61 protein-coding genes and 1 pseudogene (1 of these 62 cut by a window edge) are annotated in these 55801 nt (G+C 63.1%); 35 read left to right on the top strand and 27 right to left on the bottom strand.

The window, feature by feature from the left end:
* Positions 1-136, bottom strand: the start of a protein-coding gene (locus AC1DZQ_RS19900; protein WP_476965121.1) for a LacI family DNA-binding transcriptional regulator. 923 nt of this gene lie to the left of the window's left edge; only the first 136 of its 1059 coding nucleotides appear in the window; its start codon is at positions 134-136; its stop codon lies beyond the left edge, outside the window.
* A 428-nt stretch (positions 137-564) separates the two neighbouring features.
* On the opposite strand from AC1DZQ_RS19900, the gene AC1DZQ_RS19895 reads away from it, so the two are divergent.
* From AC1DZQ_RS19895 to AC1DZQ_RS19870, 6 genes are all read left to right on the top strand, one after another.
* Positions 565-1422 carry a carbohydrate ABC transporter permease gene (locus tag AC1DZQ_RS19895; protein ID WP_476965120.1) on the top strand — a complete coding sequence of 286 codons (858 nt, stop codon included), beginning with the start codon at positions 565-567 and terminating at the stop codon, positions 1420-1422.
* A complete protein-coding gene (locus AC1DZQ_RS19890; protein WP_476965119.1) occupies positions 1419-2237 on the top strand; it encodes a carbohydrate ABC transporter permease in 819 nt (272 codons plus the stop codon). Before AC1DZQ_RS19895 ends, AC1DZQ_RS19890 begins: the two co-directional genes overlap by 4 nt.
* An 82-nt stretch (positions 2238-2319) precedes the next feature.
* Positions 2320-3588, top strand: coding sequence for an ABC transporter substrate-binding protein (locus AC1DZQ_RS19885; RefSeq protein WP_476965118.1), 1269 nt, complete (start codon positions 2320-2322; stop codon positions 3586-3588).
* Positions 3589-3706: 118 nt separating this feature from the next.
* Positions 3707-6067 carry an alpha-L-rhamnosidase-related protein gene (locus AC1DZQ_RS19880; protein ID WP_476965117.1) on the top strand — a complete coding sequence of 787 codons (2361 nt, stop codon included), beginning with the start codon at positions 3707-3709 and terminating at the stop codon, positions 6065-6067.
* A 35-nt stretch (positions 6068-6102) separates the two neighbouring features.
* Positions 6103-8406, top strand: coding sequence for an exo-beta-d-1,3/1,6-glucosidase (locus AC1DZQ_RS19875; protein ID WP_476965116.1), 2304 nt, complete (start codon positions 6103-6105; stop codon positions 8404-8406).
* Between the two features lie 104 nt (positions 8407-8510).
* On the top strand, positions 8511-8660 hold the full coding sequence (locus AC1DZQ_RS19870) for a hypothetical protein (protein ID WP_476965115.1): 150 nt from the start codon (positions 8511-8513) through the stop codon (positions 8658-8660).
* Positions 8661-8973: 313 nt separating this feature from the next.
* Here the strand turns inward: AC1DZQ_RS19870 and AC1DZQ_RS19865 are convergent, their stop codons facing one another.
* On the bottom strand, positions 8974-9168 hold the full coding sequence (locus AC1DZQ_RS19865; protein WP_476965114.1) for a hypothetical protein: 195 nt from the start codon (positions 9166-9168) through the stop codon (positions 8974-8976).
* A gap of 141 nt (positions 9169-9309) precedes the next feature.
* Here AC1DZQ_RS19865 and AC1DZQ_RS19860 point away from each other — a divergent pair, with 141 nt between their 5' ends.
* Positions 9310-9888 (top strand): GNAT family N-acetyltransferase, encoded by a 579-nt coding sequence (locus tag AC1DZQ_RS19860; RefSeq protein WP_476965113.1) that lies wholly within the window; start codon positions 9310-9312, stop codon positions 9886-9888.
* 724 nt (positions 9889-10612) lie between these two features.
* Here AC1DZQ_RS19860 and AC1DZQ_RS19855 read toward each other — a convergent pair.
* The 3 genes from AC1DZQ_RS19855 to AC1DZQ_RS19845 all read right to left on the bottom strand — a co-directional run bounded on the left by AC1DZQ_RS19855 (position 10613) and on the right by AC1DZQ_RS19845 (position 13208).
* Positions 10613-11092 carry a hypothetical protein gene (locus tag AC1DZQ_RS19855; RefSeq protein ID WP_476965112.1) on the bottom strand — a complete coding sequence of 160 codons (480 nt, stop codon included), beginning with the start codon at positions 11090-11092 and terminating at the stop codon, positions 10613-10615.
* A gap of 366 nt (positions 11093-11458) precedes the next feature.
* Entirely contained in the window at positions 11459-11884 is a 426-nt protein-coding gene (locus AC1DZQ_RS19850; RefSeq protein ID WP_476965111.1) for a YybH family protein, read from the bottom strand.
* A gap of 1042 nt (positions 11885-12926) precedes the next feature.
* On the bottom strand, positions 12927-13208 hold the full coding sequence (locus AC1DZQ_RS19845; RefSeq protein ID WP_476965110.1) for a hypothetical protein: 282 nt from the start codon (positions 13206-13208) through the stop codon (positions 12927-12929).
* Positions 13209-13565: 357 nt separating this feature from the next.
* Between AC1DZQ_RS19845 and AC1DZQ_RS19840 the strand changes: the two genes are divergently transcribed.
* From AC1DZQ_RS19840 to AC1DZQ_RS19800, 9 genes are all read left to right on the top strand, one after another.
* On the top strand, positions 13566-13862 hold the full coding sequence (locus AC1DZQ_RS19840; RefSeq protein WP_476965109.1) for a hypothetical protein: 297 nt from the start codon (positions 13566-13568) through the stop codon (positions 13860-13862).
* Positions 13863-14181: 319 nt separating this feature from the next.
* Positions 14182-14325 carry a GNAT family N-acetyltransferase gene (locus tag AC1DZQ_RS19835; RefSeq protein WP_476965108.1) on the top strand — a complete coding sequence of 48 codons (144 nt, stop codon included), beginning with the start codon at positions 14182-14184 and terminating at the stop codon, positions 14323-14325.
* Positions 14322-14897, top strand: a complete 576-nt coding sequence (locus AC1DZQ_RS19830; protein ID WP_476965144.1) for a GNAT family N-acetyltransferase — start codon at positions 14322-14324, stop codon at positions 14895-14897. The genes AC1DZQ_RS19835 and AC1DZQ_RS19830 overlap by 4 nt, the downstream gene beginning before the upstream one ends.
* A gap of 269 nt (positions 14898-15166) precedes the next feature.
* Positions 15167-15535: a hypothetical protein gene (locus AC1DZQ_RS19825; RefSeq protein WP_476965107.1), complete on the top strand. Its 369-nt coding sequence runs from the start codon at positions 15167-15169 to the stop codon at positions 15533-15535.
* A gap of 100 nt (positions 15536-15635) precedes the next feature.
* On the top strand, positions 15636-15827 hold the full coding sequence (locus tag AC1DZQ_RS19820) for a hypothetical protein (protein WP_476965106.1): 192 nt from the start codon (positions 15636-15638) through the stop codon (positions 15825-15827).
* Positions 15828-16014: 187 nt separating this feature from the next.
* Positions 16015-16161, top strand: a complete 147-nt coding sequence (locus AC1DZQ_RS19815; protein WP_476965105.1) for a lmo0937 family membrane protein — start codon at positions 16015-16017, stop codon at positions 16159-16161.
* Between the two features lie 161 nt (positions 16162-16322).
* Entirely contained in the window at positions 16323-16733 is a 411-nt protein-coding gene (gene arr, locus AC1DZQ_RS19810; RefSeq protein WP_476965104.1) for an NAD(+)--rifampin ADP-ribosyltransferase, read from the top strand.
* A 319-nt stretch (positions 16734-17052) separates the two neighbouring features.
* The gene (locus tag AC1DZQ_RS19805) at positions 17053-17745 is read left to right on the top strand and encodes a hypothetical protein (RefSeq protein ID WP_476965103.1); all 693 of its coding nucleotides are present in this window, start codon (positions 17053-17055) and stop codon (positions 17743-17745) included.
* Between the two features lie 1522 nt (positions 17746-19267).
* Positions 19268-19393 carry a hypothetical protein gene (locus tag AC1DZQ_RS19800; protein ID WP_476965102.1) on the top strand — a complete coding sequence of 42 codons (126 nt, stop codon included), beginning with the start codon at positions 19268-19270 and terminating at the stop codon, positions 19391-19393.
* A 362-nt stretch (positions 19394-19755) separates the two neighbouring features.
* Here AC1DZQ_RS19800 and AC1DZQ_RS19795 read toward each other — a convergent pair whose 3' ends face one another.
* A complete protein-coding gene (locus AC1DZQ_RS19795) occupies positions 19756-20319 on the bottom strand; it encodes a YceI family protein (RefSeq protein WP_476965101.1) in 564 nt (187 codons plus the stop codon).
* A 903-nt stretch (positions 20320-21222) separates the two neighbouring features.
* Here AC1DZQ_RS19795 and AC1DZQ_RS19790 point away from each other — a divergent pair.
* The 3 genes from AC1DZQ_RS19790 to AC1DZQ_RS19780 are packed head-to-tail and all read left to right on the top strand — an operon-like array spanning position 21223 to position 22427.
* Positions 21223-21534, top strand: a complete 312-nt coding sequence (locus AC1DZQ_RS19790) for a hypothetical protein (RefSeq protein WP_476965100.1) — start codon at positions 21223-21225, stop codon at positions 21532-21534.
* Between the two features lie 6 nt (positions 21535-21540).
* Positions 21541-21879 (top strand): hypothetical protein, encoded by a 339-nt coding sequence (locus AC1DZQ_RS19785; protein ID WP_476965099.1) that lies wholly within the window; start codon positions 21541-21543, stop codon positions 21877-21879.
* Positions 21880-21884: 5 nt separating this feature from the next.
* On the top strand, positions 21885-22427 hold the full coding sequence (locus AC1DZQ_RS19780) for a GNAT family N-acetyltransferase (protein ID WP_476965098.1): 543 nt from the start codon (positions 21885-21887) through the stop codon (positions 22425-22427).
* Between the two features lie 102 nt (positions 22428-22529).
* On the opposite strand, the gene AC1DZQ_RS19775 is transcribed toward AC1DZQ_RS19780, so the two are convergent.
* Together AC1DZQ_RS19775 and mmuM are read right to left on the bottom strand one after the other, a co-directional pair.
* Positions 22530-22961 (bottom strand): DUF309 domain-containing protein, encoded by a 432-nt coding sequence (locus AC1DZQ_RS19775; protein WP_476965097.1) that lies wholly within the window; start codon positions 22959-22961, stop codon positions 22530-22532.
* Positions 22962-23672: 711 nt separating this feature from the next.
* Positions 23673-24680, bottom strand: a complete 1008-nt coding sequence (mmuM, locus tag AC1DZQ_RS19770; RefSeq protein ID WP_476965096.1) for a homocysteine S-methyltransferase — start codon at positions 24678-24680, stop codon at positions 23673-23675.
* 323 nt (positions 24681-25003) lie between these two features.
* Between mmuM and AC1DZQ_RS19765 the strand changes: the two genes are divergently transcribed.
* From AC1DZQ_RS19765 to AC1DZQ_RS19755, 3 genes are read left to right on the top strand one after another with little or no spacing between them, the layout of a single operon-like run.
* Positions 25004-25453: a hypothetical protein gene (locus tag AC1DZQ_RS19765; RefSeq protein WP_476965095.1), complete on the top strand. Its 450-nt coding sequence runs from the start codon at positions 25004-25006 to the stop codon at positions 25451-25453.
* Positions 25450-26202 (top strand): cyclase family protein, encoded by a 753-nt coding sequence (locus tag AC1DZQ_RS19760; protein WP_476965094.1) that lies wholly within the window; start codon positions 25450-25452, stop codon positions 26200-26202. The genes AC1DZQ_RS19765 and AC1DZQ_RS19760 overlap by 4 nt, the downstream gene beginning before the upstream one ends.
* A 32-nt stretch (positions 26203-26234) precedes the next feature.
* The gene (locus AC1DZQ_RS19755) at positions 26235-27011 is read left to right on the top strand and encodes an IclR family transcriptional regulator (RefSeq protein WP_476965093.1); all 777 of its coding nucleotides are present in this window, start codon (positions 26235-26237) and stop codon (positions 27009-27011) included.
* Here AC1DZQ_RS19755 and AC1DZQ_RS19750 read toward each other — a convergent pair.
* The 4 genes from AC1DZQ_RS19750 to AC1DZQ_RS19735 all read right to left on the bottom strand — a co-directional run bounded on the left by AC1DZQ_RS19750 (position 27008) and on the right by AC1DZQ_RS19735 (position 30531).
* Positions 27008-27808 carry an IclR family transcriptional regulator gene (locus AC1DZQ_RS19750; protein ID WP_476965092.1) on the bottom strand — a complete coding sequence of 267 codons (801 nt, stop codon included), beginning with the start codon at positions 27806-27808 and terminating at the stop codon, positions 27008-27010. The two genes, AC1DZQ_RS19755 and AC1DZQ_RS19750, sit on opposite strands and share 4 nt — an antisense overlap.
* 37 nt (positions 27809-27845) lie before the next feature.
* Positions 27846-28139 (bottom strand): alanine racemase C-terminal domain-containing protein, encoded by a 294-nt coding sequence (locus tag AC1DZQ_RS19745; RefSeq protein ID WP_476965091.1) that lies wholly within the window; start codon positions 28137-28139, stop codon positions 27846-27848.
* Between the two features lie 70 nt (positions 28140-28209).
* Entirely contained in the window at positions 28210-28899 is a 690-nt protein-coding gene (locus tag AC1DZQ_RS19740; RefSeq protein WP_476965090.1) for an alanine racemase, read from the bottom strand.
* Positions 28900-29091: 192 nt separating this feature from the next.
* Positions 29092-30531 (bottom strand): amino acid permease, encoded by a 1440-nt coding sequence (locus AC1DZQ_RS19735; protein ID WP_476965089.1) that lies wholly within the window; start codon positions 30529-30531, stop codon positions 29092-29094.
* Between the two features lie 301 nt (positions 30532-30832).
* On the opposite strand from AC1DZQ_RS19735, the gene AC1DZQ_RS19730 reads away from it, so the two are divergent.
* Together AC1DZQ_RS19730 and AC1DZQ_RS19725 are read left to right on the top strand one after the other, a co-directional pair.
* Positions 30833-31885: a homoserine dehydrogenase gene (locus AC1DZQ_RS19730; protein WP_229992272.1), complete on the top strand. Its 1053-nt coding sequence runs from the start codon at positions 30833-30835 to the stop codon at positions 31883-31885.
* Complete coding sequence (locus AC1DZQ_RS19725) at positions 31878-33290, top strand: aldehyde dehydrogenase family protein (RefSeq protein ID WP_476965088.1); 1413 nt, start codon at positions 31878-31880, stop codon at positions 33288-33290. Before AC1DZQ_RS19730 ends, AC1DZQ_RS19725 begins: the two co-directional genes overlap by 8 nt.
* Before the next feature lie 446 nt (positions 33291-33736).
* On the opposite strand, the gene AC1DZQ_RS19720 is transcribed toward AC1DZQ_RS19725, so the two are convergent.
* On the bottom strand, positions 33737-34204 hold the full coding sequence (locus AC1DZQ_RS19720; RefSeq protein WP_476965087.1) for an Lrp/AsnC family transcriptional regulator: 468 nt from the start codon (positions 34202-34204) through the stop codon (positions 33737-33739).
* Between the two features lie 75 nt (positions 34205-34279).
* Between AC1DZQ_RS19720 and AC1DZQ_RS19715 the strand changes: the two genes are divergently transcribed.
* Complete coding sequence (locus AC1DZQ_RS19715; protein ID WP_476965086.1) at positions 34280-35041, top strand: HAD hydrolase-like protein; 762 nt, start codon at positions 34280-34282, stop codon at positions 35039-35041.
* A gap of 132 nt (positions 35042-35173) precedes the next feature.
* On the opposite strand, the gene AC1DZQ_RS19710 is transcribed toward AC1DZQ_RS19715, so the two are convergent.
* Together AC1DZQ_RS19710 and AC1DZQ_RS19705 are read right to left on the bottom strand one after the other, a co-directional pair.
* Positions 35174-35884, bottom strand: coding sequence for a beta-xylosidase family glycoside hydrolase (locus AC1DZQ_RS19710; RefSeq protein WP_476965085.1), 711 nt, complete (start codon positions 35882-35884; stop codon positions 35174-35176).
* A 358-nt stretch (positions 35885-36242) separates the two neighbouring features.
* Positions 36243-36518, bottom strand: coding sequence for a hypothetical protein (locus tag AC1DZQ_RS19705; RefSeq protein WP_476965084.1), 276 nt, complete (start codon positions 36516-36518; stop codon positions 36243-36245).
* Between the two features lie 279 nt (positions 36519-36797).
* Between AC1DZQ_RS19705 and AC1DZQ_RS19700 the strand changes: the two genes are divergently transcribed.
* A complete protein-coding gene (locus AC1DZQ_RS19700; protein WP_476965083.1) occupies positions 36798-37034 on the top strand; it encodes a hypothetical protein in 237 nt (78 codons plus the stop codon).
* A 1278-nt stretch (positions 37035-38312) separates the two neighbouring features.
* Here the strand turns inward: AC1DZQ_RS19700 and tcuA are convergent.
* The 7 genes from tcuA to AC1DZQ_RS19665 all read right to left on the bottom strand — a co-directional run bounded on the left by tcuA (position 38313) and on the right by AC1DZQ_RS19665 (position 44411).
* The gene (gene tcuA / locus AC1DZQ_RS19695) at positions 38313-39806 is read right to left on the bottom strand and encodes an FAD-dependent tricarballylate dehydrogenase TcuA (RefSeq protein ID WP_476965082.1); all 1494 of its coding nucleotides are present in this window, start codon (positions 39804-39806) and stop codon (positions 38313-38315) included.
* Positions 39807-39899: 93 nt separating this feature from the next.
* Positions 39900-40763, bottom strand: a complete 864-nt coding sequence (locus tag AC1DZQ_RS19690) for an amino acid ABC transporter permease (RefSeq protein WP_476965081.1) — start codon at positions 40761-40763, stop codon at positions 39900-39902.
* Entirely contained in the window at positions 40760-41404 is a 645-nt protein-coding gene (locus AC1DZQ_RS19685) for an amino acid ABC transporter permease (protein ID WP_476965080.1), read from the bottom strand. The genes AC1DZQ_RS19690 and AC1DZQ_RS19685 overlap by 4 nt, the downstream gene beginning before the upstream one ends.
* Before the next feature lie 10 nt (positions 41405-41414).
* Positions 41415-42284 carry a glutamate ABC transporter substrate-binding protein gene (locus AC1DZQ_RS19680; protein WP_476965079.1) on the bottom strand — a complete coding sequence of 290 codons (870 nt, stop codon included), beginning with the start codon at positions 42282-42284 and terminating at the stop codon, positions 41415-41417.
* A 40-nt stretch (positions 42285-42324) separates the two neighbouring features.
* Positions 42325-43071, bottom strand: coding sequence for an amino acid ABC transporter ATP-binding protein (locus AC1DZQ_RS19675; protein ID WP_476965078.1), 747 nt, complete (start codon positions 43069-43071; stop codon positions 42325-42327).
* Positions 43072-43310: 239 nt separating this feature from the next.
* Entirely contained in the window at positions 43311-43973 is a 663-nt protein-coding gene (locus tag AC1DZQ_RS19670; RefSeq protein WP_243178471.1) for a GntR family transcriptional regulator, read from the bottom strand.
* A gap of 183 nt (positions 43974-44156) precedes the next feature.
* Complete coding sequence (locus AC1DZQ_RS19665; RefSeq protein ID WP_476965077.1) at positions 44157-44411, bottom strand: recombinase family protein; 255 nt, start codon at positions 44409-44411, stop codon at positions 44157-44159.
* Between the two features lie 207 nt (positions 44412-44618).
* On the opposite strand from AC1DZQ_RS19665, the pseudogene AC1DZQ_RS19660 reads away from it, so the two are divergent.
* Positions 44619-44788: pseudogene (locus AC1DZQ_RS19660) on the top strand (recombinase family protein); the annotation flags it as partial.
* A 294-nt stretch (positions 44789-45082) separates the two neighbouring features.
* On the opposite strand, the gene AC1DZQ_RS19655 reads toward AC1DZQ_RS19660, so the two are convergent.
* Positions 45083-45577, bottom strand: a complete 495-nt coding sequence (locus tag AC1DZQ_RS19655) for a DUF1801 domain-containing protein (RefSeq protein ID WP_476965076.1) — start codon at positions 45575-45577, stop codon at positions 45083-45085.
* A 1035-nt stretch (positions 45578-46612) separates the two neighbouring features.
* On the opposite strand from AC1DZQ_RS19655, the gene AC1DZQ_RS19650 reads away from it, so the two are divergent.
* Positions 46613-47440 (top strand): sulfurtransferase, encoded by an 828-nt coding sequence (locus AC1DZQ_RS19650; protein ID WP_476965075.1) that lies wholly within the window; start codon positions 46613-46615, stop codon positions 47438-47440.
* Between the two features lie 198 nt (positions 47441-47638).
* Here the strand turns inward: AC1DZQ_RS19650 and AC1DZQ_RS19645 are convergent, their stop codons facing one another.
* Positions 47639-47872 (bottom strand): alanine racemase, encoded by a 234-nt coding sequence (locus tag AC1DZQ_RS19645; RefSeq protein ID WP_476965074.1) that lies wholly within the window; start codon positions 47870-47872, stop codon positions 47639-47641.
* Here AC1DZQ_RS19645 and AC1DZQ_RS19640 point away from each other — a divergent pair.
* Both AC1DZQ_RS19640 and AC1DZQ_RS19635 read left to right on the top strand, forming a co-directional pair.
* Positions 47858-48097 carry an SDR family oxidoreductase gene (locus AC1DZQ_RS19640; protein WP_476965143.1) on the top strand — a complete coding sequence of 80 codons (240 nt, stop codon included), beginning with the start codon at positions 47858-47860 and terminating at the stop codon, positions 48095-48097. The two genes, AC1DZQ_RS19645 and AC1DZQ_RS19640, sit on opposite strands and share 15 nt — an antisense overlap.
* Positions 48098-48351: 254 nt before the next feature.
* Positions 48352-48792, top strand: a complete 441-nt coding sequence (locus tag AC1DZQ_RS19635) for a CBS domain-containing protein (RefSeq protein WP_476965073.1) — start codon at positions 48352-48354, stop codon at positions 48790-48792.
* 76 nt (positions 48793-48868) lie between these two features.
* Here the strand turns inward: AC1DZQ_RS19635 and AC1DZQ_RS19630 are convergent, their stop codons facing one another.
* From AC1DZQ_RS19630 to AC1DZQ_RS19620, 3 genes are all read right to left on the bottom strand, one after another.
* A complete protein-coding gene (locus AC1DZQ_RS19630; protein WP_476965072.1) occupies positions 48869-49342 on the bottom strand; it encodes an FAD-dependent oxidoreductase in 474 nt (157 codons plus the stop codon).
* Positions 49339-49557 (bottom strand): hypothetical protein, encoded by a 219-nt coding sequence (locus tag AC1DZQ_RS19625; RefSeq protein WP_476965071.1) that lies wholly within the window; start codon positions 49555-49557, stop codon positions 49339-49341. The genes AC1DZQ_RS19630 and AC1DZQ_RS19625 overlap by 4 nt, the downstream gene beginning before the upstream one ends.
* A 202-nt stretch (positions 49558-49759) precedes the next feature.
* Entirely contained in the window at positions 49760-50191 is a 432-nt protein-coding gene (locus AC1DZQ_RS19620) for a DUF309 domain-containing protein (protein WP_476965070.1), read from the bottom strand.
* A gap of 660 nt (positions 50192-50851) precedes the next feature.
* Here AC1DZQ_RS19620 and AC1DZQ_RS19615 point away from each other — a divergent pair.
* From AC1DZQ_RS19615 to AC1DZQ_RS19595, 5 genes are all read left to right on the top strand, one after another.
* Positions 50852-52597 (top strand): LuxR C-terminal-related transcriptional regulator, encoded by a 1746-nt coding sequence (locus AC1DZQ_RS19615; RefSeq protein ID WP_476965069.1) that lies wholly within the window; start codon positions 50852-50854, stop codon positions 52595-52597.
* 109 nt (positions 52598-52706) lie between these two features.
* Complete coding sequence (locus AC1DZQ_RS19610; protein WP_476965068.1) at positions 52707-53480, top strand: FAD-binding oxidoreductase; 774 nt, start codon at positions 52707-52709, stop codon at positions 53478-53480.
* A complete protein-coding gene (locus tag AC1DZQ_RS19605) occupies positions 53477-54181 on the top strand; it encodes a BBE domain-containing protein (protein WP_476965067.1) in 705 nt (234 codons plus the stop codon). The genes AC1DZQ_RS19610 and AC1DZQ_RS19605 overlap by 4 nt, the downstream gene beginning before the upstream one ends.
* A 176-nt stretch (positions 54182-54357) precedes the next feature.
* A complete protein-coding gene (locus AC1DZQ_RS19600) occupies positions 54358-55086 on the top strand; it encodes a FadR/GntR family transcriptional regulator (RefSeq protein WP_476965066.1) in 729 nt (242 codons plus the stop codon).
* Positions 55087-55262: 176 nt separating this feature from the next.
* A partial coding sequence (locus tag AC1DZQ_RS19595; RefSeq protein ID WP_476965065.1) for a lyase family protein occupies positions 55263-55801 on the top strand: 539 nt, incomplete at its 3' end.

Below are 55801 nucleotides of genomic sequence, written 5' to 3'. Positions count from 1 at the left end.
CCTGAACTTTGATCTTCATCTCGGGGCTGACGCCGTAGGCATCGCGGAGCACTTTGGACGCGGCAGCGGTAGATACACCCGCATGACGAGCGACGTCCACAATCGTGGGCCGTTTGCTAGTGGAAGCCGTACTCATCGCACATCCTCCCATTCGACTGCATTCACGCTCAACATCCCTTCTTGACATATTCCAGTCAGAACCACTTGGCAGATCCAGTAAATGTGATCTACGCTATAAGAAGTGTATAACGTACTACGAGCCTAGGTCCACAAAGACCGAGCATTTCACGTAGAACGTGCTATCAGTAATTTTGGAAACTGGACGAACCCCTCCCCCTGACGAATGGTCGGTTTCCTGCGCAGCTGCCAGTGAAACGATTCACACCTTAGGTTACAGCCGCTCCGAGCGGCTAGTCCTCAACGAAGAGAATGGACAATGCGATGACGCAACGTGAACTCGCACGCCCCCCTGCTGAGGACGCCCGGTCCTTTGAAATAGCGCCGCCTGGGCCTGCCACGGCTCGAAGACGGCGTCTGCCTTCCCTTGGCCGTGGCGGTGCCCGTGTGAAGGCCCCCTGGTGGTTCCTTCTCCCCGCGGCCGCCGTCTTCACCGTCATAGTCGTGATCCCCAGCTGGCGCGGGGCTTTCTACGCCCTGACCGACTGGGACGGGCTGTCGCCCCAGTTCAACTTCGTCGGGCTGGATAACTTCGTCCGGGTGTTCAGGGACTCCGCGGCCGGCGCATCGATCCTCAACACCGCGCTCTATGCTGTCGGCATCATGGTCGTGCAGAACTTTGTCGGCCTGCTTCTGGCTCTGGGGGTCAACTCAGCGATCCGGAGCCGCAACTGGCTGCGCGTGCTGTTCTTCGCCCCCGCCGTCGTGACGCCTCTGGTTGTCGCCAATTTGTGGCAGTACATCCTCGCTCCACAGGGTGCGTTGAACACCGCACTCCGGGCGGTCGGGCTGGACTTCCTCGCGCAGGACTGGCTGGGCAACGCGCAGCTGGCGCTGCCCGCGATCATTTCGGTAGTGGTGTGGCAGTTCGCCGGCTACTCCATGGTGATCTTCCTGGCCGGCCTCCAGAGCATCCCGGAGGACGTCTACGAGGCCGCAAGCCTCGACGGCGCCGGATCATTCAAGACGTTCTGGAACATCACCCGGCCCCTGCTCGCTCCTTCGATCACGATCAACCTGATGCTGTCCCTGATCGGCGGCCTCAAGCTTTTCGACCAGGTGCTGATCATGACCCAGGGCGGACCCGGCAGCGCCACCGAGAGCCTCAGCACAATCGCTTACAAGGACGCCTTCCAGTTCCAGCTGTTCGGATACAGCACCGCCCTGACCCTCGTTTTGACCGCCTTCGTCGCGGTCGCCTCCCTCATCCAGTTCACCCTGCTCCGCCGAGGAGAAGACAAATGAAGCGCTACACCCTCRAAACAGGGGCCCTTGAAGTTGTGATGATCCTCGTGGCTCTCCTGTTTGCCGCTCCCGTCTACGTGCTGCTCAACACAGCACTTAAATCAGAAGGAGTGACGACATCCCTCACCCCCGTCGCCAACCCGTCCTTCGACAACTTCGTGACAGCATGGGTCAACGGCGGCCTCGGACCGGCGATGGTCAACAACATCGTCATCACCGTCGTATCAGTCTTCCTGGTCGTCGTGATCAGTGCCTCCGCCGCCTACCCGCTGGCACGCATATCCCGGACCTGGTCAAAGCTCACCTACGCGTTCTTCCTGGGCGGGCTCCTGATTCCGAGCCTGCTGGCGCTCATCCCGCTCTACACAACGTTCCGCGACCTGCAACTCATCGGATCGATCTGGGGCCTGGTCATCATCTATGTCGGCGCCCAAATGCCGTTCTCGATCTTTCTCTACGTACAGTTCCTGCGGTCCCTGCCCCTTGACTTCGAGGAGGCCGCCACCCTGGATGGCGGCAGCCCGTTCCGGGTCTTCTGGCAGATCGTCTTCCCCCTGATGCGGCCCATCACCGGCACTGTCGTCATCCTCAACACGATTACCGTGTGGAACGACTTCTTCACCCCGCTGCTCTACCTCTCAGGCAGCGGGACGAACACGATACCGATTGCCATCTACTCGTTCACGGGACAGTACGTCAACCAGTGGGGCACCATCTTCGCTGCCCTCATCATTGGCGTGACCCCCCTCCTGATCTTCTACTTCCTCCTGCAGCGCAGCATCATCAAGGGCTTCGCAGGAGGGCTGAAGGGTTGAGCGGACGACGCGCACAACGTCCCCGCCCAGCCTGCTCCACCCCAGCTCCAATGACCCCAAACCCGCACTTCAAGGGAGAACCATGCGTCACAAGAAAGTCCTCACCGCCCTCGGCGCGATTGCCGCCGTCGGCATCACCCTGGCGGGGTGTTCCTCGAACGCCCCAGCAGCCAACTCCGGTTCGGGCACTGTCACCGTAGCCCGGCTGTCCGGCTCCGACGACAAGTGGAAGGCAATCGCCGACAAGTTCCACGAGCTCAACCCGGACCTGACGGTCGCGTACACCATCATCCCGACCGACAGCTACAACCAGCAGATGGGCACCCGGCTCTCGGCGGGCACGGCCACCGACGTCCTGAACGTCTTTCCCGGAAGCGGTAACGCCACTGCCGTGCGGTCCCTGGCCAAGAACGGCTACCTCGCTGACCTCTCCGGAGAGGGCTGGGCCGCCAGCCAACCTGACTCAACGACTTCCGCCACCAGCTATGAAGGCAAGCGGTACATGTTCACGGACGTGGCCGCCGCCAACACCCTGGGCGGCGTCTACAACGCCAAGGCCCTGCAGGACGCCGGCCTGAAGATCCCCACCACGTACTCCGAAGTCCTGAACTTCTGCGCGGACGCACAGAAGGCGGGCAAGGTCGCTTACGCCCTGGGCGCCCAGACGCAGTGGGTCACCCAGCTCGTCACCTACGCGCTGGCCGCCAGCGAGGTGTATGCCAAGGACCCGGACTTCAACCAGAAGCAGCTGAACAAGGAAGTGACATTCCAGGACAGCGGCTGGCTGGATTCCATGACCAAGTACAAGGAGATGTTCGACAAGGGTTGCTTCAACAAGGACGCCCTGGGTACTTCCGTGGACAACCAGACCGCAATGGTTGCTGACGGCCGCGCGCTCGGCGCCATCCAGATTTCCACCATGGCCAACTCCATGCAGAAAGCCAACCCGGATTTGAACGTTCAGCTGGCACCTCTTCCGGCCACTGACAACGCAGCCGATACACGGCTGGCTTTCGGCCTCGGTGTGGGCTGGGGCGTCAACGCCAAGGCCAAGAACGCCAGCGGAGCCAAGAAATTCGTCGAATTCCTCGCCGGCAAGGAAGGAAGCGCCATGAACGCCGACAAATTCGGCATAGCACCGAACGGAGAGATCGAGTCCAACGAGATCAACAAACTCGAAGTTCCCTTCGTCAAGGATGGCAAGGCGACCCCGTTCCCGGACGTTGACTGGCCCTCACCCCAGGTCCAGAACCTGCACCTGACAGGCATCCAGGAAATGCTGGGCGGCTCCAAGGCGCCCAAGGACGTGCTGACATCGATGCAGGATGCCTTCACCGCTGCACTGAAGTAGCAGGACCAGGACGGGGCGTTCACCGGTGATGGATGCCCCGTCCCCGCCACCCGAGCCGTGAAACACACGCTCCCCCGGACAACACCATGACAGTCGATAAGAAATGAAGAATCCCGAATTGGTTCAAGAAGAGCAAACCATCATCAGGGAGGACCTGGACGGTCCATGGTTCGAACTGTCCATGGACCCGGTTGAGCCGTCCCGCAGCGGCGTAGCCTCCTCCATGAGGTTCCGCGCCCGTATCAGCATCGACTCGCCCTCCGCCACCCCCGCCCGGCTGCACATTGCCGCCGACTCGCGGTACCGGCTGAGCGTCAATGGCGTATTCGTTGCGGCCGGACCCGCCAAGCCCTCCGGCCGGACCTGGTTCGCCGACACCGTTGATGTCACACACTGCCTTGTTGCCGGGGAGAACATCATTGGAATCGATGTCGTGTCCTATTCAGCCTCGGCGCTCGGGAACGCTTCCGTCCTGCGCACTGGCAGGCCCGGGCTGCTGGTCAGGGGAACAATCGGCAACGAAGACCTCTCTGCGCCGGCGGCATGGAAGTGCCGTTCGGTGCGCGGACGGCATTTCCAGCAGGGCCGCAACACGCTCTTCCTCGGCATTCAGGAATTCGTTGACGGCGACGCCAGCGAACATGACTGGCTGGAACGCGACTTCGACGATTCGCACTGGCGGATTCCGGTCCAGGACAGCCTGGAACCGTTCAGTGCCCTCCCCCGGCCGGTACTCGCGGACAGGCCGATCCCCCACCTCACCCTCGACCCCATGCCGATTGCCGATGTCACCACTACGTCGGGCCCCGGGATCGATTGGGCCCGGCTCCTGCGGGGCGACGCCGTCGACATCCCTTCAGGGACCGACGTCAGCGTCGATCTCGACGCCGGCTTCCTCATGACCGCGTTCCTTTCGGCCTCCGTCGAGTCGGGCCGCGGCGCGCGCCTCGAGATCACCGCCGCGGAGTGCTACGAGCAACCCCCGACCGAAGTCCCCTGGCTGCGGCGCAAAGCCGACCGCACCGATCACGTCAATGGCGACCTGCACGGTGACCCGGACCGCTACCTCATCTCGGGAAGCGGAACACCGGAGCGCCCGGAGAAGTTCGCGCCCTTCTGGTTCAGGACATTCCGATACCTGCGGCTTCGGATCACCACCGCGGAAGTCGCCGTCCGGCTCCGGCCGCTTACCCTCACCAGAACGCACTATCCCCTGGACATCAGCGGGTCCTTCGCCTCGTCCTCCGGCCTGGATCGGACGCTCTGGGACGTCAGCATCCGGACCCTCCTGAACTGCATGCATGAAACGTTTGAAGACTGCCCTTTCTACGAACAGCTGCAATACGCCATGGACACCAGGTCCCAGGCCCTATTTTCCCTCCACCTGTCCGCGGACGACCGGCTGGTCAGGCGGGCCATCGAAGACTTCGCCGCCTCCGGAGACCCGGCCGGGCTGACCGAGAGCCGCTCCCCGAGCGTCGAACCGCAGTTCATCCCGGGCTTCTCGCTGTACTGGATCAGGATGGTCGCGGACCACGTCGATCACGTCGGGGACCGCTCCTTCACCGAACGCTACATTGGCAGGATCGATGCGGTGCTCGGGTACTTCGATGACAGGCTGTCCCCGGACGGCTTCGTCATCTCCGCCGGGGACGGCGGGGCACTGTGGAACTTCGTCGATTGGACCGAAGCCTGGCGCGGGACCAGAGGCGTGCCGGAGCTTGGGCCCCGCCGGGCGAACACCATCGTCACCTTTATGTACATCGCGGCACTGCGCTCGGCAGCATCCGTCGCGCGCTTTTGCGGCCGGACCGGGCTCTCCCACGAGTACGCCTCCCGGGCCGACGCCCTTACCACCCTCATCTCATCCGGCCCGGGCTGGGACGAGGAGACGGGATACTTCCGCGACACCGACCGCGGGCGGCCACAGAGCGTCCACGCCCAGATGTGGGCCGTCCTCTCCGGCGCCGTGAAAGGCGACCACGCGGCCGACCTGCTCCGCCGGGCGACGGCCGACGGAGAGCTGGCCCCCTGCTCCTATGCGACCGCCCTCGATCTCTTCGACGCTCTCCGCTGCGCCCAGGTCCACGACCGGATCGACTGGAAACCCTGGGAAGAGATGCTGGCCATGAACCTCACCACCTGGGCCGAGGACGCAGTAAGCCTCCGCAGCGACTGCCATGCCTGGGGAAGCGTGCCCCTGCAGCATTTCCCCCGTTACGTCCTCGGCGTCCGGCCCGCATCGCCCGGGTTCGCCAGCGCGGCCATTGACCCGGCCCCGAGTGACCTCGACTGGGCCGAGGGCACCGTTCCCACCCCGCACGGGCTGATCACCGTTCGGTGGAAGCGGGCAACCGACGGCCTTCGCAGGGTGACGGTATCCGCACCGCTGGCGATGGGGCTGCAACTTGCCGATGCCGCCTCCGATCTCACGGAGCAGGTCGACACCGACCAACGGACCCTGACTTTCACGCTCTAACGACCTGCCGACAGGCGACAAGAAACGAGAATCCCATGACACTCGCGCACAGCGACCTCCGCACCGCCCCGTTCACTAACCCCGCCCTGCCCATCCCGGACCGGGTGAACGATCTCCTGGCCCGGATGACGCTGGAGGAAAAGGTGGGCCAGATGCTGCAGCTCGACGCCCGCGGCGACCTCGATGCTCTGGTGTCCCAAAAGCTCGTGGGATCCCTCCTCCACGCCTCCCCCGAACGCATCCTGGAAGCGCGCCGGCTGGTGCTCTCCACCCGGCTGCAGATCCCGCTGCTGATGGCCGATGACTGCATCCACGGGCACTCGTTCTGGCCCGGTGCCACGATTTTCCCGACCCAGCTGGCGATGGCGAGTACCTGGGACTCCGGGTTGGTCGAACGCGGAGCCCGGGCCACGGCGGTGGAGGTTGCCTCCACCGGACTCCACTGGACGTTCTCACCCGTCCTTTGCATCAGCCGCGACCTGCGCTGGGGGCGCGTCAACGAGACATTCGGCGAAGACCCCCACCTGATCGGCGCCCTTGGAAAAGCCATGATCCGCGGGTACCAGGGACAGGGGCTCACCGACCGCACCGCCATCCTCGCCACGGCCAAGCATTTCGCGGGCTACTCGGAAACCCAGGGCGGCCGTGATGCCAGCGAGGCGGACCTCAGCAGGCGGAAGCTGCGTTCCTGGTTCCTGCCGCCGTTCCAGGAAGCGGTCGAGGCGGGATGCCGTACCTTCATGCTGGGCTACCAGGCCATCGACGGAGTGCCCGTCACGGCCAACAAATGGCTGCTCAATGAAGTGCTGAAAGGCGAGTGGGGATTCACCGGCACCCTGGTGACCGACTGGGACAACGTCGGCCGCATGGTGTGGGAGCAGAAGGTCTGCGAAGACGACGTCCACGCAGCCACCGTAGCCGTGGACGCCGGCAACGACCTGGTCATGACCACTCCGCAGTTTTTCGAGGCAGCACAGGAGGCCGTGGCGCGGGGCGATCTCGACGAGCGCCTCATCGATGACGCCGTTCGCCGCCTGCTCACCCTCAAATTCGAACTCGGCCTGTTCGAAGATCCCCGCGTACCGGACGCCGACCAGCAGGCCAAGGTCATCGGCTCACCCGAACACGCCGCCATCAACCTGGAGCTGGCCCGCCGGTCCCTGGTCCTGCTCAGCAACGACGGCACGCTCCCGCTCGCAGGCGGACTTCCCAGCGTAGAAACCGGAAGGGCCCAGGGAAACGGAACCCCCCGGACCATTGCCGTGATCGGCCCGAACGCCGACGATCCCCACGCACAGCTCGGGGACTGGGCAGGCGCCTCCGGCCAGATTGACTGGCTCCCCGACGGACATCCACGCCACCTGACATCGACCGCGCTCGACGGCTTCCGCTCCACCGTCCCGGAGGACTGGTCCGTCACGTACACCCGAGGTGCCGACATCGGGCATCTAGTCCCGGACCCCGCCGGGCCCACGTACATCGACGGGCAGCCCCGTCCCCCGCTGTTCGTAGCGGCCGGATCCAACGAGTCGATGCTCCAGGAAGCGGTCGCCGCAGCACGCGACGCCGACTACGTCGTCGCGGTGGTTGGCGACACCGTGGCTCTCGCCGGCGAGCACAAGTCAACAGCGACCCTCGAACTGCAGGGAGGCCAAATTGAGCTCATCGACAGGCTCGTTGCAACCGGTGTCCCGGTCGTCGTCGTGCTCGTGCAGTCCAAGCCGTCCATCCTGCCTCAACCAATCCTCGACGCCGCCGCGATCATCGAAGCCTTCAACCCCGGAATGCAAGGCGGCCGGGCCGTGGCCGAACTCGTCCTGGGACTGATCGAACCGACCGGCCGGCTGCCGATCTCCTTCGCGCGTCACGCCGGCCAGCTGCCGATCTACTACAACCAGGTCCGCGGCCAACACGGCGACCGCTACGCCGATCTCTCCCAGGACCCCCTTTTCGCTTTCGGCGAGGGCCTCAGCTACACCACGGTCGAATATGCCGATCTGCGCGTCCTCACGGAATCCGTCACCGCCGATGGGCGAGTGGAGGCCAAGGTGACTCTTACGAACACGGGTACGCGCCCCGCCCTCGAGACCGTGCAGGTGTACGTGGCGGACACCGTGACGAGCGTGACTTGGGCCGAACGAGAGCTGAAATGCTTCACCCAAGTCCAGATCATGCCGGGGCAGTCGGTCGACGTGGACTTGAGCCTTCCCGCGGCATCATGCTCACTGGTGGATCAGAACGGCGACCGGATCGTCGAGCCCGGAGACTTCGAGCTGCTTGTCGGCCGGCACTCCCGCGATCCGGAAATGCTCACGGGCCGATTCCGCATCACCGTCTAGTCCTCAGAGCTGCACGAAACAGGCTGATGGGGCTCACTCCGGGCGGACCGGGCCCTGTCGGATCCATTTCCCATTGGGCCACGATGACGGACAAGGGTCTGCAAGTGACCGATGTCTGGGAGAGCCGCGAGCAGTTCGATGCCGTCGCTCAGGAAAAGATCATGCCCCTCAGCCTGCAGGCCGGTTTCGCGGGGCCACCCAAGCTGACCTTCCACGACGTGCACAATTACTACGCTCCCGGGAACGGCGCCTGAAGCCTGGTATTGCAGGGCAAGGCCGGCCGCTTCAGTCCAGGGACTCCTCGGTGTCGAAGTTGGGAGCCGCAACCGCCGTTCACTCGCGGCGCGTCACATCGAGGGTCCTGAGGACCTGCTTCTTCTTGTGGAGGTAGGTCACCGGCCGCTCGGTCAGCACGCGGCGAATGAACGTCCCCCTGCTTTTCAGCCTGATTCAGCTCCTACCAGCGGATGCCCTCGTCGGCGAGCATGGCTTTGCGCTCGCTCACCGGCACGCCGGTGAGGGTCCGGCGGCGACAACAGTGGGTCACGAGCATCCCGACGCTGTTCCTCATCGCGTCGGGATGCCACCAGCGCACGTATTCCAGCACGTCCTCGACTCGTCAGGGTGGTGGCTGCGGCCAACGAACAGGACCAGGGTCTCGACCTCGGGCCGGAGCCAGTTGAACTTGGACGTGGCCAGGGCAGCGGCAGTTGAGACGATCTTCTGCACCTGCGCGCCGAACCACGCTTGGGTGTAGGCCAACTGTGCCCCTCGGTGCTGTGCCGCTTGCGCTGTAGCCAGATGTCAGGGTCCAATCCCAATGGCCCGTACGCTCGTCCAGCGACGGTAATCCGACCGCCCCGATCGGTGTGACGGGTCTTCCCCCGGTGCGAGAATGTCTGCATGCTCACCTTCCTGGAGACTGAACGACTTCTGCTTCGGCAGTTCACCCCCGACGATGCCGAACTACTCGTGGAACTGGACAGCGATCCGCGCGTGATGCGGTACATCACCGGCGGTATCCCCACCTCCAGGGGCGAGATAGAAGGCGACTTCCTCCCTGCATTCCTCGACTACTACCAGCGCTTTCCCGGCTACGGGTTCTGGGCCGCGCTCGAGAAGACGACCGGGGAATTCCTCGGCTGGTTCCACTTCCGGCCAGGCCCCGACGATCCACAAGATCAGCCCGAACTGGGCTACCGGCTGCGCCACGCGGCCTGGGGAAAGGGCCACGCCACAGAGGGATCGCGGGCGCTGATCGCCAAGGGGTTCACCGAGTTAGGGGTGCAACGGGTTGTAGCCTCGACCATGGCAGTAAACACAGCCTCCCGAAGAGTGATGGAGAAATCCGGGATGCGCCTCGTGCGAGCCTTCATCGCCGACTGGCCGGTGTCCGTCCCGGGCAATGATCACGGCGACGTCGAATACGCGATCACCCGAGACGAATGGGAGGCCGACGATTCCCGCTTTCGTCCCCAGTGACCCGCCGGTATCAGTAGGCCGGACATATGAAACCGCAGCGAGGTCCGCGACAGACTCTGAGGCGATTCCACGAGGCCATGCCAGCGCAAACATCACAGCGGCGAGGGTCGCGAGGTCGGGCAGGGCCGCGGCGTCCCCCGTAAACCGGTCCGCCACCGGCCACTGCAGCGGCCGGTGGAGCGCTCTTCCAAAATGTCAGTTTCCGAAGTCGTCTGCCCGGAATGTCCGAAGTCGTCTGCACAACCTTGGGAGTTGGGCTTGAGAGAGTCCGATTGGGGAATCCTTAGCGGCGCTGGGTGCTGAGTTTCATGGTCACGGGACGTCGAGACTCCGTTGCTGCTCCAGGCGGGAGGAGGGTGCTCCGTCCAATAGTCAGCGCCCTGGCCGCGAAGGGACTTTAGGAGCCCGACCTATCCTTCCTCCCGAGCGAGAGATGTACCTCCTCGAAGGACCCGTCGGGGCTGCAACAGAGGCGTTCGATGAACAACGCTCCAGACGCAGTTTGCGGTGGTGGCCGGCTGACCAAACCTGGTGCGTTGGAAATGATCTTTACGCTGATTCTGTCTACGTCGCTGGTTCCAAAGAATGCGTCTCGGCTCTCGTGGATGATCCCCGTCTGGAAACCCTCGTAGCCGACCGCTCCGACGTTCATCCCGGAATCTACGCATAAGCACTTCGAAGTTCAAGCCAGGCGGCGTCCATATGGGGATCGTGCAACGGGCGGTCAGACCGGGTTAGCTGCAGAGTTCGAGGAAAGGGCGTCTTTGCGGATTGCCCAACGGCCGATGGCTGCCGCTGCGCCAACAGTGGCCCATGGGATCAGCAGCCAGGGTTGCCAGCCGAAGCCCAGGACGCTTCCCAGCATCCAGAACCCGAGGGTGGGCACCGCGAAAAAGGCCCCGATGTGGATCCATTGATTCCGGACCGGGCGCAAAAGATAGGCCAACACCCAGGCCAATGGCGCCGCGACCACCAAGGAAACTCCGAAGCCATACAGAATCACCATGCCCAAAAAGCCCCACACGTGGCCGGCGTCGGTCCCGTCCCGCGAGGCGGGCACGCCATAGCCTGCCGCCACCAGGAGCAGTACCACGCCCACCCAGAACGAGGTGGCGATGAGCCAGCCCTTGATGAACGCGTACGCGTCCAGGACCACTCTGTGTGACCGAACTGCCTGCGGCTGCGCCGCGTCCCCCAACGCCATGGGCTTAGCCTACCTAAGCGCAGAAGCTTCCCGCCTGTGCCGAAGGTGCGGCCGTCCGATCGGGGATCCTTTACCGGACACTGTTATGTGCTTGTGCTATTGGTGTTCGGGAAGCCGTCGATGCTGAAGCGGTTCGTCTGGCCTTGATACTCGCCTAGGCCGTCCTCGCCCATGGCGGCGGCTCAATAGTTTATAAGTGTGCGCTGCTCGCCGTACTTGACTCGCCGTACTTGAACAGCGGCACACCGACACCGCAAGAGGTCTGCACAAGATCCACGTCGACGTCGAAGATGTGGCGGGGTCGCATCGGCGGGAACAGTCCGATCAGATTCTTCCACGCGGCCTCGCCTTCGTGGAACGCCGAACTCAGTTCGTGGGGCGGATCGGTCCGTCGGGATGCGGTGTCGTCAGCGGGTCGGCGTGGCGACTGACCAGTTGCCATCCGTCGCTCCCCAAGCGAAAAGTGGTCGTGACGCGCAAATCGAAGGACGACCGCTCGTTGCGACCGCCGACCTTGGCCTCCCAATGCTCGTGCTCGAACAGCGTGACGAGATCTGCGCCGACGTAACGGGAAACTTCTTCAAACCGAACTGGCGTGCCGTCGCGGAAGTTCGATGAAGCGAAGTCGAGCGCCCGTGAAACCGAATCCCAGCCGCGCGAGGAGCCGCCGAAGGGATTCGCTAGAAGCACGTCCTCGCTCCGCGCGTACATTGCCTTGATCGGCTCCGGATCGCCCACGGCAAACACGTGTATCCCCGAGTGGTATTGGTCGATGACCTGCCCAATGTCCATGCCCCACCTCCGATCTCATGTCTACATCGGGGTTGCTAGGCAGGCAAGGGACGGATGGTCCCAGCTCCATTCATTGGTGGAACGGCGTCCATAAGTCGGTCGCCCACCGCGACACCATCCGCCCGCACTGGCGCTGCGAGAAAGTCCGATACAGATACTGGAATCCCGGATTCGCGCATACCCCGGCCGCAAAACTATCCCGCTCGGGTTGGACAATCGCGACAGGTGCACCCGCCTGCGCAGATCATTTGGCTGCGTCCGGGTCTGCACCAACGAACAGGACCTGGCAGCGCAAGGCGCTTACGGGTCTGGGTATCCCCGAGGGCCTGATCTATGTCCACCACGGCCTGACCGGCAGAAACAAGAACGGCCGGGACCGAACGAACCCCTGGCTGCTATCCGTGCCGGCGACAATCTGGTCGCCACCAACCTCGCGGTTTGCCCGGTGCCTCCCCGATGCTCGAGACATCATCGAGGTCATGACGAGAGTTTCCCAGGAGTTCCGGCTGGCGACAGGGATGATCATGAGGATTTGATCCCCAAGTCTCTGCAAGTCATGCAGTTCCAAGCGCTCCCGGCTATGAAGGAGTACGCAGCAACACCGCTGTCCAAGCCAAGAGAAGGAGCCGCCAGACCAGCCACCACCAACAAAAATGGGCCCCGCAGGGGCCCATAAAGGAGATTTGTACACATTCAGCGGCCCACAAGCCCCTGAACAGGGAAAACACGTGCCCGAGGTGGGACTCGAACTGCATTCCCTCCCCCGCAAACACTGGATTCCCGCGGAAACATGCGGAATCCGGCCCAGTCCGGCACCAGTAAGACCCGATCCGAAGCCCAAAGTGTGTACTTTGTACACACCCTCTTTTTTGACCACTTTGATGTTCGATCCAGATGAATGCCGCCGCCTCGAGGCGCGGAGAGTCCCGTCCCCTGACAGCCTTCATTCCGCCCGATGTTCCTACATTCCGGTGCGTTGGTCCGGGCTCGGCGCACAGCCTCGACCGAGCACCGAAATCCGGGGCAAGTCGCAGACTGGGAATCAATGAGCGGCATAGCGTTGCGCCTCCTTCGGACATCTCATGGCCGAAGAAAAGAGAACACGCATGATCAGCACCCCGCACATACAGCTGGCCGGAGCCGCGCTGGTGGTGGCTGCTGTGTGGTCAGTGGGCAGGTTGATGATGATGCCGAACTGGGTTTTCCGTTCCCGCAGGGTCACCATGGCCGAGGCCGCACCGGTTCCAAGGATGAGGTCCCCCTCCCAGTGACCGGCTTCTGCGTTGGTTTCGACCTCGGGCGGCCGCTGGCCGATTATGGTCATGTTCTGCACCGTGGATCCGTGGCCGGAGGTTGTCCTCCAGCGATGCTTGCGGATCTTCCGGCCCGGGCGCAGCCGGGGGCAGCCATAGCGGAAATTTCAGGCGGCGACTATGGGGAAAACTCATGCCAACGATTCTGTGTCCACCAGCTGCGGCTTAAGGCAACTATTCATCCGGAGCCAAGCAACCCTTGAATGTAATGCACCGTGAACAGACGGCACGTCAGGGCGGACCGCTGGTCCGCGGCGCTGAGTAAGTTCGACCTGTTGACGGATCTGGCGAGCCAGGCGTAGACAGGGGCGTATTCATCCGTTCGCAGGCCGCCCATTGCGGGCCTGCACGCCCGCAGGGAGCTTGTCATGGCTGTTGCAGTCATCTTGGAGTTCGACGGAACGACTCTCGAGCAGTACGACGAGATCAACAGGCTGATGGGGCTCACTCCGGGCGGACCGGGTCCTGTCGGGTCCATTTCCCATTGGGCCACGATGACGGAGAAGGGTCTGCAAGTGACCGATGTCTGGGAGAGCCGCGAGCAGTTCGATGCCTTCGCTCAGGAAAAGATCATGCCCCTGAGCGTGAAGGCCGGTTTCGCGGGGCCTCCCAAGCTGACCTTCCACGACGTGCACAATTACTACACTCCCGGGAATAGCGCCTGAAGCCTGGTATTGCAGGGCAAGGCCGGCCGCTTCAGCCCGGGGGCTCCGTAGTGTCGAAGTTGGGAGCCGCAACCGCTGTTCACTCGCGGCCGGAGGCGGTTGAACGTGGGCGTGGCCAGGGCAGCGGCAGTTGAGACGATCTTCTGCACCTGCCGCCGAACCACGCTTGCGTTTAGGCGAACTGTGCCTCGGTGCTGTGCCGCTTGCGCTGTAGCCAGATGTCAGGGTCCAATCCCAATGGACAGACGCTCGGCCAGCGACGGCAGTTCAATCGCCCAGATCGATGTGAAGGTTCTTCCCCCGGTGTGAGAATGTCTGCATGCTCACCTTTCTGGAGACTGAACGACTTCTGCTCCGGCAGTTCACCTCCGACGATGCCGAACTACTCGTGGAACTGGACAGCGATCCACGCGTGATGCGGTACATCACCGGCGGTCTCCCTACCCCCCCTGGGGTGAGATAGAAGGCGACTTCCTCCCTGCATTCCTCGACTACTACCAGCGCTTTCCCGGCTACGGGTTCTGGGCGGCGCTCGAGAAAACGACCGGGGAATTCCTCGGCTGGTTCCACTTCCGGCCAGGCCCCGACGATCCACAAGATCGGCCCGAACTGGGCTACCGCCTGCGCCACGCGGCCTGGGGAAAGGGGCACGCGACGGAGGGATCGCGGGCCCTGATCGCCAAGGGGTTCACCGAGTTCGGGGTGCAGCGGGTTGTGGCCTCGACCATGGCAGTAAACACAGCCTCCCGAAGGGTGATGGAGAAATCCGGGTTGCGCCTCGTTCGGGCCTTCGCCGCCGAGTGTGTCCACGTGGCCGGGAGCGGTGTGCAGTACCCGGACGCCGGTGCCAACGAGCTGCTGGCGGAGCGATTCCGCCTAGCCCCTCGCCCGCGACGTGGGCATGACCGCGCGGATGGCAGACTTCGGCGTCACCAGAGCGGACCTCGACTCGCTCGTCGAAGACACCTGGCCGACGCCGTCATCAACAACACCCCGGTGCCGCCCCGTCCCGGAACCAGCGTGGCTCTCTCGTGATGACTGCCTCTGGAGGGCCCTTCAGATCGTAGACAAAACGCGGGCCGTGACGTCTCCAGAGATACCGTCGGGGCGCACGCTCTGGAGGCCTTGGAGGCACCGGCCGGTGGTCCATGATTCGCACTCAGGGCAAGGCATATGTCCCGCTTGACACGCGCAGCCCGGCATCTTAAATTTTCTATGTGCCCGGCCATGCCGGGATGGTTTTGCTTCACCCCTTGATAGCTGTGCCAGTTAAGCGGCTAAACCGCCGGACGCAGGAGGCCAAGATGTTGAAGACACCGCTACACGAATTCGTCAATGACTGCATCGCCCGGAACCAGGACGCCGACGGGCTCACCCAGGAAGAGCTGTACGGCCTCTACCTCAGCTGGTGCTCCCTCCGGGGAACCACACCCGCACCAGCCAGAACTTTCAGAGCCGGACTGCGCGCAGTGAACATCCAGCCCGACCGCCACGGCGGCCTGTGCACCGGGCTGGCGATGACCGGCCCCGCTGCCTGCGACTACATCCTCCACMGGGAACTCCCCCTCGCAACGCTGCCCCAGGAGATCCAAAGGAACGTCGACGACGGAATCACCCCGATCGGCCGGAAACCCGCGGAAGGAAACGGCCCGGCAGCGGCTCCGGCTGCCTAGAGCCCGGGCCGTTTCCTCGACCTGTCGGGGAACGCCGGCGCTTCCGGACGTTGCAAAATTGTGCCTTTTGCCCAGAAAAATCGTGTGCGACGATGCGGTCATGAGCGAACACACCGAACCCGGGCCGGCGCAACGTGCCGCCCCGTGGACGCGTCGCGACGACCTGACCACACACCAGATGCGCACCATTGGGCAACGGCGCGCAGCCGCTGAAGAAAAGCTCGCACGCCATCTCAAGGAAGGACACCACCTGGCCGCAGAACACCCCCCTGGCCACGGAAAAATCTCCTGACGTCTAACCGGCCGCATCAGCCCCGCCCCACGCCGCACCGGACCGGGCCGGCGCCGGGTGCGGCCGCACGGGGATCCGGACCGAACCTGCGCGAGCCCGTTTCAGGGAACGCCGCGCGCCAGAATACGCAGATCGGCCAGGGCGCAGAATCAGCATTTCCATCCGCAGACAAACTAGGGAGACTCTCATGTTGCTTTGGATAGCCATCATTATCGCTGTTCTCTGGCTTCTCGGCCTGCTCGGAGGCATCGGCGGCGGGTTCATTCACCTGCTTCTGGTAATTGCCGTGGTCGTTCTGATCTTCCACTTCCTCCGCGGCAGGTCCCGCGTGTAAATACAAACTATGTTCCCGCCGCCGAATTGTCGAACAATCGGCAAGTGCCGGGAGGGCATCCATGACGCCCAGCCAAACAACGCACCGGGACAGGACTGCCGAGGGGCGTTGCCCCGCCGGTCTACTAATGTTCGGCGATGTCGTGGGATTAGGCTGGAGCTGTGAGCCAACTGTTGGACGAGGGTCCGTTCTTTCACGGCACGAAAGCCGACCTCCGGGACGGTGATCTCCTTAGGTCGGGCTTCAGGTCGAACTACCGTCCCGAAGTCGTGATGAATCACATCTATTTCACCGCTCTTCCGGACGGTGCGGGACTCGCCGCGGAACTCGCGGCGGGTGACGGCGCCCCGCGCGTCTACGCCGTCGAGCCGACCGGGGCATTCGAGGACGACCCGAACGTGACCGACAAGAAATTCCCTGGCAACCCCACCCGGTCATATCGCAGCAGTGCCCCGCTCAGGGTCGTCGGCGAAGTCACGGATTGGACACGACAGGCGCCCGAAGCGCTCCAGGCGTGGAAAGAACGCCTGGCAGCACTCCGTGCGGATGAGCGAGGCGAAATCATCAACTGACGAGGATCAACGCTCCTTTAGGAAGTCGTGGCGCGATCTACCCGGATTGAGCCTACGGTCAGCGGAGCGCGCGCAGATACCGTGCAGGCACGATCCGCTGCCCGATTCGAAGGAGTGGGTAGAGTCCCCGCCAGTCGGCCATCTGCTCTCGGCTCAGTGTGCGCCCAGACCGGGATGCACCGCAGCTTTGCAGTTCCGCGGACCTTTCCCGTGAAACAACGCACCCTAGCCCGGGACGCGGCCCGGGAACTACGCTGGGGCAGGCGTCGCCCCGTTTCCGGGCAGGCGGCGGGCACGTGGTCGGGGAAGGAGGCGGTCCATGAACGCACAGAACATCACCCACTGGATCCGGGCGGGGTTGTGGACGTTGCCTCTTTACGGCCTGATCACCGCCTGGGCCACGCTTGAGCCTCAGCCGGACCAGCAAAAGGATCCAGATGCCTGGGCACGGTTCGTCAGCACGGGCTCGTATCAAACCAGCCACTTGCTCGGCAGCTACGGAGGCACCATCCTCGCGATCTTCGGGGTGTTCGCGCTGGGCTGCTGCCTGGCCACCAGCCGCGCCGGCCGCCTGGCACTGGCAGCAACAGTCATCACCGTCGCGGGAACTGCCCTGCTAATGGTGCCCGCTGCCCTCTCCACATTCGCCACTCCCGCGATCGGGAAGGCCTATCTGGAAGGGAACCGGGACGTCATGCTTCTGGAGTTTCCATCCGCCATGACGGTCTCGTTCCTGCTCGGGCTCCTCCTCGCGTTCCTTGGCAACGTCTTGCTTGGAGTCGCGGTCTGGCAGTCCCGCACGCTCCCCCGCTGGGCCGGGGCCCTCTGGGTTGCAGGCGCCGCACTGTTCTACCTCCTCGGCGTCGTGCTGGGGCAGGCAACCACTGGCAGCAGCCTTCCGACGCAGCCGGCCGGTGCCCTGCTCATGGCTGCATCGGGCGGCTGGATGGCGTGGAGCCAGTCACGGCAGGGCCAGCCAGCCGCGGCCGTCCATGCGGCCGGCACGCGCTGACGGCTTAAGGTTCGTGGAGGCCGGACTTGCCCAAGCGGTCCAGGTGATTGTGTTGAGAATCCGCGTCGGCTCCATCCGTTCGGATGGATCGAGACGATGAACACCGGAGAACGACCACATGCCACATCTACGACGTTGCGATTATGTCGGTATCAACGATGGCGTATCACCCATGTGCGCGGTCTGGGGGGATTATCGTACCCCTGGCCCAGCGGATCGGCTGACCCGCCTTCAGCCGCGCCGACCTCACCGGTGAGGTCCGCCTCGGGCCCCCGAAGATGCCCGCCCGCTAATGTTCCGCAGCCCAGCACGGGCGCTTACGCCGTTCCCGCGGCCACGGCGGATAACCACGAAGATTTGATCCCCAAGTCTCAGCAAGTCATGCAGTTCCAAGCGCTCCCGGCCATGAAGGAGTAAGCAGCAACACCGCTGTCCACGTCAAGGGAAGGAGCCGCCAGAGCGCAACGGCCACCACCAAAAATGGGCCCCCGCAGGGGCCCATAAAAGGAGATTTGTACACATTCAGCGGCCCACAAGCCCCTGAACAGGGAAAACACGTGCCCGAGGTGGGACTCGAACTGCATTCCCTCCCCTGCAAACACTGGACTCCCCCGGAAACATGCGGAATCCGGCCCGATCCGACACCAGTACGACCCAGTCCGAAGCCCAAAGTGTGTACTTTGTACACACCCCAAAATCCGCCCTCCTGCACACACCGAACGCCAACCGCGCCCCCACAGAGGGAGCGCGGTTCTTTTGGTGACAGTGCTTGGACTTCTTGCTTAGGTTCATCACGACCAGGTTTCTTGACAACGCCGCTGCCGGGGAACGAACCAGTCAACAGCCAGGAATCACGCCCGACTACAAGGAGCTTCACAGCGACTGAGCCTCCTTAAGACATCTCATCGGCCGCTGAACGGACGCGCGCATGATCAAACCAAGGGGTTACGCAGCATCTCGGCTCCGTACCCGAGCCGCTGAATATTACTGAAGCACCACCCAGGGATCTAAGGTGCGGCAAGACGCATATGCTGCGTACCCGAATGTGACGAAAGTGTTCTTATCGGCCCTCGCCGAGGAGCCGGTGGTTGGTCTCCTCGGCCTCACGGCCGGGTTCAGCCCATTCCAGGGCGGCTACAAGGTGCCCCTCGTTTGGGAGAGCTTGTTGTTCGGCTTCGGGAAGTTTGTCGTGGGTGTGTGTGCGGCTATCGCCATGGGGGGGACGTGGAGCGGCCGAGGCTGTAGCGAACGCTGGGGTCGCTTTTCGTGCCGCAGATCAGGATGCGGACGGTTTCGTTGTGGTAGTCCCGGCGGAGCATGTCGTCGACGAGAGCGACGTAGAAGTGAGATTGCCGGCGTATTCAGGCTGGAACTTTCCGGTCTTCAGTTCGATGACAACGTAGCCCGTTGACCGCACCAAATGAGACGTCGAGCGCCACTACCTCACCGCAACTCAATGAATAGACCGGGATGGGCCGAATGTCTTTTTGATCAGAGTTCGAGCAGGCGAACTGTGTTGGCTTTGAGTAAGCTCTTCGCCGGACATAGCCCCGAAACGGCCATCAACCGCGGGTCACTCGCCAACCCCGAAGCCGTTGACTGGTTCATCGAGCACGCACGCCTGTACTTGTCAGAACACCACCGATAAGACGGGTTGCTGAAGGGCGAGTCAGGCACGACCGTCCGGAAAGCAGCAGCGAATGGTTCGGCCACCTCGGGGGCGGCTCGAACATATGCCCGAAGATCGCCACACGCCCGTTCGGGCGCAGCACCTCAGCCGCCTTCAGTGCACCGGCCACCGGGGCTATCCAGTGCCATGACCGCGCCGCGATTACCGTGTCGAACTTCCGGACGGCTGGTTCCCAGGCTTCGAGTGTCGATACTTCGACCGGCAGGCCGGCAGGCCGGCGGCTCGCGCGAAGTCGGCCATCCGCGCATCTGGCTCGACGCCGAGCACGGTGCAGCCCGGCTGCTTGGAACTGGCGTCCGGCGATACCGGTGCGGCGGGTGTCAGGCCGCCGGTTCTTCGACTTTCACGGCGGAGATTTCGAATTMAAGGGTGATCTTGTCCGAGATAAGGACCCCGCCGGAGTCAAGAGCCGCATTCCATGTGAGACCGAAGTCCTGCCGGTCAATCCGGCGTGAGCCTTCAAAGCCCGCCCGGAGGTTACCCATGGGGTCACGTTCGACGCCGATGAAGTCCAGCGGGATGGCGATGTCCTTGGTGACCCCGCGGATGGTGACGTCACCGCCCACGATGAAGTGGCCGTCGTCGACCTGGTCCACCCGGTTGCTGGAGAACGTGATCTCCGGAAACCGCGGTGCGTCAAAGAATTCGTTAGTACGCAGGTGCTGGTCGCGGTCCGCATTGCGAGTGTCGATGCTGGCCACCTTGATGGTCATCCGTGCCGACGACTGCTCAGGGTTTTTGGCATTGACATGGATGGCGCCCTCAACGTCGTTGAACGCCCCGCGCACTTTGGTCACCATGGCGTGGCGCGTTGAGAAACCGATGCGGGTATGGGTGGGGTCAAAGCGCCACTCACCCGAAAAGTCCGACAAGATTTCAGCCATGGAATGCCTCCTGTGCAGGCGTGCCGGCACAGGGACTGTGCTCCGGAAAGGTGTTGCAACACTATCAGACCGGCACCCTGGGACATTAACTTCCGCCCCATGCATAACACAAACTCACCGGTGTTCTACGGCATCACGTGTACACGGGTGTCGACAATGTCTACGCCAAGTTGGCCGGACAAAAGCGCGCCAACCTCTCCCCGGCTTACAGGAAGGAGCGAACCGAAACAAAAAATCTCCAAGAAATTTCCAGCCGGTCATGTCAACACCACAACCCCACGGCATGAATAAGTGGAGGACCAACCACATCCACAGAGCAAGCCAGAAAGGAGATCCGAATGACCCCACATCCCAGCAGGCGGAGGCTCACCAGCAAGGGCCCTGATCCGCGCCACCCACATAACCGAATAGGTCACCGCGGCGCCGGGCCTGAAAAAGAAAAAAGAATTTCCGATCAGTGCGTAACCTTTTGGGCTACCCCAACGATTACGCCGTTGTAAGCGCCGCTCGGAGCCAGGACCCCCATCGGGCACCGGCCGGCCCTGCACCGTAAGCGCCGGCCGGTGCCTTCCCCCCATCTGGTCTCCGGTCGGCCCTTCATCGTAAGCGCTTGCCGGCGCCTGCCCCCATCGGGCGCCGGCCAGCCTTCCATGCTGTTGCGGGAGAGTTCCCTGCTGATTGTGGACGGGGAGCGGCCAAGTCCTCAGCAATCGCCCGCAGCGTCATGCTGGCCGCGGTCAGGTCACGGATCGCCTGGTGGACGGCGAGGTGTACGCCTAGACGGCCAAGGACGCGGAAGTGAAATGCAAGGACGGTCCGGTGGCCTGCCGGACCCGGGTGTGGAGTTCGGCGGTCACCCGCCGGGGAGAATGATGAACAGGAACTTGGGAGAACGCGCAGACCGTGACAGCAACAGCGAATGAAACTGCCCTGGACGTTGCCGTGGACGTCCGGTTCACCCCGGCCGGCACTCCCCTGGCCGTCCGGCATGAGGGCCGCATCTGGGCCGTGGCCGCCGATCCGGTGCACTGGTTCACCCGGGACGCCTGGCGGGACACCCGGCGCACGGCCGCCGTCGGCGGCGGGGACCTGGTGGGCATCGAATACTGGCGCATCCAGGTCAGTGTCGGGTCCTCAAACTCCGCGCTGCGGACCTTCACCCTGCGCCGGAACCCGCCCGACACCCAATGGCTCCTCGAAAACATCAGCGGCTAGGCAACAGTGACCCTGAACAGCCAGCCGATCAGTGATCAGACCTGGCAAGGGATCAGAACAGAATTCACGCTGCCTGCCCTGCTTCAGGTGCGCCGGCGACTCTCCGAGTTGATGGAAGACCCCGAACCCGTGATACAGCAGCTCATCCGCGTCTTCATAGACGACGGCACCTTCTGCCCGGGATTCCAGTTCCTCCCCGACGGCCAACTCCACCCAACGGTGGTTGAGCTCTTTGAGCACGCGACGGAACTGAAGATCCCGCACAACTACTTCACGGTCTGGACGGTCACACCATCCAGAGAACTCAGCGGATCCCGGCCCGTTATTGCGAGAGTGGTTCAGTAATTCAGATGGCACCCTACGGGGCGTGGATCCTCCTCGATTTCGCCGCGCCGAATAGATTCAGCTTCAATGGCTACATGCCTCCCGTCTGGTCATTGCGCCAAAGCCTTCCCTCTGACGCTTCATGGATAGCCGAGCTCCGCGCCCAGGTCATGCGTCCCGATCTCGAGCGCCTCGGACGCTGGGATCCGGTGCGCGTCAGACAGCGCTTCCTCACTGGCTTTCACCCGGCGCATACGTTTGTTATCGAAGTTGAGGCCTCCGCGGCCGGTGTCATTGCGGTCCGCCCCGAATCGGATGAGCAATGGATTGAACATTTCTACCTGGCCCCCGAGTATCAAGGGCAGGGTCTGGGGGTCGCTGTGCTGCGCCAGGTATTGATGGCGCAGCGCGATCACCGGCCTTTCCGGCTAAATGTCCTCCAAGGCAGCCCGGCGAGACGTCTCTACGAACGCACCGGATTCGTCCACGAGCACGAGGATTCGATCGATGTGTTCCTCGTCGCCCAAACGGACCGGAAGGTTGTGCCCAGGAGAACCCGCTCCCGCTGAACGATCCCCTAATGGGACAAGCAAATGGTCAAGCAGACTCTCCGCAGTCCCCCGGAATTAGTGCCTCCGCCGCCGCCTGCCGCGGGGATGCTGGCCGCCGGCTCAGTGGCCGGTACGCATCCGGTCACGTGCGCAATTCACAACGGCGGACAAGTCGATCCCGTAGGTCGGCCCGTCGCCGGAACCGTACTCCTCGAGTCGGGCCGCACCGCGCTCGAGGAGCCGGATCGCACCAATGCTGTTCCCCCGGGCGGCGTGGGTGAGCCCGACGCAGATCTGGGCGAGACCTTGCCACAGGTTGCGTTCTTCGGCCGGCCCGGCTTTCCACCGGGCCTCGAGTACCTCATGAGCGGCGAAGGGCCGGCCGGCTTCCACCAGACTCCGGGCCGAAACCAACGTCTGCGCCGGCGGCAGCGGTTCCTCCGAGACCGGCTCGACGCCAGCGCTCCCGTACGGCAGCGGCCGCCCAAGAGCGTCACGCGGCCGGGCCTGCCGCGGGCGCCTTGAAGCATCCCTATCCCTGTCACCGGTCATTGCAGTCTCCCTGAGCGTGCCCGGACGTTACAAGCCTTCATACGCCCAATGCTAAGACCCGGCCCTTCGAACATCCGTTCCGCCGCAAAGGATGCCGTCGGGACGGCGGCCGCGAGAGAAGAAATGATCACCGCTGGTCGCGTCGCAGGGGGTGATCCTTCGGCGTGGAATTCACCCTCTGCCAACGTGTGCACGACCCTACGGAACATGCACTTCGGCGACGTCGCAAGGCGATCCCCTGCACACCTACTCCGGCTGGCCGAACGCCTCTTCAACACCGCACTGGCCGGCTAGCCAAAGCCGCGCGGCTGTAGGCGGTTCCAGGACCCGGTTCGGATGCCAGAGGGCGACGAGGCCTGCGCACCGCAAATTCGCCGTTTCAGAGCATTCCGGCCACCAGCCACATCCCAGACCGCAGGGGGCGCGGCCCTTCTTTGCGCGCCTCGGGGGCTGGGCGACTTCCCGTCAGGCGTGTCCGCAAGCCGGTCCTCAAACGCGACACGTTCCGCCCGCTCCCCGCCGCGAGGAATTCCGTAGGTGTGAATCTGTGACTGTGGGTTGAGAATGGCGGGTTAATACACAGTTGGGATGGCGGTTTCGGTGCCCCGTATGGAGAAGCATCGGTGCTGCTGCACAGATCCCGTTACATTGTTACTCAACAGGGGACATCGCCACCTAGGTTAACTGCGTATAGGCCAAGTTCGTAACGCGTCAGAAGTTCCTTGCGCCAGCAGCACCAACCGGTCGATATCCAGGTTTGTGTGTTTCTGACAGCGCCGTCACGGCGGCAATATCTTGTGGGGTCGTTCGACAGCACCCGCCAACGAGCCGGGCACCAAGTTCACGCCAGATCGGCGTTCCCTCCGCAAGGCTTGCGGGCTGTTTGCTATCGGGGCCTGAACGGCTCGCCGCGGCCGGCCCCCACGTTTTGGTGACTGCGTCATAGCTTTCGCCCGAATTCGGATATGCGATCAGGGGCGTATCAGTGGCTCTGCCCAAGGCCTCCAGCGATGGGGAGACCAGCTCCAGCGGCACGCAGTTCACGCCGATCGCCGCCACGAGCGGCTCCGCCGTCAAGAGTTTTGCCGCCTGAGCCAGCGGCGTACCGTCGCTGATGTGGCCGCCATCCCGTAGCGTGAAGGAGAGCCAGGCTTCGACGTCAAACTCTTTCATGAGTGCCAACAGGGCCTCGGCCTCCGGCAATGAAGGCAGCGTCTCACAGGCAAGAAAGTCCGCTCCGGCCGCCACCAGCGCTGCGATTCGAGGCCGGTGGAACTCCAAAAACTCGTTTTGGCTGAGGACATAGTCGCCCCGGTATTCCGATCCATCGGCAAGGTACGCGCCGTAGGGCCCGACAGATCCTGCAACCAGCAGGGGGCCCGCATCCGGGTTTTCGGCCAGGTACTCGCGGCGTGCCTCGTCAGCCAGGCGCACACTCAATGCCACCCGTTCCAAGGCCGCTTTCTCGCCGATGCCGCGGCGCGCAAATCCCAGGGGTGTGGCTTGATAGCTCGCCGTGATGGCGACAGTGGCTCCGGCGCGGAAGTAATCGTGGTGTACGCGCTTGACCAGTTCCGGTTGCTCCAGAAGGACTTTAGCCGACCACAAAGGGTCTTCCAGATCGCAGCCGTGCGCTTCAAGCTCGGTGGCGAGTGCACCGTCCACGGTCAAGTTCGCTCCGGCGTCGAGCATGCGGGAAAGCATGGTGTTACGGGGCATCGTTCAGGGCTCCAAGCATTTCGGTTTGTTCTTTCCTGCCGGGCAGTTGCTGCGCCTCGTGGCCCGGCAATGCAAGGTAGCACAACGTGGAGTGCCAAAAAGTGCAGTGCAGCCCGGGGCTTGCAGATGACGGTCAGCAGCCGCTTGCAGCAACCGGTGTTCCGCGGCTCAGGCACGCCCAAAGTCTGGCGGATGTGCCGAGTGAACGCGAACACCTCTCAAGATCGTGCGTAATACGCATATATTCATGCTTGTAATGAACATCACTCTATGCAAATATGGCATTCTGACACCTTTTGCGAACTGCCAGGAAGAGGCTTCCCTTGAAAATTGCAATGAAATCAGTCCGCAAGCTGCGCGTGCATTGGCCTATAGCTTCGGAAACCTTCTCGCGGCTCGCCAGGGGCGACGCAGAAGCGTTCAAAGATGAGGCCGGCATCGCGGCCCTGCTCCAGGCTTCGTCGGAATCCCCTGACTTAGGGGATTTTGGCAACTACAGGCATGTATTTGAATCCGGCCTGGGTTTCGAGGGTTTCACCTGCACTGAAGGCGCTAACCCTACGTTGGGGCAGGTGGGGCAGCGGACAATTTCGCCTACCTTGGTCTTCACGACGTATTTCGATGCGGCGCTCCCTGACGCCGCCGTGGAACGCTTCCTGCAGCACATCGTTGATATCCATCCCTGGGAGGTACCGGTCATCGAACTGACAGGCCCAGTCAGCGTCTCCAGCACTGCCCTTCCGGCAGTCTTTGAGAGCGAGGTCGCATCATGATTGAAGCCACCACGGCCGGACTTTGGGACGGTCTGCAAGCGTTGCTGGCGGGCAGGTCCTTTACCGACCTGACGCACGCCTTCCACCCCGGCCAGCCTCATTTCCCGGCCTTCCCCGACGAAATCAGGGAGACCGTATTCGACCTGGATAAAGGCGACGGTTTCACCGCTCACCGGTATTCGATCATCGGCCAATGGGGTACGCACGTTGACCCTCCCTCGCATTTCATCCGCGGGGGACGGACCTTGGACCAGATTCCTGTGGAGGACATGGTCCTTCCACTGGTCATCCTCGACATCACCGCGCGGGTCACCGCAAATGCGGACGCCACTCCCACGATGGAAGACATTCAGGCATGGGAGCGCCGCAATGGTGCCATCGCACCGGGGTCCTTTGTGGCGTTGCGGACAGGGTGGAGCCATCGTTGGCCCGACGCCGACGCCATGGCAAACAGGGACGATGAGGGTGTCAGCCACACACCTGGCTGGTCGCAGGAAGTCCTCTCCTTCTTGATCGAGGAGCGGTCGGTAACCGCCGTCGGCCATGAGCAGACGGACACAGACCCGGGGCGGGCTACGTCCCGCCATGATTTCACCTTGGAGACCTATGTCCTGGCGCGGAACCGGTGGCAGATCGAGCTGATGGCGAACCTGGACGGACTTCCAGAAGCCGGCGCGGTCCTCATTGCAAGCTGGCCTAAGCCCCTGCAAGGCAGCGGCTTTCCAGCCCGTGTCTTCGCCATCCACTAAGACACGTTCGTGCAGTGACTAGAATCGGATCCATGTCTAAGACGTCCAGCATGGGCCGGGGAATCATGGCTGTCCTCGCGGTGGGCTCCCGCAACGCAGAAGGCCTGTCTGGCGGAACGGTCGCTGATATAGCAGCCGATCTGGGCAGGGACCGCAGCCAAGTTTCGCGCAGTCTCCGCACCGCCGAGCAGGAGGGGTTTCTAGCACGCGGAGACCATCGGTCCTACGCCCTGAACTGGTCGCTCCTGACAGACGCACAGCTGTTGACAGAGCAACGGCTGCAGACCGACGGCGTAACCGCCTTGGAAGGCTTGGCCGGTGAAACTAACGAAGGATGCTTCCTTGGAATTATGAGCGGAAACAGCACTGTCACGATCGGTGAGCGTGTTCCGGCAAGTAGCAACATGGTCGGTTCGTGGCTGGGCCGGCCCTACCCGGCGTTTTGTAGTGATGCCGGCCAGGCCCTGCTGTGGGAAGCCTCGGACGCCGAGGTCCGAACCATTTTCTCCGGCGTTCCCTTCGTGCGCCATGGCCCCAATACACCGCTTGACGTCGAGGACTTCCTGTCACGACTGCGCGGGGCGCGGGCACGGGGGTACTCCATTGTCGATGAGGAAGCCGAACCAGGACTTTACTCCCTGGCCGTTCCGATTCGCGACTTCAAGGGCGATGTGGTGGCAGCGCTTCAGGTCGTAGGCGCCAAGATACGCTTGGAGCCGCGGCGGGAGTTCTGCGCCACGGCTCTCGTGTCCTGGGGAAAGTGGCTTGCGTCAACGTTGGGTCACGCGGCGCCGCAGAACCGGCTCTAGCTGGCCAGGCCCTTCCGGCCCGCGTCTCCCCGGGCGCGCCCCTCGCAGGACCCCAACCGTTCGGCTGCTGCCGTGAGGGCCTTCGCAATGTCATCGGTGCTGGGTTTGATCTCGGCCCGGCTGCCGAGGACGCTGAGCGCGGCAAGAATTGATCCATCAGCGTTGCGGACGGGAACGGCCAGTTCGTAGATTCCGTGCTCGAATTCTTCCTCCGCGACAATGAAGCCCCGCGCCCTGTCCCGGTCCATCAGTTCGGCGACTTCTTGTGGCGAATGGGCCGCTCCCGGACCGCCTACGCCGATGAAGTTGACGTCCTGGAGGAGGGCTTGAACGGCAGGCTGCTGGTCGTCCCACAGCAGGGCCCGGCCTGACCCGGTACACCACACGGGCGTCACCATGCCGGGTTTCACGAAGCTGCCGGGAACCGCGTCATTGCTGGAGGCCCGCAGGAGAATGACGCGGAAGCCCTCGCGGACGGAAATTCTGGATCGAAGGCCGAAGGAAGCCACCAAAGCCTCAAGTTCGGATCTGGATTCCCGGACCCAGCCGGCATTCAATGCTGCGGCCAGGCTGAAAAAACGCGGCCCGGTTCGGAATGGGCCGCGTTCGACACGTTCCAGCAGTCCCAGCTCGCACAATTCCTGCGTCAGCCTTGAGACGCGGCTTTGTTCCATGTCCAGCTCGGATGCGAGCTGGGAAACGCCGAGAAGCCGCCTGCCCCGCTTCTCCCGGTCTGCGACCAGCCGAACAATTCGAAGTCCTTGGGCCATGGACGACGCTTCCGAGGAAGAATCCATGCTCCGTGCTCCTTCCGCCCGATGACTACGCCTATTCTCACATGTCTTCATTGTTGACCAGGACGCGGTTTCCTTGCGCCCACACAGTGTAGAGGTCCGCGAGTATTGCTGAATTCGCTGCTTCCAGTTCTGCGGGAGCGATTTCTGCGCTTCCTTGCCGCCCGAACAACACGACTTCGTCTCCAGGGGAAACTTCCGCCACGTCGGTGACGTCGACAACCATGGAATTCATCGAAACGATGTCGACTATGGCAGCGCGACGGCCGCGGACAAGTACGCTGCCTTGGCTGGCCGGTGCCCGCCGGTAGCCATCTCCGTAACCTGCTGTCACTGACGCCAGCCTTTAGTCCCGGTCCAAGGTGTGGGTTAGCCCGTAGCCGACCCTAGTTCCTGCTGCATAGCTATTCATGGAAGCGATCCGGGCTTTGAAGGCCAAACACCGTTGGAAGTGCCCTGTTGTAGGTTCCGAATCGCCGTAGAGGACTGCCCCGGCACGGACCATGTCCAGCCAAGAGCCGTGTACGTGCAGGGCGGCCTATGAATTGGCGCAGTGGAGCAGCACTTCCTCCCGGGGAGTTCCGGTCAGTTGAAGCAGTGTCAACGCCTGGCTTTGGAAACGCAAAAGAGCCGTTTCGATATGACCCGTCGTCGTCCTTGGGAAAATGCGTCATGATCCCGGCCAGTTGAAGCCCCGGGTGGCTCACGATTCCTACCGCGGATGCCCGGCCAAGCGAGGATGAGACGTCGAGGCTGTGCCTGCTGATCCCGGAAGAGTTGATATCGAGGTGGATGCGGACCACCTTCCCAGCCACGGCAGCGATCTCGTGTATCTCCCACGCGCGCTGCGGGTCGGCAACAAGTTCCTCGATGTCGTGACGCAGGCCGGCCCTGATCTCCTGCGGCGCCGCGGCACGGACACGCAGGATCCGGCCCTCAAAACCGCAGCGGCGTGCAATGGCTGCCTCCTCGTTGCTTCCTACTCCGATGAATGGAACGCCCAGACGAACAAGGGAAGGGAGTAAGAGGTCAGCTCCGTGTCCGTAGGCATGGGACTTGACCACTGCGCACAACAGCGCCCGGTCACCGATCATGGACAGGAGGTTCCGGACGTTTGATTCGAAAGCAGCGGCGTCAATCTCCGGCCAGCTGCCGGCGTCCTGGACCGAACTGCGCACGTGTTGCATCAGGCCTTGTGAGTTCATGGTTTATCCCTTGGACAGCCTCGTGGCCGGGGAAGAAAGACCCCGGCCACGAAGCTGAGAAGGCGATGGTTGATGATGGCGTCAGGACAGCTGGTCTGCGCGCGCCTGGCGCCCGTATTTGAAGTAGAAGAAGGCGTAGCAGGCACCCACAAAAGAGATTCCGAAATAGAGGGCTGCCACCTGATTCGGGTCAAAGGCGATGCCGATGAGCGAAATGAGACAGAGCGAGAAAGCCAGGATCGGCACCAGCGGGAACAGCGGGGCCTTGTAGGGAAGGGCAGCGACATCGCCGCCGTTCCTGACGAAGGACCTCCGGTGGAAAAAGTGCGAGGCGGTGATGGACATCCAGACCCCGACGACGGCGAAACCTGCCACCGATACGAGAGCCAGGTATACCGTTTCGGGCGCAACGACGCTGCTGATGAGGGATGCCAAGCCACCAAGCATGCTGACTGAGAGCGCGATCATCGGGATACCGCGCCGGGTCAGCTTCTTCAGCGCCCGGGGGGCGTGACCCTCGTCGGCAAGGGAGTAAAGCATCCGTGCGCAGGAGAAGAGTCCGCTGTTTCCGGCGGAGAGCAGTGCGGTGATGATGACGAAGTTCATGATGTCGGCGGCAAAAGGAATGCCGATGGATGAGAAGACCGTCACGAACGGGCTTTCATCCAGTCCGACGTGCTCGTAGGGGATGGTCGCGGCGATGACAGCGATTGCCCCGACGAAGAAGACCAGCAGACGGACGACGGTGCTGCGCATCGCCTTGGGGATGCTCGTGGCGGGGTCAGCTGTTTCGCCCGCTGCCACGCCGATGAGTTCAGAGCCGGAGAAGGCGTAGAACACTGCAAGTGCTGTGACGAGGACGCCGGTGAAGCCGTTGGGGAAGAGACCGCCGGAGGTGTTGAAGTTCTCAAACATAAAGGGGTGGTTGGTCCCCTCGCTGAGCGGGTGGACGCCGAACAGCGCCGCGCCACCGAGAACGATGAGGACGACGATGGCGCCGACCTTGACGATGGCAAACCAGAACTCGGATTCGCCGAAGAACTTCGAGGAAACTGCGTTTAATCCGAAGAGGACCGAGGCGAAGATGACGCACCAGATCCAGACGTCAACACCCGGGAACCAGCGCTGCATCAGGAGACCGGAGGCAGTGAACTCCGATCCGATGGCGACTGCCCAGCAGAGCCAGTAGAGCCACGCCGTGGTGAACCCGGTGGCCGGCCCGATCGACCTCGCCGCGTAGATATGGAAGGCGCCCGAGACCGGGTAAGCAATGGCAAGCTCGCCGAGGCAGGCCATCACCAGGTACACAACAAAGGCGCCGATGAGATAGGCGATGACCGCCCCGAGTGGCCCGGCCTGGGAAATGGTGTAGCCCGAGCTCAGGAAAAGCCCGGAGCCGATCACCCCGCCCATGGCGATCATGACCAGATGCCGTGCCCCCATGGACCGCCGGAGCCCGGAATCGGTCGACGGGGGAATCGTGGGCTGCGGTTTTAGCTGGACAGGTGATGAGGGTTCCATGGTTTCTCCCAGGTGAGTGGACAGGTCTGATGCGAAGAGTACGCACATCGCCCCGGCGTGTGGGACGGGCCGCCTCGAGCTGTGCAATAGCGATAGTGATGAAAGTAACACGAAAACGACGTTTTGGTCATTAAAAACATTTCAACATGCCTATGTTGCACGTAGGTTACTTCGAAGTGTCGATGTCGAATCGACAGGCAGATGGTCAATTCGGCCTGTTTTTCGGTCACAATCACATGCACTGACGGACATGGAATGCGGTCAGCATTGGAGGACCGATGTAACTGACTGAAGGAGCACCATGACCACCTATGACATTGCGCTGATCGGCTTCGGCGGCGTCAACAGGACGCTGGCCGAACTTGTCGCAACACGCGGTGACACACTTCGTTCCGAGCTGGGCTTCGGCCTGCGTGTCGTGGCCATCACCGACCTGCGCCTCGGCTCGCTGGTCCAGCCCGAGGGGATCGACCTCGGCATCGCACTCAACTTGGACGGTGGAAGCGAAACCTTCGCCGCCCATGGCGGGTCCGCGGACACCAATAACGAATCAGTTATCCGTGACTGCACCGCCGACATCATCTGCGAGGCCACGTTCACGAATCCCGACGACGGCGAGCCAGCAGTTTCGCACGTACGCTGGGCCCTCGAATCCGGCAAGAGCGTCTGCACGACGAACAAGGGCCCGGTTGCCCTCCGTGGCGCCGAACTGACCGCCCTGGCCGAACAGAACGGCGTGCACTTCGAGTTCGAGGGTGCCGTCATGAGCGGCACTCCCGTCATCCGCCTGGCCAAGAAAATGTTCGCGGGGCTGAAGCTGAACGGGTTCGAAGGCATCCTCAACGGCACCAGCAACTATGTGCTCGGGCGGATGGAATCCGGACTGGACTTCGAAGAGGCCATCAGCGAGGCACAGGAACGCGGCTACGCCGAAGCCAATCCCGCAGCAGACATCGAGGGATACGACGTTCAGCTCAAGGTACTTATCCTCGCCAACGAGCTGCTCGACGCAGGCATCGAACTAAAGGACGTTCAGCGGGAGGGGATTTCGACTGTGACGCCGGAGAATATCCAGAAGGCAACCCGCGAGGGACGCCGCTGGAAGCTCGTGGGTTCAGCGCGGCGGAACCCGGACGGGTCAGTGACCGCGGGCGTCTCCCCCGTAGCGCTCCCCCTCGGCCATGGGCTGGCTGGGGTTTCCGGCGCAACCAATGCCGTGTCCTTCGACACCGACCTTCTGGGCCCGGTAACCGTCTCCGGACCGGGAGCCGGCCGTGTGGAGACCGCCTACGCCCTGCTCTCTGACATCATCGCAATGCACGCAGCCAGGACGGAAGTAGCCGCAAATGTCTGAATCCACGCTGTGCTCGACGGAAACGGCGCTGCCGCAGTTCCGCGACGTGATGAGCCCCTACGACGGCAAAGTGGTCGGCGCGGTTTCGCTGACCGAGGCCACCGCCGGCAAAGCCGTGATCGAAACGGCCCGCGTCGGCGCCCGGAAGGCACGGGCACTGTCCCGCAACGCACGCGGGAAGATACTGGACGGCGCCGCAACCGAGATCGAGCAGCGCAACGAGGAATTCGCGCAAACGATTGTGTCCGAGGCCGGGAAAACGATCCGCCAGGCACGGAAGGAAGTACTGCGCGCGGTCAACACGCTCCGCCTCTCCGCTACCGAAGCGCGCCGGAACGCAGGCGAAGTCATACCCTTTGACTCCTACGAGGGCTCAGAGGACCGCACCGGCTGGTACTCCCGCGAACCACTGGGCATCATTGCCGCGATCACTCCTTTCAACGACCCCCTCAACCTGGTGGCACACAAGATCGGCCCGGCAATCGCCGGAGGAAACGCCGTGATCCTCAAACCCTCTGCACTCACTCCCCTATCAGCCCAGCTGCTCACGGACGCCCTCGTGAGCTCCGGGCTCCCTGCGGAGGCCCTCACAATTGTTCATGGCGACCGGGAAGTGACCGAAAAAATCATTCGGTCCCGGGACGTACGAATGGTGTCCTTCACCGGGGGGTTCTCCACTGGGGAGAGTATCGCCCGCACCGCAGGCCTGAAGAAGCTCTCCATGGATCTTGGCGGCAATGCACCCGTGATCGTCCTCGACGACGCCCACATCGAGAACGCCGTGGAATCCTGCGTCTCCGGAGCGTTTTGGGCCGCCGGCCAGAACTGCGTGGGGGTGCAGCGGATCCTGATAGCCGCCCCAGTGTACGGCGCGTTCCGCCAGCGCTTCCTGGCGGCAACGGCGCGGTTGGTTACCGGAGATCCAATGGATGAACAGACGGATGTCGGACCCATGATCAGCCAAGCTGCCTTGCATGAACTCCAGTCCAAGCTGGACGAGGCCCTCGACGCCGGCGCTGCCCTGCTCTCAGGCAATGTCACCGACGGCAATGTGCTTCAGCCGACCGTCCTGGAAGCCGTCCCGGCGGACAGCCGGCTATGGGAGGAGGAGGTGTTTGGGCCCGTGGTCATGCTTCGCAAATTCAACACCTTCGAGGAGGCCATCGACGTCGCCAATGCCATCGACTTCAGTCTTCATGCCGGCATATTCACCGACTCCCTGGCCAAGGCCATGGACGCAGCCCGCCAGCTCGAAGCAGGTGGCGTCATGATCAACGATTCCTCTGACTACCGGTTCGACGGCATGCCATTCGGCGGGGCTAAGTACGGGAGCATGGGCAGGGAGGGCGTCCATTTCGCGTATGAGGAAATGACCCAGCCCAAAGTCATCTGCATCAAGAACTGATCGAACTGGAGGGGCGCGGCCGAGGGCCTGCGCCCCTCCAGTTCCTCCGAGCAGCCGGCACAAAACTGCGCACCACCCAAACTTCCACACGGAGGACAGAAAACCATGGCCACCCGCATCGAGACGGATTCGCTCGGGAGCGTTCCTTTTCCGGCCACAGCCTATTGGGGAGCACACACCGCCCGGGCCTTGGAAAACTTCACCATCAGCGGGATACCTGTCTCCCGCCACCGCCGAACCCGGGTATCAGGAACTCGTACTTCGGGCGCTGTCGGAACTGTCCGGCGTCCCAGTCAGCAGTGGCCAAGGAAGCCCTCCAGGACGGATCAACCATTCTGGACATCGTCACCAGAAAGAACCTCTTGGATCGGGACGCAGCTCGGTCACTGCTGGACTCCGCCGTGCTGCCTGTCAGAAATCCAAACATGACCGGAGTCTGATCACTTTCACTCCGTGGCGCGGGCACCTCCGGCGCCCCGCCGGATGAAACTGGAAAGCGTCATGGCCGTCACCGTGTCCGTGACTCCGGGAATAGCAGCGATCTGCTCCCAGATCTCCTGAACCCTCTCCAGCGACCGGGCCTCGACCCTCACCAGAAGATCAAAGTCACCGCTCACGACATCGCACAGAACCACCTCGGGAATCGACCGCAACACGGAGATGACGTCCGCCCCCCGCACCCGGTCCCTCCTGTAAACCATCAGGAAGGCGGACACCGGGCCCTGGCCCGGAGGGCCGGCAACAATCGTGTACCCCTGGATATACCCTTGCCGTTCCATCCGCTCGATCCGCTGGCGCACAGCGTTCCTCGAAAGGAGGACTTTGGTCGCCAGCTCTGCATGGCTCATGCGAGCGTTCTTCGTAAGCTCCGCAAGAATCCTCTGATCAATCTGATCAAGACTCACTCGATCCATGCCTGCCCTTCACAGCAATAATCCCCCGGACCCAACCGGAACGGAAACAACTTCAAGACCGAAAGCCTCGAAAAAATGACACTTCATCAAGCCCGGCCGTCTCTCACTGGCATTAGCTGCATCTTGTTCGACATGGACGGCACGCTCCTGGATTCAGCACCGGGCGTTACAACAAGTGCTGCACAGGCATTGGCAGCTGTAGGCGCGCCGGTCCCCAGCATGGACATACTGCGCCGATTCGTTGGTCCACCCATGATCGAGTCCTTCAGAACAGTCTCACAACTGGACGAAAAGACGGCCCAAAAGGCCCTCCAACATTATCGCAAAGCGTACGCCGATCATGGCGCCGAACAGTCCAGCCCCTACGACGGGATCATCGATCTACTCGAACGCCTACATTCGGCCGGCATTCCGATGGCCGTAGCCACATCCAAGGTTGAAGATCAAGCAATAAGACTGGCACGAATGTTCGGAATTGATTGCCACTTCATCACCGTATGCGGAGCGTCAGATAGCGAGGGAAGAGCGAGCAAGGCAGACGTCATCGCCGAATTGCTGCTTCGGCTCCATTCCACAGGCGTAGACATCTCCAGTCCCGCAATGGTCGGAGACCGAAGCTACGACGTCGCGGGAGCAGCTAAACACGGAATCCCCACAATATTCGCACTCTGGGGATACGGGGAGGCCGAGGAAGCCTCGCAGGCCGCCGCCGTTGCTGCCTCCCCTGCGGCCCTTCTGCCACTGATCCTGGAGAACCGCCGGCGGTCCGCCGCGCAGCATCCCTCGTGCGATGAGTCCACGAATGCGACCAGCAGTCATTCACATTCCACTGTTTGACGAGCCGTCGAAGCCGGCGATTAGGGTTCGCACGCATTCCTCCCCGACTGTGGAGCTCCCGCACTGGCTGGGAGAGCGAAATCGTGCCTTAAATGGTGCCGGAGACTCTCAGGGATGGACGAACTCGCGGTGCTAATCGTGATGGTTGTATTCGAACCGTTCGATGACAATGCTGCCGCTGGTTGCCGCTAGTCCGACAACGCGGCCGGTGAACCCGCCAGCGACCTCTGTGGACAGATACCGGCCGTCCATCCGCGCGAGCGTCGTCAGCTCGCCGTGCTCTCGAAAGCCCAATGTGACTTCGTCCGGCCCAGTATTTATGCCCGGTTGGCCCGCCAAGGGTGAGTCGTTGCATGCGATTTCCAGCTGAAATGGTCCAGGGGCTGGGTCGATTTCCGCTGTCGCCACCACCTGCTGATGGGGTCCGATCTGGGCCACGACCCGGATTTGGCGTTCGGAGGCTTCGATGCCGTACCAATGGAAGTCGTCCATCCTCAGGAGGAACCTGACCGCCTCGTCACCCGAGAGAAGAACCGACGCGCGTGCACCCCAAACGTGTCCGAGGACCCTGGCTGCCAAGATGGGAACGCTGCCCGTCTGGCTCTGCCCGATAAGGAGACCTTCGGGGGTTTCGGCTGTAAACGAAGCGGGGTCCTGGCCGGGTGAAATCCACCGCGGGTGAAGGCTGTCTGAAGAGAAATCGTCAATAAACGAAGACCCGACGACGGGAACATGATAACGGTCCTCATCGAACCGCGGCCAACCCTGGTCCCAGGAGATACCCGCAACATAAGTTTCTCGACCCAGGACGTGAAAGCCAGGAACAACGCCTCGGGGACGCACACCGAGATGACCGGTGTGATGGCTGCGGGAGATGCTACTTGCCGAACCTGCTCGACTGCAATGTCAACCAATGGGGCTCCGTCCGTTGCTGGCATTGACTACCCGGTCTGCGGGAGTAGAGGAATTTCAACCCTAGGATGTCCCGCCTTGCAGTCCCACCTGGACTTTCACTGGTTGGAACACCTTCCCTGCCACAGCCGGGGACGCCACGTCATTCAGCGCTGCCGCTGCATGGTCCAGAGCGTTGCACTAATTGGCCACGATGCCTTCAAGGGGATCGACGGTACGTGCCCGGCTGCCTTTCGATCACATGGAAACGCCCCGGACCAGCGTGGTCCGGGGCTTGCGTGGGCGTCTGCTAGCGTTCGATGCAGACGGTGAGATCCAAATAAATATCGTTATCAGCGACAAAGCGAACCTGGAGGTAGCGGGCGAGGCTCGCGTCCGTAGCGGTGTGAACGCTTTGAGCGATCGCTCCCCGCAGCAGCGCCTGGGTGTCGGTGGATTTGACGACATCCAGCGGCGCCCACCCGCGATGACCGCCGGTAGGACGTTCTATGTCCATGCGGAAGGAGCGCTTGTGGTCGTCGCGGACAGTAGCGCGCATGGTGAACGGGATAAAGGGAGTGGGCAATGAGGTCCTTTCACGAGGCAGCCGGTTGTCGACGCCCCGGTTGGAACAAGACCGCCGCAGCCCCCCGCTATTCCCCCGAAGCAGCCAAGGAGTCCAGCATCACGGCGCCGGGATGGCGCCTCCGCTATCGGCCATGGGCCACTCTGCAGGGCGGGAGCTGATAGCGGAGATTATGACGAGCGGCCACTCAGAAGAGGCTACGACGGCAGGTTACGTGAACACTATCGATGAGCCTCGTCGGGCACTTGTGTCCCAGGCAGGGAATAATGCCGGGGCGCCGTGAAGCCGGCGGCTCGGTTTCTGGCCGCTTACTCGCGGCCGGGCGCCGAGACGGTCGCGGGTGTGTGCTCGATGACGACTGTTTGGGACTTTATGGAGGTCGCCTGGATGACGACGCCGGCGGCGCTCATCGGTGGTGCCTTGGGCTCGGGATTCGAGTCAAAGGACGACATTCTTCGGGCGGCGTACGGCCAACGGGAACGTCATCGTCGCCAGTCGGTCGATGAAGGCGAATAATCCGGCCTGTGCCGGAGGCGGCCCCGTCGCGAAACCCTCGTCCGCAAAACATGTTCTTCCTGGACGTGAGCAAGACCATTGACTGTGCCGCGCTCGTTCACGGTAGGACGCTGGGGGTCATTAGGACTTCCAAGGGGGATTTCGGGCACAGCCCGTGAAGAGCACGTCGGCGAAGAGCACGCCGGTGCTGGCCTGCGCGTGCGGCATTGATAATTGCCTGCGTCCATCGCAGGAGAAGAGGCAATAACTGCGAGCCTATCGTCGGACTCTAAGGACGAACCGGACGCGATCAGCGACGCTGTCCGGCGGGCCGATGCGACTGCAGTCAGTGTCCTGCGACAGGCAGGTCGGGACATAGGTGACACCCTCCTAGCGAACATCCACCTCCTTCGACCTGAGGTCATCACTGTCAGAACCCGGTGGCCGGGTGCCACTGACTTGCTGCTGGCCAGCTTGAAGGAAGCAGTGAACGTCGGCGGCGCACTCGCTGTGACAGAGAATCCGGTCTTGGCGAGTTCTAGGAACAGGTCTCCCGCTACCGGGATCGCACTTCGAGCCATGGACGGCGGGCGGTGGAACCAGTGGACCGCTTGCTGTCGGCTCGCCCCTAGCCTCAGCGGACAACAGATTTGTCGGCCAGCACCGCGCAAGTCTACCGACCGTCAGCGGGCGCACCTGCTGACCGGCCACGGGCAGAATCTATTGGCGATCGACGACCCGTACAACACGATCGCTCTCTCTGTTGCAGCGACGCGGCACATTGAATCTCGGATTAGCCAGAAGGTCCCAAGCCCATGGAAAACATATCTCGCGACAACCTCGTTGCCAGCGGTCCCGACGGGTCACCGCAGGACCAGATCAGACGCTACAGTGTTCCGGCCGGGTTGAGCCCCGAAGAAAAGCGTCATGGGTTGTCCTTGGGTTGGGGCGACTGCGGTGTCGGAATCGTATGAGCGTCGGAGGAGGAGGCAGGGCGGCGTTTCCGCCACCCTGCCTCCTCCTTATGGGCTCTCTTCCCACGCCCGACTATCGGGCTGCCTGTTGCGATGGAGTGCGGGAAGAGCGCCCATCTGTGCCGGACATTGGACCGGCAGCCGGTGGTGATGGTCCGCTCGGGAGACCCGTTTTGGTCCCGAACATCAGGGCAAATCTCCCGGGGAGCTTTCGCCGTCAAGAGCCGGCTCTCCCTCAGTCCCGGTCACTGCGACGAGCGTCGGAGCGAGTGAAGCCTGCGCTGGCCCGCCCGGGTTTTGAGGAGAAGTGCAGTGGATCCGTGCCCTACGCCAGGACGCCCGCCCGCCGCCCAAAGACGCACCCGGCAGCAAGTCCGGTGCCCCCCGGGTAGTTGACGCTGAATAGTCCGCCGAGCATTTCACCTGCCACGAACAGGCCTTCGATGTGCTTGCCGTCTGCGTCCAGGACGCGGCCGTGGGTGTCGGACTTGATGCCACCGAAGGTGAACGTGATTCCGCAGGTGACGCCGTAGGCGTAGAAGGGTCCGGTTTCGATCGGGGCGGCCCAGTTGCTCTTGACCGGTTCGGTTGCGGCCTTCCGGCCATCCTTAACGTTGGGGTCGAACGGGGTGGAGCGCTCGATCGAGCTGTTGAAGTCCGTCACGGTTTTGGACAAGCTTTCCGGGTCTATGCCGATTTTGACGGCCAGGTCCTCGAGGGTGTCGGCGACCTCAACAGAGATGCCGGGCATCTCGTATTCTTCGCTGCGCAGCATGGGCCGAAGGCCGGCGTCGAAGATCTGGTACGCAACCGAGCCGGGCTGCTTGAGGATTTCCTTGCCGTACTTGGCGTAGGTGTAGTTCCGGAAGTCGGCACCCTCGTCCAGGAAACGCTTGCCGTCGGTGTTGACGATGATTCCAAACGGGTAGCTTTGCCGGGTGAGGCGGTTGGTGAGTTCGCGGTTGCTTTCGTTAGTGGCGGTAAAGGCATCCCACTGGACGCTGTGGCAGCTGCCCCAGTCTCCGCCCTTGGTGGCGCCGATCTCCAACGCTGCGGCGATCATGTCGCCGGTGTTGTAGGGAGTGCCGCGTACCTTGGCGTTTTCCCAGCCTTCGCCCAAGTACTCCCGCCGCCGCTTCGGGTCCGCCTCGAAGCCTCCGGCGGCGAGGATCACGGATTCTGCCCTCAGGCGCAGCTCCCCTTCAGCGGTGTTGACGACGACGCCGGCTACACGGCCGTTCTCAACGATGAGGCTTTGGGCCGCGTGGCCGTACCTGACTTCGATGCCCAGCTCTGCAGCGACCCGGGTGTGGTCTTCGATCAGGCCTTCGCCGCCACCCACGTTTCCCACGTGCAGGCCACCCCAGAAGAGGTAGGACCCGTCGGCACGCTCGAAGGCCTGACGCTCGTACATCAGGCGGTACTTCAGGCCCAGGCTATTGAGCCACCGAAGGGTGGACTGGCTCTCGGCAATGAGGACTTCCGTCAGTGCCGGGTCGTTCCGGCCCTCAGTGACCTTTTCCAGGTCAGACGCGTATTCCTCAGCACTGTAGGGCGGAACGACGGTCCGGCTGTGCCGTTCGTCCGGTTCCACGAGCCCTTGGAGATCATCCAGGCCGTTGTGGACGATGCGTGTGGCGCCGGCGGTGTAGAAGCTGTTGCCGCCGGCCATGTCTTTGGTGCCCTTTTCGAGCAGGATGACTATTCGCCCGCGGACGGCAGCGGCATGGGCCGCCGTGAATCCGGCATTTCCGCCGCCGACGACGATCACGTCAGCCTCGGTGAGGTTTCCCGCTGCAGGTTCGTTCTGATCAGCCATTGTTCTCTGTCTCCTTCATGTTGAATTCTTAAGTATTCGACTGTATACACAGTCTGGCAGGGGTGATTTGGGGGTAGAGGCGGCCCGGGGGTGTTAGCGGTGGGCCGGTACGGGGGCTGCTTCTGCCGCTGTCACGGGGAGCGGTTCCTGGGCGGCGAGGCGGTTTTGGCGGCGCTCCAGGGCCACGGCGAGGGCGCCGAGGGCGATGTTGACGACCAGGAATCCCAGGGCGGCAACAAACTGGGCCTGCAGCAGGGACCGGGTGTAGTACTGGCCGATGACGGTGGCGGACCTCAGCAGTTCCATGTAGCCGCCGAGCACAAAGGCCAGTGCTGTTCCCTTGAAGAGGATGATGAGCTGACTCACGAGGGCAGGACTCATGGACCGCAGGGCCTGCGGGAGCAGGACCAGGCGCAGCGTCCCGACGTGGGAGAAACCCAGTGCGAGGGAGGCCTCGGCCTGACCGGGCGGCAGCGCGAGGATCCCGGAGCGCAGCAGGTCACCGATGACGGCCCCGCTGTACAGGGTCAACGCGATGACCAGGAACCAGAAGTCCCCGAGTTTGAGGCCGTAGTTGGGCAGCACCAGAGACGTGAAGTACAGCAGCAGGAGCAGGGGGATGCTGCTGAAGACGTCCGTGTAGACCCGGCAGGTCCGGCGCAGGGGTGCGTGTGTGGAGACGAGTCCGAAGGCCAGGAGGCATCCGGTGATCATGGACAGCACCATGCCGACGGCTGCGGCTGCAATGTTGTTCCACAGTCCCTGGCCGAGAAGCGCCCAGAGTCCGGGCTCGGCGAACGGGGCCCACGCGGCGGCGCTCAGCTCGCCTTTGTCGTAGAGGACGCGGAAGACCAGATAGGCGCCGGCGATCACGATGAGGGCGGTGAGGATTTCCAGGAGCAGGTGGCGGCGTTTGGCGCGCGGACCGGCCGGGTCAAAAAGCGATACGGTACTCATCGGCTGAATGCCACCTTCTGGTCGACTGCGGATACGAGCCGGCCGATGACCAGCCCGATGGCGAGGTAGCAGAGGGCGGCCCCGCCGAAGATAATGAACGGTTGTGCCTCATCCACCGCGATCTTGTCCGAAAGGAACGTCAGTTCGGATACCCCTACCAGGGCAGCGACCGAGGTGTTCTTGACCATGGTGATGAAGACGTTGCCAAGCGGTCTGGTCACCGTGGCGAAGGCCTGCGGGAGGACGATGTGATTCAGTGAGGCCATCGGCCCGAAGCCCAGGGCGCGTCCGGCTTCCAGCTCGCCGCGGTCCACGGTGTTCAGGCCCGCGCGCAGGGTTTCGGCTACGAACGGCGCGGTGTAGAGCACCAGGACGATGGCGGCCGAGGCGTAGAGCGAGTACTGGATGCCCAGGACCGGGAGTCCGAAGACAAACAGCACCATCTGCACGGGAAGCGGCACGTTCCGGAAAATCAGCACGTAGGCCGAGGAAACAGCCCGGGCCGTTCTGATGGGGCTGGTCCGCAGTGCGGCGAGCAGTGTCCCCAGGAGCACCGAACCGGCGGCACCCAGGAGAACGAGTCCCAGAGTCACCAGCACGCCCTGGCCGAAATCGCCGAGGTGATTGAGAAGGAATGACATCAGCGGATCCCTACAGCGTTACTTTGGGCGGGGTAACGTCGCCGGGCTTGACCTGGCCGATCGTGGCGTCGTAGGCCTTCTTCCAGTCCCCGTCCGCGATGGCCTTGGACAGGAGCTGATCGAGGTAGTCATGAAATGCTGCATCGTCCTTGGCCACGCCGATGGCAAATTCCTCGGCATCGGCCAAATGGCCGTCCGCGATGCGGTAGGCATCCGGATTCTGGGACTGGACACCGAGCAGGATTGCCTCGGTCGTGGTCACCGCGTCGACCCTCTTATCCTTCAGTGCCTGCGCGCATTCACTGTAGGTGCTGAACAGGACCACGTTGGCCGCGGGCACGGCCGCACCGATGAGCTGGGCCGCGCGGGCGCCGGTGGTGGAACACACGGTCTTTCCCTGGAGGTCCTCGGGTTTGTTCACTGAGCTGTCGTCCTTGCGTACCAGCAGGGCCACGTTGCTCTCAAGGTAGGGTCCGGCGAAACTGACGACTTTCTTCCGTTCGTCCGTCACTGCGTAGGAGGCGATCACGGCGTCGACCTTGTTCTGCTGCAGGAACGCCTCACGGTTTTTGGTGACCGCCTCAACGAACTCGACATTCTCTGCACTGCCGGTGAGGTCCTTGGCCAGGATTCTGGCCATCTCAATGTCCAGGCCTTCCATCTTGCCGGTGACCGGATTCTTCACGCCAAAGAGCGGCTGGTCGAATTTGACCCCGACGATCACTTTGCCGCGTTTCTGGATCTTGTCCATCGTGCTGTTGGCCGGGAAGCTCCGGGCCGGTTGGGTCTCGGCGGCCGGGGTGCTGCCGCCGCAGGCTGTGGTGCCCAAGACCAATGCGCCGGCGATGGCCAGGGCCGGCAGGAAGTGCTGGCGTTTCATGGTGACTCCTTAGGGTGGGTGCGTCGTTGCACAGGTGCTGTTAATGGACCGAGGAGAGGAAGGCTTTGGCCCGGTCGGAGGAAGGGGAGGTGAAAAACGTTTCAGGGTCGGCAATTTCCACGATGGCTCCGGAGGCCATGAACACGATCCGGTCCGCGAAGGCCCGCGCGAACGACATCTCGTGGGTCACGACGATCATCGTCGTGCCGCTCTGCGCGAGGCTCCGCATGGTCGCCAGAACCTCGCGGGTGGATTCCGGATCGAGCGCCGACGTCGGTTCATCAAAGAGCAGGACCTTGGGATCCATGGCCAGTGCGCGGGCGATGGCCGCGCGCTGCTTCTGGCCTCCGGAGAGCTGGGCAGGCCTGCTGTGTGCCTTGTCGGCGATGCCGACCATGGCGAGCAGTTCGTGGGCCCGCGTCTCTGCCGCCTGTTTGTCCAGGCCGAGAATTTTCCGTGGGGCGAGGGTGATGTTCTCCAGGATGGTCTTGTGGGAGAAGAGGTTGAAGGACTGAAAGACCATCCCCACCTCGTTACGGAACTTGTACAGATCCCTGCCCTCCACCGGCTGTTCGTGGCCGTCGATGAGAATGTGGCCCTCGTCGATGGCTTCGAGCCGGTTGATGCACCGGCACAGCGTCGATTTGCCCGACCCTGACGGGCCCAGGATGACCACCTCGCCACGGCGCACCGACAAATCAATGCCGGTCAGGGCCTGCATGCTGCCAAAGCGCTTGCCGACTCCGCGGAACTCAACGACGGTGTCCGTCTCCGTGATGGCTGTCATGATCTATCTCCTTTGATGGAATACGACTGTATACAGTGAAGTACAGTGTGGCATGGTGACCGCAATCACGGCAAGTCATTACGAGTCTTCGATGGGTGCGAACGCTTCGCCACCACCGCGGCAGTTACCAACGGCAGCGGTCTGCGCAACCGTGGCAGCACCGGGCTGATGCCCGGGAGAAGGCAGAAAAGCTGGCGCTTCGGGGCCCGGAGTGCTAGCCGGAGAGCCCGGCAGTGATCTTAGTGGGAGGCCGATTTCCGCAGCAGGTCGAGCCTGATCCGACGGGCTGTCTCCATGTGCTCGCGTGCGGTGTTCCGCGCAGCAGTTTCGTCGCCGGCGGTGATGGCCGCGACCAGCTTCGAATGCTCGGCCAGGGCCTCGTCCCAACGCTCTCCCACCGACAGAGTCGAGTGCGGCGTGCGGATCAAGTGGGTGGACAGCCGCTGCAGGAGATCCTGGAGGACGGGATTGTGCGCAGCCGCCCAGACAGCAGCGTGGAACTCCAGGTTCGTCGACGCCCGGGTGTTGTCATCCGGCTCCGAAAGTGCGCGGTCACGTTCCACCAGGCCTTCGAGCTGCATAATGTCAGTGATGTCGTGGGACAGGGCCGCCTGCCCGGCCGCCTCCTGTTCCAAAAGAATCCGCACGTCATAGACCTGGATGACTTCCTGGGGTGTTGCCTGATGGACCTGCAGTCCACGGGCGCCGCGATCCAGAAGACGGTCGTGCTGGAGGCGGCGAAGAGCCTCGCGCACCGGCGTGCGGGAGACACCAAACCGTTCCCCCAAGGTAACTTCCCGCAAGGGAGTGGCCGGAGCAATTGCACCGGCCAGGATTTCAGAGCGCAGCTGGGCGTAGATCGAATCCCCGTCGTGCCGCATCGTTTCAGAACCAGGTGACACAACTTTCCTTCCACAGTGGCGACTCGGAAGGGAGGCTTACGCCCCCACTCGGTCCCGCCAGTTCGCAGACCCGAAGCCATCGCCCGGACACCCATAGTATTCCAGTGGATACGCGAGTGTCCAAGATGTGATGTCCTTTCCATCCGGACGGTGCATGAATCGGAGTTGTTCGGCCGCCGCGGCCTAGTTCTTCATCAGCAACTTTTCGCCATCCGGACGGAGCTCGCCCGTCGGTGATACGTGCCGGTAAAGGGCCTGGCGGGTGATGCCGAGTTCGGTGCCGAGATCGCCGACTTTGGTTCCGGGCTTGCCCATGGAAGCCATGGCGAGCCTGAGTTTGGCCGGGGTCATTTTGTAGGGGCGGCCTCCGTTGCGGCCGCGGGCGCGGGCGGAGGCGAGACCGGCGAGGTGGCTGAAATGATCAACTCGGTGGTCCATGCCGGCACGCGCTTGCTCGAATCCGGGCAGACGCTGGAACAGGTCCACTCCCACCTGCGGCTCTTGTTGGGAACTTTCGCCACCGAACACCAAACGGCGGAGGCTGCTGCTGGTACACCCCAGCCTGACGATCGCGCCCCTATGTCTTGACGTTCTTCTGGGGCGGGCCCAGAACTCAACCTGACAGGACGCGGGTTGGAGGCGCCGGTGACTGGACAGCGGATCGGGTACGTGCGCGTGAGCACGCAGGACCAGAACGAGAAACGCCAGCTCGAAGGCCAGATACTGGACCGGGTCTACACCGCGACAAGGCCTCCGGCAGGGACGCCGCCAGGCCACAGCTCGCCGATCTCCTGCGCTTCGCCCGCGATGGGGAAATGCTGGATCGGGCCACGGGCACGGTGGTGAATTGCACTCCCCATCACTAGGTGCCGCGCTCTCCTGCTTCCCCGGTATTCTCGATCGGGCAGATCGTTCCACTGCTGTCCATCCTGAAGGACGTCCTCTACAGCTGGATGAAGCCAGCCCTTCGGGAGGACGTGTCACGGGAACTGGCGGCCAGTGAGCCATCAGGCGGGCTAACTGGCGCCACTGGTACTGACTGTGTCTGTAGTCTCAGTGCGTGGGGCGCGCTTCCCGGCGACCGTTTGCGTCGGCAGCAAGCTTCGGGTTCAACGCTTCTTGCCCCCAACACCCGGCACGGACGCGACTTGTTTCATCCATGCCGCGATTTGGCGTTCGTCGATGTCGTCCATGGATTCGAGCTCCACACCCCGCGTCGACTTGCCCATCCCCACCGGTGTCACCGGCGGTACGGGATCGAGCGCCACACCATTGATGAACATGAGCTTGACGTGGCCGGCAAAGCCGCCGCAGCTGAAGCACCACCCGTCGCCGACGCCGTAGTACGACATGCCCCACTTCACGGAGCGCCGGAGGTCGGGCAGCGTTTTTGCCGCCAGGGCATCGACCGTTTCGGCGATGCCCCGCTGCGGCTGTGGCAGGCTGGCGATATATGCGAAGACCGGCTTGTCGCCGACCGCCGCTTTCGCGGGGCTTGCCCTGCCGGTCATGGCTTCCGGCAGCGTGATGGCTGCGTCGGCATGTGCCGCTGTGCGCGTGGCCGGCGTTTGGGTTTCCCTCTTACCGATCTCCCTGCTGGTCATGGAGAGAATTATTCCTTACGCATCGCGGGCAGGAGCTGGAGAGTATCTCCGATCCAGACGACCACCCACCAAGCCTCGAGGTCCAGTCATGTCGGAAACCGATACAAGGTGATGAACACGTATGACGCAAGAACCCAACCCGGAGCGGAAGAACAGTCCGGGTTCCACACCCCTGGATTCTGTCGGAGTTACACCCCCGTCTGGACGCCGATGGATCTTCCGGCTGGGTGATCGACGGGTCCGCCAAGATTCGCCAGGACTTTCGAAGTACTGCCGCCAAGTCCTGTCATCTGGCACGCATAACTGAATGAACTGGTGTCGGCAGAAATGGCAGGAAGGGAGCCGAGATGCAGGGTGAACAGCCGCCCGTGGACGGCGTGTGGACAATGTACACACCACCTTTGGCCGGACAAACAGCCACCAGCTTCTCCCCCGGGCCCCAGGAACCAGCGAATCGGGGCCAAAGAATCTGGAAAGAATTTCGCGCAGGTCATGTCGTCACCACAACCCCACGGCATGAATAGGCACAAGACCAACCACGCCCACCAGAACACGAGAAGGGAGACCCGAATGACGCCACATCCGAGCAAGCGGAGGGCCTACAGCCAGGGCACCTGAACCCGCCACCCACACAACTTCACAAGCCACCGCGGCGGCCAGGCAACAGGCCGCACCAAGCGTGAGAGGGACCCAGCCAGGGTGAATGTCCACACGTTAAAGCAAAACCCCCTCTGACGAGGGGGAATGCTGTGCCCGAGGTGGGACTCGAACCGCATACCAACCCCTGCAAACACTGGACTCCCCCGGAAACATGCGGAGTCCAGCCCAATCCGGCCTACATACGACCCGATCCCAAGCCCAAAGTGTGTATTTTGTACACACCCCCAATAGCCGTGATTAGGTCAGGCTGGCACCCAGAGGGGACTGGCTCTCGGGGCCGTTTCTGACGAATCTCGCAACGCGCCTGAACCCCACGCATGTCCATTTTATGAGATAGACATCTCAACATGTGAATTTCGTCTTAGACTCCGTCCCATGAGCAATAGGGATTCGATCTTTCAGCCTTTTGTCGACTGGACCTGGTGCGTCGGCAACTGGGGACGATTCGTTCTGGTGGATACCCGCTGGTATCTGGACGGGTCCTCGGGAAAGGACGCTTACGTCGCTGGCCATATCCCCGATGCCGTCTTCATCGACCTGGACGAGTCGCTTTCCGGGCCAGCTTCGAAAGAAGCCGGGAGGAACCCCCTGCCCGATCCCGGAGTGTTTGCCCAAGGGATGCGGGAAGCCGGAATTAGTGACGCTGACACCGTGATCGCCTATGACGACGCAGGTGGAGTCATCGCGGCCCGACTTGTCTGGATGCTCCGATCGACGGGCCGCAGCGCCGCGATCCTGGACGGAGGCATCGCCAGCTACCCGGGAGAACTCGCTACGGAGGCCCCGCAAAGACAGGAAGGAGACTTCTCGGCCCAATCTTGGCCCAGCACCCTGCTTGCAGATATCTCGGACGCGTCTTCTGATCAATACGAGGTCGTGGACGCGAGGAATCGTGACCGCTTCGAGGGGCACCAAGACCCTGTCGACCCCCGCCCGGGCCACATACCCGGCGCGGTCAATGTCCCCTGCCGCGAGAACCTCGACTCCTCAGGAAGGTTGATCCCGGAAGTGCAGCTACGCGAGAATTTCGCGCGCGCCGGCATCGTCTCCGCGGAGAACATCATTGCCTATTGCGGATCGGGAGTGACTGCCTGCCACAATCTGTTGGTTCTGGAGCAACTGGGAGTTGGGAAAGGCAGACTGTTCGTCGGCGGCTGGTCCCAGTATGGACACGCCACCGATAGGCCTGTCGAAACTACCTAGCCGGGCATCGTCCCTCACGTATGGCTTTCTCCACTACGGTTCTTGTGAAGCCGTTCAGTCGGTGTTGCGACGTTCGTCAGAAACCGCAGCCCACGAAGTGGTTCAGATTTTCCACCGGCACCGCCAGAAAGCCAACGGCGCCTGCCCACAATGACGTGCTACGGTTCCCCAGCCAACGGCAGGAAACGATAGCGGCCGTTACGTAAAGTAAGTATCCGGTCTGGTCAGTACAGCAGCGGAATTTGCGGCGTGAAGTACGTGCGGGCGTATCCCTATCTTGTCCAGTTTGTCGGCGGCGGCGGTGAGCCGGTCCCGTTGCATGTCTAATGACGGATGTGCTGGGTCATCGGCGTGCGAGAGGTGCGTGAATAGTCCGTACAGCCGGAGTTCCCCCCGTTCGACGGGGCAGCACTCGGGCTGGAACGTCAACATGTCTACTCCGTGGCCAGATCGTTCGTCCCTACCCGACGCCCAGCAGAGGCGCTCGAAGTCGGAAACGTCGTGGCGTGGCTGCCCTCTGACCAAACCTCCTATGTCAATGCAGCCGTGATACCGGTCGACGGCGGAATGATTGCCGTCGATCCAGGGTCGCTGGCCCTTGGTCCGCGAATACGGATTTCCGGCGCTCAGCCTGCTGTGATGCAGCAACGAAAGTGAGCCTCTCCGCAGAAGGATTCCCGTCCCATCTGACGCTGCCCCGGTGCCCGGAAATGCCGTCCTGGCCTTTCAGATCGCCGGCCCGGCCATGCCCGTAAAACCGAAGAACTGCCCGACTCCCGGTGGTTAATGGAAGCTCCCAAATAAGGGAGGAACCGCCGTCGACATCGGCGCTGGCCCCGGCGTAGGCTGGCAGCATCGGCGCATGTGCCCGGTGACTCTGCGTCGATACCTCAATCGATGAAGGAGGACCAATGAGTGCCGTACGTGAATTCATGTCTACGGATGCACAGTGTATTAAGGAGAACCAGTCCCTCGTAGATGCCGCACGGATGATGCTGGATCTGGACTGCGGATCGTTGCCCATCTGTGGTGACGACGGCAAGTTGAAGGGCATGATCACTGACCGGGACATCGTGCTCAAGTGCGTTGCCGTGGGCCGTGATCCACGCGAGATGATGGCCCGCGACCTCGCCACCGGTGCGCCCCACTGGATTGACGCCGATTCGAACGTTGACGCCGCCATCGAAATGATGGAGAAGTACCAGGTCCGGCGGCTCCCGGTCATTGCTGACCACAAGTTGGTCGGCATCATCAGCCAGGGTGACATCGCGCGCAACTACTCTGAGGAGCGTGTGGGCGAACTGGTGGAGCACATTTCGGAACGCAAACGAATGCAGTCGAGCAGTTCATAAAGGCAAGCAATTCATCGGCAAACAAGCGCCACGGAGTACACTCCGTGGCGCGATTTTGTGCCCGCATGGCCTTGTGTCAATGGCCAGTAGGTTCTGCCCGCGGGCGGCCAGTTGATGTGCCCGGTGGCGGCCCGTAGAGCTGCCCGGTGATGGCCAGCAGATCTGCCCACTGGTTGGTTTCGGCGGGGTTGGCCATCACGTTGTGCACACCCAGCTCGCCGACCCAGCCGGCGAGTAGGCGCTCGATGTGTTTCTGCCACAGCCCGAGTCTATGGTTGTGCCGAGTCGGAAAGTCGCTGATGTCCAACTGGGTCCCGCCGAATGCCGCGACCTGCGCTTTTTGCCCCTCCGCAAGGAACYGATCGGCGATGCCACGCTGATCGAGGATCTCGCTGGTGTGCGAGTGCAGTCCACCCGCGCGCGAACCGGTGAGGCCCTGGTTCGGACGCCGCTCGACGACGGCGACGTCGACCTTTGCCAAAGCCAACTCGCCCGCCAACATCAGTCCCGTCGGACCGCCGCCGGCGATCTTTACCGCATGGTCGTTCATTCGCTACCCCCATGTCCGCAGGTCCTGTACCCGTCGGCTGCACCGAGGTGCTTCACGACATAGGAGAACTGGTCATCACGGAGTGCGTCCGGGTTCCAGTCCGTGATCGAGAGCAACCGCTGCGTCCGGTACGGGATCGCCTGGCCGGCCTGCTCCAAGAGCGTCCAGGAGTTCTTCCGTTCCTCGGCCGAGAGCAGGCCTTTCAGGTATGCCACAGCGTTTTCCCGGGGCTCTGCCCGGGGAACCGGCCGCCGATCAGCTCCCGGATCTCCTGAAGCCCGTCCGCCCACTCCTGCACTTCAGCCACACAAATATCATCGCTCACCGCCAAGAATTAACACCGCAGCCGATGAAAGTCCGTCTAATCCCCCGGAATTAGTGCCTCCCCCGCCTGCCGCGGGGATGCCGGTCGCCGGCTCAGTGGCCGGTGCGCATCCGGTCACGTGCGCAATTCACAACGGCGGACAAGTCGATCCCGTAGGTCGGCCCGTCGCCGGAACCGTACTCCTCGAGTCGGGCCGCACCGCGCTCGAGGAGCCGGAGCGCACCAGTGCTGTTCCCCCGGGCGGCGTGGGTGAGCCCGACGCAGATCTGGGCGAGACCTTGCCACAGGTTGCGTTCTTCGGCCGGCCCGGCTTTCCAGCGGGCCTCGAGTACCTCATGGGCGGCGAAGGGCCGGCCGGCTTCCACCAGACTCCGGGCCGAAACCAACGTCTGCGCCGGCGGCAGCGGTTCCTCCGAGACCGGCTCGACGCCAGCGCTTCCGTACGGCAGCGGCCGGCCAAGAGCGTCACGTGGCCGGGCCTGCCGCGGGCGCCTTGCAGAATCCCGATCCCTGTCACCCGTCATTGCCGTCTCCGTCCTGAGCGTGCCCGGAGGCTACCGACCTTCATACGCCCAATCCTAGGACCCGGCCCTTCGAACATCCGTTCCGCCGCAAAGGATGCCGTCGGGACGGCGGCCGCGAGAGAAGAAATGATCACCGCTGGTCGCGTGCGCTGTGCGCCGGCGGGAACGGCTCCATTGTGGGAAGGCACCCATATGGTTGGCCGCGCCACCCGGTCCGTCACTTCGGCAGCGTCGAGGTCCTTCTCAAGGCAATCGAACGCGCCGACCCCGGCGACGTCCCGGTCGTCGTCAACGGCGGTCGGCAGGACGAAGCTTGCGTAGGAGACCTGGCAACACTTGAAGTAAGCCGCGCAATCTGGCATGCCGACCCGCCAAGGTAGGTCAACTGGATCGTTTCACGGCGCTCGATTGGTGCCTGGGCCGATCGGGTGAGGGCGTCCTCATCAGATGAACAGGAACTTGGGAGAGCGCACACCATGAGCAACGAATGAACAGCCCTGGAGGTTGCAGTGGACGTCCGGTTCACCCTGGCCGGCGCACCCCTGACCGTCCGGCATGACGGCCAGGGGCTGGAAACCTGCGAGTGGCTCCCGACGCCTCACTGGCCCCACGGCGCGCTGGCGTTGCTGTTGCCACGGCATTTTCCGAAGAGGATCCTCAATGTCAAAGGACTCCACGGTGTGCGTCAAGACCGAAGCCATGACCATTGTCAGCACCGTAGACACGATCCCAGCGGTGAAGGGTTTGATTATGGCCGCCGGCACGCTCGAAATAGGGCGGACTGCTTTCGGGAGACAGGCATGGGCGAATGCGTTTGCCGAGCTGTCGGCCGCAGACCGTGGCGTGCGGTTGGAACCCGATGATCTCGAATTGCTCGCCACGTCAGCCTACTTGATAGGCAGGGACGACGTCGGTGAACAGGTCCTGGCACGCGCGCACCGAGAACGATTGCGCCGTGCGGATCGCTCCGGCGCAGCCCGGTGCGCGGTTTGGCTCGCAATACATCTCGTGCTGGGCGGCGAGAACGCCCGGGCCGGGGCCTGGCTCGCGCGCGCCCGTCGATTGCTTGACGACGTCGGACATGACTGTGCCGAGCAGGGATACGTCCTAGTGTTGGCCGGACTCGAAAGCCTGGCGGAGGGCAACGTACCGACTGCGCGCGCCACGTTCAGCCTTGCCGCTGATTCAGGCGACCGCTTCAGTGACCCCGATCTGATGGCGCTGGCCCGGCTCGGGCTCGCGCAGTCCCTGGTAGGTGCGGGTGAAACGACCCGGGCCGTAGAGTTGCTGGACGAAATTATCGTCCCTGTCACTGCCGGCGAAGTGTCCCCAGTCGCTGCCGGAATCGTATATTGCGCCGTGATCGAGGCGTGTTTTGACGTGTTCGACCTGCCTCGGGCGCAGGACTGGACGGCGGCTCTCAGCCGCTGGTGCGCGGCCCAACCGGATTTGGTCCCGTACAGAGGGCAGTGCCAGGTGCACCGGGCCCAGATCCTGCAACTCCATGGTGCCTGGACGGATGCCGTGATGGCGGTACAGGCCGCCTGCAGGCGGCTGGCCGACCCGCCGGACCACCCCGCACTCGGCGCAGCGTACTACCAACAGGGCGAACTGCATCGCCTGTGCGGCGAATATGCAAAGGCCGAGGCGGCCTACTTGCATGCCAGCCGATGGGTGCGGGACCCGCAGCCAGGACTCGCGCTGCTTCGGCTTGTCCAAGGGCAAATCGAGGCGGCTGCCGCGGCCATTCGCCGGTCCGTTAGCGAAGCAGGGAACAGTGTGGACCGCGCCAAGCTGCTCGGCCCTTGCGTCGAGATCATGCTCGCGGCAGGGGATGTTCACGCCGCCCGGGCAGCGACCGACGAACTTCAGCGGATCGCGGAGGAATTTGGTGGGCCGTGGCTAGGCGCGCAGGCGGCGCAGGCATCCGGAGCCGTACTCGTCGCAGAGGGGCATTCGCAGACTGCAATGGCGGCGTTGCGCCGCGCCTGGACGGACTGGCAGGAACTCGATGCACCATATGAAGCGGCCCGTGTCCGGGTCCTAATGGGACTGGCATGCAGCGGCCTCGGAGACGAACACTCGGCGGAAATGGAGTTCGACGCCGCCCGGTGGGTGTTTCAAGAGCTGGGCGCCCTGCCGGATGTGGCCAGGATAGACACGTTGCATCCAGGAGTTGGGCACGGGAGCGAAATCCCGCTGACGGTCCGCGAGAGGGAGGTGCTGCGCCTGGTCGCGAGCGGGCAAACGAACCGGGCGATTGCTGCCGACTTGTTCCTGAGCGAGCGGACAGTGGCACGCCACGTCAGCAACATTTTCACCAAGCTGGACCTATCATCACGCTCGCAAGCTACTGCCTTCGCCTACGAACATGGACTCATTCAGGGCGGTAAGCCCATGGCCTGAACTACCGGGTGCGGAATTGGGCAATTCTACCGATGCGCCGCGTGTCCACCGTTGCCTAATCTCGATTGCAGAAGCAGCAGCGACACACAAACCTGAATGGAGCGGACCAATGTCAAGGCACCTGGAGGAACGGAAGTCCAACGGCGGGCGCACCGGGATCGCCGGGCACGACGGCGGTGCGGTTCACCTGACGGACGATCAATTGGAAAGACTGGCCTCCGGCATTGGACGGCCGCTCCTGCGGCCCGGCGATGACGGCTGGGCCGCAGCGGTCGTGCTGTGGAACGCCGATGTGGCCAAGGCCCCAGCGCTGGTGGTCCAGGCTGCGTCTGCACAGGACGTCGCGGCTGCCGTCTCCTTCGCCCGCGACAACCGCCTGCTGCTCAGCATCAAGGGCGGCGGCCACAACATCGCCGGAACAGCCGTGGCCGAAGGTGGATTGATGCTCGACATGTCCGCAATGAACACAGTCAGCGTCGATCCGGAAGCCCGGCTCGCACGGGTCGGTCCGGGATGCCTGCTGCAGGACGTGGACCGGGCCACACAGGAATACGGGTTGGCGACCGTGCTTGGCTTCATCTCCGAAGTTGGCGTCGCAGGACTGGCCCTCGGTGGCGGCCTCGGCTATCTGACCCGCCGATTCGGCTGGACGGTCGACAATTTGGAGGAGGTCGAAATCGTGACCGCTGACGGTCAGATCCGCACCGCCAACCGCGCCGAAAACGCCGACCTGTTTTGGGGGGTGCGCGGAGCCGGGGCCAACCTCGGAGTCGTCACCCGGTTCACGTTCCGGCTGCACAACGTCGGCCCTACCGTGTTCGGGGCTTCATCGCCTGGCCGTCCGAGCGGACAGATGAGATCCTCCGCGCCTACCGGACAATGACGGGCGACGCGCCCCGGGAGCTTGCCGTGTGGCTGCTCCTCATCCAGGCGCCGCCGGAGCCGTTCATCCCGCTGGAGTGGCAGGGCAGGAAGATCTGTGCAATGACCGCCTGCTACACCGGTGAGCTTGATCGCGTCGACGAGGTGCTCGCGCCGATCCGCGCGCTCGGCAAACCCATCGTGGACCTGCTTAGCGAGCAGCCTTACACCCAGATCCAGTCCTACCTCGACGACGGTGAGCCCAAGGGCCTGCACTATTACTGGAAGACCGAGTACGCCGCCGAACTCAGCGACGAGCTCCTCGCGACCGTCGTGGACCAGTTCGCCGAGTGTCCGATCCCGAGCGCGGAGCTGGGATTCCTCCACCTAGGCGGAGCGCTCAACGAACACGCCGAGGACGACGGCGCGGTCGGGAACCGGAACGCGCAGTATGTGCTCGGCGTCAACGGCATGTGGGAGCCAAACGAGCCCCGGGCGGACGCGTACCGCCAGTGGATCCGCGACGCCTGGCAGCGGCAGCGCCCCTTCGCGACCGGCCGCACCTACATCAACTTCCAGACCGCAGACGACAGCCAGGAGCGTGTCCGCGCGAGCTACGGCGCAAACTACGCGCGTCTCGTGGATATCAAACGCAGATATGACACCGGAAACCTGTTCCGGGTGAACCGCAACGTCGTACCCTCAGACATTCCGGAAAGCTGATGCCAGGCGGAGCGCTGGTCATGCGCGGCCATGTTCGAGTTCATCAGCAACCGGATTGATCTTGATCACCAGGGCCGGCCTCCGTGACACGTGGCGAGAGCACCTGAGGCCCGCCCCCATCGCGTCATTTTCGGAACTTCCTTGACGGGCTGTGTGACAAGTGCCATAGTCTTCGTATGGACCTGTTGGACAGCTGGACAGCTGCGCAAGATCGAGTCGTACGCGTTGGCGCGGCTGAAGCGGTTTTCGCATCCCTCCGCAGTGCTATCGAAGGCGGCAAGATCCCTGTCGGCACCCGCCTCGACTCGGAAGCATCGCTGGCCAAACAGTACGGTGTAAGCCGCACGATGGTCAGGGAGGCGCTGCGTTCCTGCACCGCATTGGGACTTACGGCCACCCACACGGGTAAGGGCACGTTCGTGATCGCTGACAAGGTGGCCCAGGACCTCAAACTCGGCAAATATTCGGCCAGCGCCCTCGTGGAGGCCCGCCCCCATGTGGAAGTGCCTGCCGCGGGCCTCGCCGCCCAACGCCGCAGCAGCGAAGACCTGGAGGCTCTTCGGGAAATCCTCCGGGAAATGTCCGAGGAAGACGATCTCCAGCAGTGGGTGCTTTTGAACACTGAGTTCCACGTGACCATCGCCCGGTGCAGCGGCAATGGCGTGTTCGAATCATTCCTGTCCGACATCTGTGACGCCATGGCTAACCAATCGAACACGCTTAACCTCGTGGCTGACCGGCGCAAGGAATCGGGTCAGGAGCACGCCCGTATTTTCGCTGCCATCGAGAGTGGATCAGCCGAGGAAGCATCCCTGGCCATGAGGATGCATTTGCACGGGGTTGAATGCGCCCTGGGCACCATCGTCCCCGGAAGCGGAAACTCCAGGGCCGGCCATACACGCTAGATCCTAAACCCCGGATTTCACTCACCATCCCCCCTGCCGCAATCGCCACAAGCCTGGCCCGTCCCCTGTGCCGTGGAACAACCATGCCCACCGTGCCGGCCGCGGCGTCACTCAGGCCTGCCCCGGCCCCAGATTATTACCGTCCAAACCCGTCAACGAAGCCCTGTGAGGACCACATGACCATCCCCCATACCGCCCCGGAAACCCGCTCCGAACACGACCTCCTGGGCGACCGGGATGTTCCCGCCGACGCCTACTGGGGCGTCCACACCCTCCGCGCGGTGGAGAACTTCCCCATTACCGGCCAGCCGCTGTCCTCCAACATGTACCTGGTCCGCGGGCTGGCCGCCGTGAAACTGGCCGCCGCACGCACCAACCACGAGCTCGGGCTCCTCGACGCCGAGCGTGCCGCCGCCATCGAAGAGGCCTGCGCCGACGTTCTGGACGGCAAGCTCAGCGAGCAGTTCGTGGTGGACGTCATCCAGGGCGGCGCCGGGACGTCCTCGAACATGAATGCCAACGAGGTGATCGCCAACCGGGCCCTGGAGATCCTCGGGCACCCGAAGGGCGACTACGCCCGGCTGCACCCCAACGACCACGTCAACCTCAGCCAGTCCACCAACGACGTCTACCCCACCGCGGTCAAGCTCGGCACGATCTTCGCGGCCCGGGAACTGCTGGAAGCCCTGGCGGAGCTGGAGGACGCGTTCGCCGC

It is taken from the genome of Arthrobacter sp. P1_C12_2 (assembly GCF_056406415.1).
The sequence above is the reverse complement of the archived record's forward strand: the minus strand, read 5'-3'. Positions and strand labels throughout refer to the sequence as shown.

What these genes read in the sequence shown, in the direction of transcription:
- AC1DZQ_RS19720 (WP_476965087.1), bottom strand. Translation starts at nt 34,204, where the DNA reads ATGGATCGAGTGAGTCTTGATCAGATTGATCAGAGGATTCTTGCGGAG.
- AC1DZQ_RS19875 (WP_476965116.1), top strand. Translation starts at nt 6,103, where the DNA reads ATGACACTCGCGCACAGCGACCTCCGCACCGCCCCGTTCACTAACCCC.
- AC1DZQ_RS19605 (WP_476965067.1), top strand. Translation starts at nt 53,477, where the DNA reads ATGACGGGCGACGCGCCCCGGGAGCTTGCCGTGTGGCTGCTCCTCATC.
- AC1DZQ_RS19715 (WP_476965086.1), top strand. Translation starts at nt 34,280, where the DNA reads ATGACACTTCATCAAGCCCGGCCGTCTCTCACTGGCATTAGCTGCATC.
- AC1DZQ_RS19655 (WP_476965076.1), bottom strand. Translation starts at nt 45,577, where the DNA reads ATGACCAGCAGGGAGATCGGTAAGAGGGAAACCCAAACGCCGGCCACG.
- AC1DZQ_RS19725 (WP_476965088.1), top strand. Translation starts at nt 31,878, where the DNA reads ATGTCTGAATCCACGCTGTGCTCGACGGAAACGGCGCTGCCGCAGTTC.
- AC1DZQ_RS19675 (WP_476965078.1), bottom strand. Translation starts at nt 43,071, where the DNA reads ATGACAGCCATCACGGAGACGGACACCGTCGTTGAGTTCCGCGGAGTC.
- AC1DZQ_RS19730 (WP_229992272.1), top strand. Translation starts at nt 30,833, where the DNA reads ATGACCACCTATGACATTGCGCTGATCGGCTTCGGCGGCGTCAACAGG.
- AC1DZQ_RS19735 (WP_476965089.1), bottom strand. Translation starts at nt 30,531, where the DNA reads ATGGAACCCTCATCACCTGTCCAGCTAAAACCGCAGCCCACGATTCCC.
- AC1DZQ_RS19690 (WP_476965081.1), bottom strand. Translation starts at nt 40,763, where the DNA reads ATGAGTACCGTATCGCTTTTTGACCCGGCCGGTCCGCGCGCCAAACGC.
- AC1DZQ_RS19840 (WP_476965109.1), top strand. Translation starts at nt 13,566, where the DNA reads ATGGCTGTTGCAGTCATCTTGGAGTTCGACGGAACGACTCTCGAGCAG.
- AC1DZQ_RS19650 (WP_476965075.1), top strand. Translation starts at nt 46,613, where the DNA reads ATGAGCAATAGGGATTCGATCTTTCAGCCTTTTGTCGACTGGACCTGG.
- AC1DZQ_RS19845 (WP_476965110.1), bottom strand. Translation starts at nt 13,208, where the DNA reads ATGACCATAATCGGCCAGCGGCCGCCCGAGGTCGAAACCAACGCAGAA.
- AC1DZQ_RS19635 (WP_476965073.1), top strand. Translation starts at nt 48,352, where the DNA reads ATGAGTGCCGTACGTGAATTCATGTCTACGGATGCACAGTGTATTAAG.
- AC1DZQ_RS19860 (WP_476965113.1), top strand. Translation starts at nt 9,310, where the DNA reads ATGCTCACCTTCCTGGAGACTGAACGACTTCTGCTTCGGCAGTTCACC.
- AC1DZQ_RS19850 (WP_476965111.1), bottom strand. Translation starts at nt 11,884, where the DNA reads ATGGACATTGGGCAGGTCATCGACCAATACCACTCGGGGATACACGTG.
- mmuM (WP_476965096.1), bottom strand. Translation starts at nt 24,680, where the DNA reads ATGCCCCGTAACACCATGCTTTCCCGCATGCTCGACGCCGGAGCGAAC.
- tcuA (WP_476965082.1), bottom strand. Translation starts at nt 39,806, where the DNA reads ATGGCTGATCAGAACGAACCTGCAGCGGGAAACCTCACCGAGGCTGAC.
- AC1DZQ_RS19775 (WP_476965097.1), bottom strand. Translation starts at nt 22,961, where the DNA reads ATGACCGGTGACAGGGATAGGGATGCTTCAAGGCGCCCGCGGCAGGCC.
- AC1DZQ_RS19645 (WP_476965074.1), bottom strand. Translation starts at nt 47,872, where the DNA reads ATGTTGACGTTCCAGCCCGAGTGCTGCCCCGTCGAACGGGGGGAACTC.
- AC1DZQ_RS19740 (WP_476965090.1), bottom strand. Translation starts at nt 28,899, where the DNA reads ATGATCGGTGACCGGGCGCTGTTGTGCGCAGTGGTCAAGTCCCATGCC.
- AC1DZQ_RS19780 (WP_476965098.1), top strand. Translation starts at nt 21,885, where the DNA reads ATGGCACCCTACGGGGCGTGGATCCTCCTCGATTTCGCCGCGCCGAAT.
- AC1DZQ_RS19610 (WP_476965068.1), top strand. Translation starts at nt 52,707, where the DNA reads ATGTCAAGGCACCTGGAGGAACGGAAGTCCAACGGCGGGCGCACCGGG.
- AC1DZQ_RS19855 (WP_476965112.1), bottom strand. Translation starts at nt 11,092, where the DNA reads ATGGCGTTGGGGGACGCGGCGCAGCCGCAGGCAGTTCGGTCACACAGA.
- AC1DZQ_RS19885 (WP_476965118.1), top strand. Translation starts at nt 2,320, where the DNA reads ATGCGTCACAAGAAAGTCCTCACCGCCCTCGGCGCGATTGCCGCCGTC.
- AC1DZQ_RS19835 (WP_476965108.1), top strand. Translation starts at nt 14,182, where the DNA reads ATGCTCACCTTTCTGGAGACTGAACGACTTCTGCTCCGGCAGTTCACC.
- AC1DZQ_RS19760 (WP_476965094.1), top strand. Translation starts at nt 25,450, where the DNA reads ATGATTGAAGCCACCACGGCCGGACTTTGGGACGGTCTGCAAGCGTTG.
- AC1DZQ_RS19755 (WP_476965093.1), top strand. Translation starts at nt 26,235, where the DNA reads ATGTCTAAGACGTCCAGCATGGGCCGGGGAATCATGGCTGTCCTCGCG.
- AC1DZQ_RS19815 (WP_476965105.1), top strand. Translation starts at nt 16,015, where the DNA reads ATGTTGCTTTGGATAGCCATCATTATCGCTGTTCTCTGGCTTCTCGGC.
- AC1DZQ_RS19615 (WP_476965069.1), top strand. Translation starts at nt 50,852, where the DNA reads ATGTCAAAGGACTCCACGGTGTGCGTCAAGACCGAAGCCATGACCATT.
- AC1DZQ_RS19805 (WP_476965103.1), top strand. Translation starts at nt 17,053, where the DNA reads ATGAACGCACAGAACATCACCCACTGGATCCGGGCGGGGTTGTGGACG.
- AC1DZQ_RS19620 (WP_476965070.1), bottom strand. Translation starts at nt 50,191, where the DNA reads ATGACGGGTGACAGGGATCGGGATTCTGCAAGGCGCCCGCGGCAGGCC.
- AC1DZQ_RS19820 (WP_476965106.1), top strand. Translation starts at nt 15,636, where the DNA reads ATGAGCGAACACACCGAACCCGGGCCGGCGCAACGTGCCGCCCCGTGG.
- AC1DZQ_RS19600 (WP_476965066.1), top strand. Translation starts at nt 54,358, where the DNA reads ATGGACCTGTTGGACAGCTGGACAGCTGCGCAAGATCGAGTCGTACGC.
- AC1DZQ_RS19685 (WP_476965080.1), bottom strand. Translation starts at nt 41,404, where the DNA reads ATGTCATTCCTTCTCAATCACCTCGGCGATTTCGGCCAGGGCGTGCTG.
- AC1DZQ_RS19665 (WP_476965077.1), bottom strand. Translation starts at nt 44,411, where the DNA reads ATGGACCACCGAGTTGATCATTTCAGCCACCTCGCCGGTCTCGCCTCC.
- AC1DZQ_RS19750 (WP_476965092.1), bottom strand. Translation starts at nt 27,808, where the DNA reads ATGGATTCTTCCTCGGAAGCGTCGTCCATGGCCCAAGGACTTCGAATT.
- AC1DZQ_RS19680 (WP_476965079.1), bottom strand. Translation starts at nt 42,284, where the DNA reads ATGAAACGCCAGCACTTCCTGCCGGCCCTGGCCATCGCCGGCGCATTG.